This window comes from Corallococcus silvisoli (assembly GCF_009909145.1).
Classification (GTDB): Bacteria; Myxococcota; Myxococcia; order Myxococcales; family Myxococcaceae; genus Corallococcus; species Corallococcus silvisoli.
Map to the genome: position 1 here is coordinate 1 of NZ_JAAAPJ010000007.1, position 56614 is coordinate 56614.

General features: G+C 71.8%; 48 protein-coding genes and 2 pseudogenes. 25 read left to right on the top strand and 25 right to left on the bottom strand.

Annotated features, from left to right (window positions below; translation table 11 throughout):
• Positions 1-152: 152 nt before the first annotated feature.
• Positions 153-607 (top strand): annotated as a pseudogene (locus tag GTY96_RS38775) (IS3 family transposase); the annotation flags it as partial.
• A gap of 120 nt (positions 608-727) precedes the next feature.
• Positions 728-2176: a serine hydrolase domain-containing protein gene (locus GTY96_RS14320; protein WP_143903388.1), complete on the top strand. Its 1449-nt coding sequence runs from the start codon at positions 728-730 to the stop codon at positions 2174-2176.
• 97 nt (positions 2177-2273) lie between these two features.
• Here GTY96_RS14320 and GTY96_RS14325 read toward each other — a convergent pair whose 3' ends face one another.
• Positions 2274-3161, bottom strand: a complete 888-nt coding sequence (locus GTY96_RS14325; RefSeq protein WP_161665021.1) for an SDR family oxidoreductase — start codon at positions 3159-3161, stop codon at positions 2274-2276.
• 136 nt (positions 3162-3297) lie between these two features.
• Positions 3298-4119 carry a helix-turn-helix transcriptional regulator gene (locus GTY96_RS14330; protein ID WP_143903390.1) on the bottom strand — a complete coding sequence of 274 codons (822 nt, stop codon included), beginning with the start codon at positions 4117-4119 and terminating at the stop codon, positions 3298-3300.
• Between the two features lie 320 nt (positions 4120-4439).
• Between GTY96_RS14330 and GTY96_RS14335 the strand changes: the two genes are divergently transcribed.
• Both GTY96_RS14335 and GTY96_RS14340 read left to right on the top strand, forming a co-directional pair.
• On the top strand, positions 4440-5390 hold the full coding sequence (locus GTY96_RS14335; RefSeq protein WP_235685618.1) for a hypothetical protein: 951 nt from the start codon (positions 4440-4442) through the stop codon (positions 5388-5390).
• A gap of 207 nt (positions 5391-5597) precedes the next feature.
• Positions 5598-6137: a hypothetical protein gene (locus GTY96_RS14340; protein WP_143903392.1), complete on the top strand. Its 540-nt coding sequence runs from the start codon at positions 5598-5600 to the stop codon at positions 6135-6137.
• A 21-nt stretch (positions 6138-6158) separates the two neighbouring features.
• Here GTY96_RS14340 and GTY96_RS14345 read toward each other — a convergent pair whose 3' ends face one another.
• From GTY96_RS14345 to GTY96_RS14360, 4 genes are all read right to left on the bottom strand, one after another.
• Positions 6159-9059: a putative Ig domain-containing protein gene (locus GTY96_RS14345; protein WP_161665023.1), complete on the bottom strand. Its 2901-nt coding sequence runs from the start codon at positions 9057-9059 to the stop codon at positions 6159-6161.
• A 186-nt stretch (positions 9060-9245) separates the two neighbouring features.
• Complete coding sequence (locus GTY96_RS14350) at positions 9246-11261, bottom strand: hypothetical protein (protein WP_161665024.1); 2016 nt, start codon at positions 11259-11261, stop codon at positions 9246-9248.
• A gap of 130 nt (positions 11262-11391) precedes the next feature.
• Positions 11392-12813: an IgA Peptidase M64 gene (locus tag GTY96_RS14355; RefSeq protein ID WP_143903396.1), complete on the bottom strand. Its 1422-nt coding sequence runs from the start codon at positions 12811-12813 to the stop codon at positions 11392-11394.
• Positions 12814-12859: 46 nt separating this feature from the next.
• A complete protein-coding gene (locus tag GTY96_RS14360; protein ID WP_161665025.1) occupies positions 12860-14401 on the bottom strand; it encodes a PEGA domain-containing protein in 1542 nt (513 codons plus the stop codon).
• Between the two features lie 306 nt (positions 14402-14707).
• On the opposite strand from GTY96_RS14360, the gene GTY96_RS14365 reads away from it, so the two are divergent.
• The 7 genes from GTY96_RS14365 to GTY96_RS14395 all read left to right on the top strand — a co-directional run bounded on the left by GTY96_RS14365 (position 14708) and on the right by GTY96_RS14395 (position 22337).
• Complete coding sequence (locus GTY96_RS14365; RefSeq protein ID WP_161665026.1) at positions 14708-15712, top strand: SDR family NAD(P)-dependent oxidoreductase; 1005 nt, start codon at positions 14708-14710, stop codon at positions 15710-15712.
• An 86-nt stretch (positions 15713-15798) separates the two neighbouring features.
• Positions 15799-16800 carry a diacylglycerol/lipid kinase family protein gene (locus GTY96_RS14370; protein ID WP_143903399.1) on the top strand — a complete coding sequence of 334 codons (1002 nt, stop codon included), beginning with the start codon at positions 15799-15801 and terminating at the stop codon, positions 16798-16800.
• 81 nt (positions 16801-16881) lie between these two features.
• Positions 16882-17571 (top strand): NUDIX hydrolase, encoded by a 690-nt coding sequence (locus tag GTY96_RS14375; protein WP_143903401.1) that lies wholly within the window; start codon positions 16882-16884, stop codon positions 17569-17571.
• Positions 17572-17739: 168 nt separating this feature from the next.
• Entirely contained in the window at positions 17740-18543 is an 804-nt protein-coding gene (locus GTY96_RS14380; RefSeq protein WP_161665027.1) for a protein phosphatase 2C domain-containing protein, read from the top strand.
• A gap of 4 nt (positions 18544-18547) precedes the next feature.
• Positions 18548-20416 (top strand): hypothetical protein, encoded by a 1869-nt coding sequence (locus GTY96_RS14385; protein WP_161665028.1) that lies wholly within the window; start codon positions 18548-18550, stop codon positions 20414-20416.
• A 20-nt stretch (positions 20417-20436) separates the two neighbouring features.
• Positions 20437-21504: a cysteine hydrolase family protein gene (locus GTY96_RS14390; RefSeq protein ID WP_143903407.1), complete on the top strand. Its 1068-nt coding sequence runs from the start codon at positions 20437-20439 to the stop codon at positions 21502-21504.
• Positions 21505-21542: 38 nt separating this feature from the next.
• Positions 21543-22337, top strand: coding sequence for a hypothetical protein (locus GTY96_RS14395; RefSeq protein WP_143903409.1), 795 nt, complete (start codon positions 21543-21545; stop codon positions 22335-22337).
• A gap of 60 nt (positions 22338-22397) precedes the next feature.
• Here the strand turns inward: GTY96_RS14395 and GTY96_RS14400 are convergent, their stop codons facing one another.
• Positions 22398-23303, bottom strand: coding sequence for an alpha/beta fold hydrolase (locus GTY96_RS14400; RefSeq protein WP_161665029.1), 906 nt, complete (start codon positions 23301-23303; stop codon positions 22398-22400).
• Between the two features lie 224 nt (positions 23304-23527).
• Here GTY96_RS14400 and GTY96_RS14405 point away from each other — a divergent pair.
• Both GTY96_RS14405 and GTY96_RS14410 read left to right on the top strand, forming a co-directional pair.
• Positions 23528-23719 (top strand): annotated as a pseudogene (locus tag GTY96_RS14405) (AHH domain-containing protein); the annotation flags it as partial.
• Positions 23720-23724: 5 nt separating this feature from the next.
• A complete protein-coding gene (locus GTY96_RS14410) occupies positions 23725-24069 on the top strand; it encodes an immunity 52 family protein (RefSeq protein ID WP_328700874.1) in 345 nt (114 codons plus the stop codon).
• Here GTY96_RS14410 and GTY96_RS14415 read toward each other — a convergent pair.
• From GTY96_RS14415 to GTY96_RS14455, 9 genes are all read right to left on the bottom strand, one after another.
• Positions 24062-24820, bottom strand: coding sequence for a PIG-L deacetylase family protein (locus GTY96_RS14415; RefSeq protein WP_161665030.1), 759 nt, complete (start codon positions 24818-24820; stop codon positions 24062-24064). The genes GTY96_RS14410 and GTY96_RS14415 overlap by 8 nt on opposite strands.
• Complete coding sequence (locus GTY96_RS14420) at positions 24817-26103, bottom strand: glycosyltransferase family 4 protein (RefSeq protein WP_255442341.1); 1287 nt, start codon at positions 26101-26103, stop codon at positions 24817-24819. Before GTY96_RS14420 ends, GTY96_RS14415 begins: the two co-directional genes overlap by 4 nt.
• Entirely contained in the window at positions 26100-26966 is an 867-nt protein-coding gene (locus GTY96_RS14425; RefSeq protein WP_143903423.1) for a sugar phosphate isomerase/epimerase family protein, read from the bottom strand. Before GTY96_RS14425 ends, GTY96_RS14420 begins: the two co-directional genes overlap by 4 nt.
• Positions 26967-26969: 3 nt before the next feature.
• The gene (locus GTY96_RS14430; RefSeq protein WP_143903425.1) at positions 26970-28445 is read right to left on the bottom strand and encodes a YcaO-like family protein; all 1476 of its coding nucleotides are present in this window, start codon (positions 28443-28445) and stop codon (positions 26970-26972) included.
• A complete protein-coding gene (locus tag GTY96_RS14435; RefSeq protein WP_143903427.1) occupies positions 28442-29275 on the bottom strand; it encodes a hypothetical protein in 834 nt (277 codons plus the stop codon). The genes GTY96_RS14430 and GTY96_RS14435 overlap by 4 nt, the downstream gene beginning before the upstream one ends.
• The gene (locus GTY96_RS14440; RefSeq protein WP_161665031.1) at positions 29266-30300 is read right to left on the bottom strand and encodes a Gfo/Idh/MocA family protein; all 1035 of its coding nucleotides are present in this window, start codon (positions 30298-30300) and stop codon (positions 29266-29268) included. The genes GTY96_RS14435 and GTY96_RS14440 overlap by 10 nt, the downstream gene beginning before the upstream one ends.
• A gap of 94 nt (positions 30301-30394) precedes the next feature.
• A complete protein-coding gene (locus GTY96_RS14445; protein ID WP_161665032.1) occupies positions 30395-31327 on the bottom strand; it encodes a hypothetical protein in 933 nt (310 codons plus the stop codon).
• Positions 31328-31334: 7 nt separating this feature from the next.
• Positions 31335-32537: an inositol-3-phosphate synthase gene (locus GTY96_RS14450; protein WP_328700875.1), complete on the bottom strand. Its 1203-nt coding sequence runs from the start codon at positions 32535-32537 to the stop codon at positions 31335-31337.
• A gap of 225 nt (positions 32538-32762) precedes the next feature.
• The gene (locus tag GTY96_RS14455) at positions 32763-34205 is read right to left on the bottom strand and encodes an MATE family efflux transporter (RefSeq protein ID WP_161665034.1); all 1443 of its coding nucleotides are present in this window, start codon (positions 34203-34205) and stop codon (positions 32763-32765) included.
• A gap of 89 nt (positions 34206-34294) precedes the next feature.
• On the opposite strand from GTY96_RS14455, the gene GTY96_RS14460 reads away from it, so the two are divergent.
• Positions 34295-35488 (top strand): glycosyltransferase, encoded by a 1194-nt coding sequence (locus tag GTY96_RS14460; RefSeq protein WP_161665035.1) that lies wholly within the window; start codon positions 34295-34297, stop codon positions 35486-35488.
• On the opposite strand, the gene GTY96_RS38560 is transcribed toward GTY96_RS14460, so the two are convergent.
• From GTY96_RS38560 to GTY96_RS14475, 3 genes are read right to left on the bottom strand one after another with little or no spacing between them, the layout of a single operon-like run.
• Positions 35419-36642: a glycosyltransferase family 4 protein gene (locus tag GTY96_RS38560; protein ID WP_143903439.1), complete on the bottom strand. Its 1224-nt coding sequence runs from the start codon at positions 36640-36642 to the stop codon at positions 35419-35421. The genes GTY96_RS14460 and GTY96_RS38560 overlap by 70 nt on opposite strands.
• 49 nt (positions 36643-36691) lie before the next feature.
• Complete coding sequence (locus tag GTY96_RS14470; protein WP_143903441.1) at positions 36692-37426, bottom strand: DUF5953 family protein; 735 nt, start codon at positions 37424-37426, stop codon at positions 36692-36694.
• Between the two features lies 1 nt (position 37427).
• Positions 37428-38342: a DUF6310 domain-containing protein gene (locus GTY96_RS14475; protein ID WP_235685619.1), complete on the bottom strand. Its 915-nt coding sequence runs from the start codon at positions 38340-38342 to the stop codon at positions 37428-37430.
• Between the two features lie 44 nt (positions 38343-38386).
• Between GTY96_RS14475 and GTY96_RS14480 the strand changes: the two genes are divergently transcribed.
• The gene (locus GTY96_RS14480; protein WP_201756084.1) at positions 38387-39196 is read left to right on the top strand and encodes a hypothetical protein; all 810 of its coding nucleotides are present in this window, start codon (positions 38387-38389) and stop codon (positions 39194-39196) included.
• Here GTY96_RS14480 and GTY96_RS14485 read toward each other — a convergent pair whose 3' ends face one another.
• Positions 39197-40237 (bottom strand): pirin family protein, encoded by a 1041-nt coding sequence (locus GTY96_RS14485; RefSeq protein ID WP_143904217.1) that lies wholly within the window; start codon positions 40235-40237, stop codon positions 39197-39199.
• Between the two features lie 449 nt (positions 40238-40686).
• On the opposite strand from GTY96_RS14485, the gene GTY96_RS14490 reads away from it, so the two are divergent.
• The 5 genes from GTY96_RS14490 to GTY96_RS38265 all read left to right on the top strand — a co-directional run bounded on the left by GTY96_RS14490 (position 40687) and on the right by GTY96_RS38265 (position 44798).
• A complete protein-coding gene (locus GTY96_RS14490) occupies positions 40687-41685 on the top strand; it encodes a hypothetical protein (RefSeq protein ID WP_161665037.1) in 999 nt (332 codons plus the stop codon).
• Positions 41686-41758: 73 nt separating this feature from the next.
• Complete coding sequence (locus GTY96_RS14495; RefSeq protein WP_143903447.1) at positions 41759-42733, top strand: hypothetical protein; 975 nt, start codon at positions 41759-41761, stop codon at positions 42731-42733.
• Positions 42730-43395, top strand: coding sequence for a hypothetical protein (locus tag GTY96_RS14500; protein ID WP_161665038.1), 666 nt, complete (start codon positions 42730-42732; stop codon positions 43393-43395). The genes GTY96_RS14495 and GTY96_RS14500 overlap by 4 nt, the downstream gene beginning before the upstream one ends.
• Positions 43396-43405: 10 nt before the next feature.
• Positions 43406-43801, top strand: a complete 396-nt coding sequence (locus GTY96_RS14505) for a hypothetical protein (RefSeq protein WP_143903451.1) — start codon at positions 43406-43408, stop codon at positions 43799-43801.
• A gap of 1 nt (position 43802) precedes the next feature.
• On the top strand, positions 43803-44798 hold the full coding sequence (locus tag GTY96_RS38265; protein ID WP_143903453.1) for a hypothetical protein: 996 nt from the start codon (positions 43803-43805) through the stop codon (positions 44796-44798).
• Positions 44799-44801: 3 nt separating this feature from the next.
• Here the strand turns inward: GTY96_RS38265 and GTY96_RS14515 are convergent, their stop codons facing one another.
• Complete coding sequence (locus tag GTY96_RS14515; protein WP_143903455.1) at positions 44802-45188, bottom strand: serine/threonine protein kinase; 387 nt, start codon at positions 45186-45188, stop codon at positions 44802-44804.
• Between the two features lie 267 nt (positions 45189-45455).
• Between GTY96_RS14515 and GTY96_RS14520 the strand changes: the two genes are divergently transcribed.
• Both GTY96_RS14520 and GTY96_RS14525 read left to right on the top strand, forming a co-directional pair.
• The gene (locus tag GTY96_RS14520; protein WP_161665039.1) at positions 45456-46955 is read left to right on the top strand and encodes a HAMP domain-containing sensor histidine kinase; all 1500 of its coding nucleotides are present in this window, start codon (positions 45456-45458) and stop codon (positions 46953-46955) included.
• 103 nt (positions 46956-47058) lie between these two features.
• On the top strand, positions 47059-47670 hold the full coding sequence (locus GTY96_RS14525) for a tudor domain-containing protein (protein ID WP_235685620.1): 612 nt from the start codon (positions 47059-47061) through the stop codon (positions 47668-47670).
• A 6-nt stretch (positions 47671-47676) separates the two neighbouring features.
• Here GTY96_RS14525 and GTY96_RS14530 read toward each other — a convergent pair whose 3' ends face one another.
• Both GTY96_RS14530 and GTY96_RS14535 read right to left on the bottom strand, forming a co-directional pair.
• Positions 47677-48042, bottom strand: coding sequence for a response regulator transcription factor (locus GTY96_RS14530; protein WP_161665040.1), 366 nt, complete (start codon positions 48040-48042; stop codon positions 47677-47679).
• Between the two features lie 76 nt (positions 48043-48118).
• The gene (locus GTY96_RS14535; protein WP_235685621.1) at positions 48119-48400 is read right to left on the bottom strand and encodes a helix-turn-helix domain-containing protein; all 282 of its coding nucleotides are present in this window, start codon (positions 48398-48400) and stop codon (positions 48119-48121) included.
• Between the two features lie 308 nt (positions 48401-48708).
• Between GTY96_RS14535 and GTY96_RS37630 the strand changes: the two genes are divergently transcribed.
• The 3 genes from GTY96_RS37630 to GTY96_RS14550 all read left to right on the top strand — a co-directional run bounded on the left by GTY96_RS37630 (position 48709) and on the right by GTY96_RS14550 (position 54042).
• Positions 48709-50697 carry a GDSL-type esterase/lipase family protein gene (locus GTY96_RS37630; RefSeq protein WP_235685622.1) on the top strand — a complete coding sequence of 663 codons (1989 nt, stop codon included), beginning with the start codon at positions 48709-48711 and terminating at the stop codon, positions 50695-50697.
• The gene (locus GTY96_RS14545; RefSeq protein WP_201756085.1) at positions 50694-53072 is read left to right on the top strand and encodes a serine hydrolase domain-containing protein; all 2379 of its coding nucleotides are present in this window, start codon (positions 50694-50696) and stop codon (positions 53070-53072) included. The genes GTY96_RS37630 and GTY96_RS14545 overlap by 4 nt, the downstream gene beginning before the upstream one ends.
• 85 nt (positions 53073-53157) lie before the next feature.
• Positions 53158-54042, top strand: coding sequence for a zinc ribbon domain-containing protein (locus tag GTY96_RS14550; protein WP_161665041.1), 885 nt, complete (start codon positions 53158-53160; stop codon positions 54040-54042).
• Positions 54043-54106: 64 nt separating this feature from the next.
• Here the strand turns inward: GTY96_RS14550 and GTY96_RS14555 are convergent, their stop codons facing one another.
• Positions 54107-55189 (bottom strand): hypothetical protein, encoded by a 1083-nt coding sequence (locus GTY96_RS14555; RefSeq protein WP_161665042.1) that lies wholly within the window; start codon positions 55187-55189, stop codon positions 54107-54109.
• Between the two features lie 218 nt (positions 55190-55407).
• Positions 55408-56580: a TolB family protein gene (locus GTY96_RS14560; RefSeq protein ID WP_161665043.1), complete on the bottom strand. Its 1173-nt coding sequence runs from the start codon at positions 56578-56580 to the stop codon at positions 55408-55410.
• Between the last annotated feature and the right edge of the window lie 34 nt (positions 56581-56614).

A 56614-nucleotide genomic window follows, 5' to 3' on the forward strand; every position in this document is an offset into this window, starting at 1 on the left:
TGTCCACCGGAAGCAGCAGCCACAGCCATACCGCCCAACGTCTCGTCATTCGCATACACGCCTCCCAGCAATGCCCCAGCGAGGGGAGCAAAGGACACACGTCTGACGTTCAGCTCGGCTTTAGGCCGGCCGCGCGTCATGGTGGGAGTAGTGCGGAGAAGGCCCGCTTCCCTGTAGCTGCCCCCTGCCGGCACCTGAACGTCTTCCGGAGCGGTTACTACGCCTGGGCGAAACGACCCGAGTCCGAGAGGAAGAAGTGCGACCGGGCGCTCCAACTCGAAGTGGCAGCCATTCACCAGCAGAGTCGGGGCACGTATGGCGCTCCTCGGGTTCATGCGGAACTCAAAGCGAGGGCCAGCGGGCGGCCCGGAAGCGAGTGGCTCGTCTGACGCGCCAGACGGACCTGCGAGGACGCGCATGGCGTCGCTTCGTGCGGACCACCGACTCCACCCATCGCCACCCGGTGGCACCCAACACCCTGGAAAGGAACTGCCACCCCAGCCAGCACCACCGCGCGAGGGTGGGTGACATCACCTATGTCTGGACCGATGAGGGATGGTTGTACCTGGCGGTGCTGCTGAACCTCTTCAGCCGCAGGGTGGTGGGCGAGAGAGAGGCTGGCAGCGTCGTCAACCTGTCCACTGAACCGGAGCAGGCCCACACGCGGATTGACCCTGCGACAGATGCCTCCCTAAGGTGCGGGCTCACCCCTCGAAGGATCATCGGGATGCATCACCCGTTCGTTGCCGCGCTCTTCTGCGCGCTCCTCACCGCTCCGTTCGCCGCACCGGCCGCCAACACCGAGCAGACCCGCCGGCTCGACACCCAACTGGAGCGCAACCGCGCTCGCTACGGTATCGCCGGACAGGCCGTGCTGATCCGCCACAACGGCGAACTCGTTTATCAGGCAGCCCGCGGCGAGAAGGACATCCAGAGCCACGCGCCTGTCTCCGCCGATACCGTGTTCGATGCCTATTCGTTGGCCAAGCTGCTCACCAGCACCTTGGTGATGCAGCTGGTGGAGCAGGGGCACCTGGACCTGGATGCACCGGTCAGCCAGTACCTGCCGAACCTGCCCGTGGCGTGGCAGACGATCCACGTGCGCCACTTCCTCAACCACAGCTCCGGCGTTCCGGAGTACTTCGAGATTCACGACGGCATCGTGGCGTCGAAGGGCAACGCCGGCTTCCCGCCCACGCTGGACGCCGTGTTCGCGAGCCTGTCCGACACGCCGATGCAGTTCGCCACCGGCGGCGGCAACCGTTACACGCAGACCAACTTCCTGGTTCTGACCGCGCTGCTGCAAGCGCATTACCGCCAGCCCTACGCGGCCATCGTGCGCCAGCGCATCCTGCAGCCACTGCGTCTGCGCAATACCTGGCTGGGGCCATCCGGTGTGCCGGCCGCACGTCTGGCCACCGCTTACATCGGCAAGGACGGCGCCCTGCAACGGGAAGACGATATCGCCTGGCCGACCTATGCGCAGGGCCACGCCGGACTGCACACCACCGTCGGCGATCTCGATCGCTTCCTGCAAGCGCTGGCCGCCGGCAAGCTGGTGCGCAGGGCGACGCTGCAGACACTGCTGCAGCCGCAACAGCTCAGCACTGGCCGCGACAGTGGGTTTGTCAGTGGTTGGGAGACGGGAAGAAGCGGCGCCTACCGGCAGATGGGCCACGACGGCGGCACCCGCGTCCGCGCGCGCCTGTTGTTCAAGGACACGTTGGCCGGGGACACCTGGACCTTCGTCTATTTCACCAACGGCAGCGCGCGCAATGTCTGGTCGCGCACGCTGGTGGACAGCACCATGGCGCAGGTAGCGCCGCGACTGTTTCCGCGCGAGACGCTGTCCGAACGCATGTTCACCCACGCCCTCTCCGACGATGGCAGCGACGATGCGGCGCTGAAGACCTGGCTGCGTGACGGCAGCGGCATCACCGCAGACGACCTGGAGCGAGAGCTCAACGGCGCCGGCTATGCCATCCGCGAGAACCTCGGCAATCGCCCGGCGTTGAAGGTGTTCACCCTCAACACCCAGCTCCATCCGCAATCGGCCAACGCCTGGGACAGCCTGGCCGAGTGCCACGCCGCGCTGGGGGATGCGGCAACCGCCGCCGAGCTGTACGCGAAGTCGCGGCAACTGGCCGAGGCAGCGAAGGCGAAGCCACAACCGTAGGACTCTCCACGGAACGGACCGGGATGGCGTCCCGTGCGAAACCAGGGCGACAGGTGGGCACCGACGCGTCCCAGGGAGGCGCCGGTGCCCCTTCGCCTCACGGGGTGAAGTATCCGCTGTCTCGCATGTCTTTCAGGAGCCCCGACTCCCTCGGTTGCCAGCCCATGGCGTCGCGGGTGCGGGCGCTGGAGGTGGGGTTGTCGATGGCGACGAAGGCCGCCATCCAGTCGAAGTGCGCGGGCGCTTCGTCCGCGGTGATGCCACGGACAGGAATGCCCAGCCCCTCACCGAGGGTCCCGGCGATGTCGCGCATCGGGATGCCCTCCTCCGCCGTGGCGTGCAGGGGCGTGCCGGGAGCGGCCTTCTCGAGCGCCAGCCGGAACAGCCTCGCCGCGTCCAGCCGGTGGACCGATGGCCAGCGGTTCGCGCCTTCACCCACGAACGCGGCGAAGCCCTTGCGACGGGCCGTGGCGATCAGCGCGGGCACGAAGCCGTGGTCGCCCGCGCCATGCACGGAGGGCGGAAGCCGCACGACGCTGGCCCGCACGCCGCGACCGGCCGACGCCAGGACGAGCTTCTCCGCCGCGGCGCGAGGGCTCTCAGGCAGCGGCGCGTCTGCCTCCGTGCGGAGCTGGCCGGGCCCGAGCAGCGCGGTGCCGGACGTGGAGACAAAGGGCTTGCCCGAACCCTCCAGCGCGCTGGCCAGGGCCTCGACCGCCCGCCGGTCCGTCTCCGCGGCGGCCACATAGGCGGAGAAGTCGTGGATGAAGGCCGTGTGAATCACCCCATCACACGCCCGGGCCGCGGCGGCCAGCCCCGAGGTATCCGACAGCTCGCCGCGCAGCGCCTCGGCTCCCTCCTTCGCCAGCTTGCTGGCCGCCTCGTCGCTGCGCGCCAGCCCGAGCACCTGATGCCCGTTCGCCAGCAGCTCGCGCACGATCGCCGAGCCGATGAAGCCCGTCGCTCCCGTCAAGAACACCCGCATGACGACCTCCTTGAGTCAGACGTTGGAGATCCCTGGGTACATTTGGAACGGCGCCGGAAAAAGCCGTGGGCTTATACGGGTATACCGACCACCTGGATGCGCCCGGGGCCGCCCGTGCGGTCCCGGCGGATGGGCCTCAGCCCAGGACGAGCGACCGGACCCGCTCCATGTCGTCAGGGGTCACGGGCGTGTAGATGACCAGCCCAAGGTCGGGCTGGTTGTCGACCGCGAAGGACGAATAGTCGAGCGCGAGCGTGCCGACCCGCGGGTGCTCGACGTACTTCGTCCCTTCGCCATGGGCGCTGACGTCATTGTCGAACCACATCGCCGCGAAGTCGGCGCTCGAACGGCACAGCTCGTCCACCAGCGCCCGAGCGTTCTCATGGGCCCCAGCCCGGGCCGTCTCCAGCCGGAACGCCGCCACCGCCAGGCGCGCGTGACTCTCCCAATGCACGGGTCTGGCCCGAACGTGAGGATCGCGGAAGAGCAGGCGCAGGATGTTCCGCTGCCCGGGCGGGAGCGCCGCGTAGTCGGTCAGCACCGCCACCGCGGCGCGGTTCCAGGCGACGACGTCCCATGCGGAGGTCTTGACGTAGGCCGGGCTGAACTCCAGTGAGTCCAGCACCCGCTGGAGCCGCGGCGTGACGCTCCCGGGCTCCTGGTAGCGCACTTCCGGCTGACGGCGCTGGGCCAGGAGGAAGAGGTGTTCGCGCTCGGCGGGGGTCAGCATCAGCGCGCGGGCGACCCGCTCGAGGACGTCCGCCGAGGGGGCTCCGCCCCGGCCCTGTTCGAGCCACGTGTACCAGGTGGCGCTCACATTGGCGCGCTGGGCGACTTCTTCCCGCCGCAGGCCTCGCGTCCGTCTTCGCGTCGAGCCGAAGCCGAAGGCCACCGGATCCAACTTCGCGCGGCGATCCTTCAGGAAGATTCCAAGCAGGTTCTCGTGGGGTGTCGTCATGCTCGGCCGGTTGGTCGCTCCATCGAGGATGTCTGCCATTGTAGAGCCAGGGACGTGTCACAGCAATGCGTCTCATCCCCGCGCTCGGAGGGCATCCGGCCGCTGAACCCGTGGATGAAGGCGCACGGCTTCGACCGTCGTCGAGACCCGTCATTGCAAGAATCCCGGTGGAGACTTCGTTCGGCCCGTGGAGTCGCGGCGGGCCTGCACACGGCGCGTCGCGGTGGAGGCGGAGGGACCGGTGGGTGTGAGGGATTGGGTTGGGAGATGTCAGTCCTCCATGCCAAGGTCCCAGCATGGTCCGTCCTGTTGGCGTCCCGATGCTGTCGACCCTCGTGTTGTTCTCCTTCTTCGCCGGATGTTCGGAGTCCGAGTGCACGGAGGATCGCGATTGTGCATCCCGTGGGCCGGACATCGTCTGCGTCGATTCGCTCTGTGTTCAGTCCTCCATGCCGGACGCGGGGCGCGCGGACAGCGGTGTGCGCGATGCGGGGGAGCAGGGGGACGCCGGTGAGGACGATGCGGGGACCGGTGACGCGGGCGTCGATGACGCAGGGGTGAGCGACGCGGGCGTCAACGATGCAGGGGTGAGCGACGCGGGCGTCAACGATGCAGGGGTGCGCGACGCGGGCACGGATGGAGGGGCTCCCTCGCGGGAGGCTTCGCTGCGCATCACGGAGATCAACCCCTCCGGCCAGCGGGACCTCATCGAACTGGTGGCCATCACCGGCGGGGCGCTGACCAACATCTCCCTCCGGGAGCTGACCAACTCCGGCTTCAGCTTCACCTTCCCCCAGGGTTATTCGGTGGCGGATGGGGCCGTGCTGGTGCTCCACCTTGGAGGCTCCTGCACCGACGCACCCGGTGCTCCGGCCTCTTGTGGCCAGACCGCGCCGTTCAGCGCCCAGGCCTGGGACTTCAGCATGCCGGGCGCGCTGAGCTATTCGGGCAAGGTCTTTGAACTCCTGGCGGCGGATGGCTCGCCCGTCGACGGTGTTCCCTTCGTCAAGGCCTCCGGCGCGATGCCCGATGAAGCGGTCGCCGCGGTCCAGCGGCTGCAAGCGGATCGGGTCTGGGATCCAACCCCCTGCGTCCACAATCCACAGACGGGCTTCGCCAAGGACCTCTACTGCCGCAACATCGCGGCGGATTGGTCCGGTCTGGGCGCGGACCTCAGCGTCATGCGCATTGGCGGCGCCACTCCGCTCGCGGTCCCCGGAACCGCGAAGCAGTGGAGTGGTCCCCTGCCTTCGCGCTGGGGCACCTACTGACCCAAAGGCTTGCAGCGCCCGCCTGCCTGTCCCCCTGCCAGGAAGGACGGATTCCCCGCGAGCCGGGCCCGTGCCGCCGCGTCCAAGGTTCCCGGAGGCGCCCGTCGTTCGCATGTTTCCGGTGGGGATGCTGGGCTCGCGCTGTCGGGGGAAAAGGGATGCCTCGGTGGATGCGGGCCCCGTTGCACGACGCGGGAGACGTGACCGATGCGGAGACTGCGCGGAGCGGCGGGCCTGCTGCTGATGGGCCTTGCGGGAGGTGGAGTCCTGTCGGCGTGTCACGGCGGAGACTCGAAGCCGGAGGGGCCCTCCGCGAGTCACCGCGAGGGGCGCTCGGAGGTGCTGCGCGGGCTGATGGCCTCGAAGCAGAACGTGGACCCGGCCGCGCTGAAGGCGGCGGGCGCGCAGGCGAAGAACGCTGGGGCCCCCACGCAGCCTGAGCCCCCGGGAACTGGCGGCTCCGGCCGGCCAGAGACCCAGGAGTGGGCCGCGGGCAAGGTGTCCTGGGTGGGGGACGACGAGGTGCTCTTCGTGGACGGCCAGGGGCAGGAGCGCGAGGTCCGCGTGGATCAAAACACCCGGCTGCGCAGGAACGACGACAACGCCCAGCTGCGCGACCTGATGGAGGGCGATGAGCTCCGCGTCACCTACGATGACACCCGCGAGGGATGGATTGCCCGGGACGTGGACGTCGTGTCCGTGCCCAGGCCTCCTCCCCCCAATCCCGAGTCCCCGCCGCTGCGCTGAGCCGGCCTGCCGCGCCGCGACTCAGAAGGCGCCGCCATCCGCGCGCCGGCCCGGCGAGGACGGGAGCCCCGGAGGCAACGTGGTGTGCAGCACGAAGCCCGCGTCCGGCGTCAGGTCCGGCGAGCGGTTGATGGACACGGCGTCCACGGTGCTGGAGTACGAGAGGAAGTCCACGATGCCGCCGTCGACGCGCTTGAGCTGCACGCTGTCCGAGGTGTTGTTGAGGCTCAGCGTGCCACTGGAGGCCGCGACGGTGTTGGGCGTGCCGGGCGTGAAGCCCGCGGTCCCACCGAAGACCACCATCGCCCGGCCTGGCGGAACCACGGTGCCCGCGGCGAAGACGTGCCGGGAGGCCATGGCGTCCCAGAGGCTCCAGCCAGACAGGTCCACGGGCGCGGGGCCCGCGTTGTAGACCTCCACGAACTCGTGCGCGGTGCCGCCCGGGAGCGCGGGCTCGTTGGCCAGCACCTCGTTGATGATCACCCGGGGCTGGGCGCGCGTGAACCAGATGGCGCCAGGGCTCATGTCGAAGCGCGACGCGCTCGCCGTGTCCACCACGCGCACGCGCACCGTGGCGCTCTCCCTGTCGGGCACGGTCCACACGTACCTGCCCGCGTCCGCGCGCATCGAGGGGACCACGACGCTCCACTGTTCACCGCCGTCATACGAGGCCTCCAGGCGCACGGTGTCCATGCCCATGGCGTGCCACGCGAACGTGAGCGTCTCACCCGCGAGGAAGGTGCCGCTCAGGGGCGAGGTGAGCCGCACGCGCGGACCCGGGGGGCCGCTGAAGTCGTAGCGGGTGAGCACGGGGTAGTGGTCGCTGACGGTGTGCGCGTAGTCGGGGATCGTCGCGTCGGGGCGGAGCACCTGGACGGTGCCGGGCACGGCCTCCACGGCCACCTCGTCGGTGACGAGCGTGTGGTCGATGACGTCGTTGTACTCCGTGGTGGTGCGGATGTTGGCGTCCGTCAGCACCCGGGTGAGGAACGTGTAGTGCGTGGGGTCGTCGAGGAAGTTCGCGTACGGGGTGGCCAGCGCGACGCCGTTCTGCACGGAGATGGAGTGGTCCAGGTCGTCATTCCAGTCGCCGATGACGAGCACGCGTGCCTCGGGCAGCCACTGGTCCAGGTAGCCCTTGAGCGCCACCGCGGACCGCTGGCGCTGCCCGTAGGACGTCAGGTCCTCGAAGGCCTTCATGTGCACGACGATGACCACCAGCGGCGCGTCCTCGCCGTGGATGCGGGTGGTGAAGTCCACGCGCAGGGGCGGGCGTCCTCCGAAGTCCGCGGCCTGCGCGGTGAGGATGATCTGCGCGCTCCGGTACGTGAGCGTGCTGTCGTAGAGGATGCCCGGCTTCTGCTCGCCGGCGGAGTACATCGACGTGCCGCTGAGGACGTAGGTGGAGTTGTTGGCGAGGAAGCCGCTGTAGCCGGGCAGCCCCGCCTTGAGCGTGTTGAAGTCCACGGTGTCCACCATCTCCACCAGGCCCCACACCTGGGCGCTCGCGGCGCCGATGACGTCCCGGGCCCCCGCGACCTGGAGGTCGTCGGGCACGCCGCCGTCGGAGGTGGAGTGCGCCGGGCCCTGGTTGGGTGCTCCGAACCACTCCAGGTTCCAGTGGCCCACGGTGAACAGGCTCGGGGGTGGCAGCACCGTCAGGGGCAGCTGGCGTGACGCCGTCCTGCCGTCCGCGTCGCGCACGGTGACGGTGAGGCTCACGCTTCCCGCTGCGGTGGGCGTGCCGGAGAGGGCGCCATCCGCCGCGAGCGTCAGTCCCGCGGCCAGCGTGCCGGTGAAGCTCCAGGTGAGCGGCGGGCGCGCCCCGGACGCGGCGAGCGTCGCGGCGTAGGGCTCTCCCACGCGTCCGTCCACGAGCCCCACGGTCTTCACCTCGAGGGTGCTGGAGATGACGGACAGGACGAGCTCGCGCGAGGCCGTGCGGCCGTTCACGTCGGTGGCGGTGAGGGTGAAGGCCGCGCCCTCGCTCTTGGGAGTGCCCGACAGGACGCCCGCAGTCGACAGGCTGAGGCCCGAGGGCAGCGAGCCCGAGGTCACGGACCACGCGAACGGGGCCCGGCCTCCGGTGGCGGACAGCGTGACGCTGTAGGGCCGGGCTTCGGTGGCCTCCGGCAGGGAGAGCAGGGCGATGGCGGGCGGCGTGAAGACAGACAGGCCATGCGTCCACGAGGCCGTGCGGCCCGAGTCCTGGACGCCCACCGTGAAGTCATACAGCCCCGGCGACGTGGGCGTCCCGGACAGGCTCCCGCTGGCGTCGAGTCGCAGACCCGAGGGCGCGGGCTGGGGGCCCAGGCTCCAGCGTTGGGAGGGCGTTCCGTTCGGGATGCGGAAGGTCCAGCCATAGGGTTCGGAGACGTAGGCGTCCGGCAGCGCGGCGAACACGGTGCCTGTCACCTGGAGGGACACCGCTCCCTCGACGCGGGCGCCCCGGGCGTCCAGCACCTCGACGGTGAAGCCGCCGGAGCCGGCGAAGCGGGGCGTGCCGCTCAGCGCGCCATCGGAGGTGAGCGTGAGCCCTTCCACGGGCGCGCCCAGCGTCACCCGCCACGTATAGGGCGCCTCTCCACCGGAAGCCATCAGCACGGCGCGGTAGGGCAGGCCCACCTCGGCCGGAGTCAGGCCCTGGGGCGCGATTCCCAACTCGGTGATGTTGCTGCCGCCGTCGCCAGACGGGCCGCCGTCCGTGATGCCGCCATCGCCAGACGGGCCGCCATCGCCAGACGGGCCGCCATCGCCAGACGGGCCGCCATCCCTGACGCCGCCATCGTCAGACGGGCCGCCATCGGTGACGCCGCCATCGCCAGACGGGCCGCCAACTGGAGGCGGCACTGGCGGAGAGGCGCTGGGACAGGCGACGAGGACGAGGGCGAGCAGCGCGGCGACGATGCGAGACAGGGGCATGAGAAGAACGATCCGGGCCGGGCGCCAGGAAGGAGCCGCGGGCTCGGAGACATGGCCCACCGCGATGACGGGCGGCGCGTCCCGACGGGCGGGAGCGTGACACATCACCCCGCCGCCAAGAAGAAGGGCCGCGCTCCCCAGGTGGAGAGCGCGGCCCTTGTCACTTCAGACGTTCAGCGAAGGCGACTACGGGTTCGCGACACCCCAGGACGAGGCGCCCACGGCCCAGTCGTCCTTGGTGTTCGTGTCCGTGGTGCTGACGCGGCGGATGGAGGGGCTGGCCGGCGTCGCATTGGACGTGGGCAGGGTGGTCCAGTCCGCGGAGACCGCCGCCGCCGTGGGCGTGGTGGTTGTGGAGCACAGCGCGCCGCCGCAGTCCGCGGGCAGCCACTGCCCGGCGGCCTGGATGGCCTGGAGGTTGCCCGGGAAGGCCGCGGGAGGCGTGCCGGAGTTGCGCGTGAAGGGCACCGCGTCCTGGATCTGATCCTGCGCGTTACGCACCAGGATGACGCGGCTGGAGAAGGTGATGCCCGTGGCCCCGCCCTTGAAGTCCCAGGCGGTGTCGTAGTTGGCCGGGGTGCTGCTGGTGGGGAACTGGTTCTTCGAGGTCGTCTCGCTGTCCGTCGTGGAGGCGATGTGGACCACGATGATGTCGCCCGCGGCCACGGCCACGTCCGGCATGGTGGCCAGCGTCACGGGGGAGTTCACGTCCTGCAGCAGCTGGATGCCAGCCGTCGTGCCGCCGGTGAGGACCTGCAGCTCCACGAGGTCCAGGTTGTTCGACGCGCTCGGCTGCACCTCGGTGATGCGCAGGACCGCCCCGACACGGAAGCCCTTGAAGCTCGCCGTGTTGGGGATGACCACCGCGCCGCCGACCGTGTCCTTCACGGACGTGGTGGCCGACACCGCGTAATCCGTGCCCGCGACCTGCTCGGTCGTCTTCACGTAGACGTCCTTGCCGCTGACCGTCGCGCTCTGCGCCTGGATGCCGTTGGTGAACGTGAACTGCGCCGGGACGTTGGTGAGGCTGGCGGCGTCCACGGGACGGCTGAAGGAGACCTTCACCTCCGTCAGCGACGTCGCGATGGCGCCCGTCAGCGTCGGGGCCGGGCAGGTGATGCCCGTCAGGTCCGTGGTGAAGTACGCGGACGGCTGCAGGGTGGTCACCGGCGGCGTGGCCGTGGACGTGAACTTCCAGAGGGGGCCCGCGGCGAGCGTCACGGCGCACGTGTCGACGAGACCCAGGTCCGCCGCGATGTCCTCCGTCACGCGCAGCTTGAGGTTCGCGTTGTTGATGCCCGCGGTCCGGAACGTGAACGCCACGTGGCCCGTGCCGCTGGTCGCGGATGCGCCATTGAGCGTGCCGCTCATCCGGGCGATGGTCGCGAAGTAGGTGTCCGCCTTGTCGAGCAGCTCCGTCGTCGGCGCGCTGGACTGGTCCACCACGAGCCCCGCGGGCGTCGCGGTGTTGAGGTTGCGGACCGGGTGGAACTGGCTGACGATCGTCAGGCCCGAGATGGTGGTGGCCGCCTTGTTCTGGCCGCTCAGCACCGTCGCGCCGGAGACGCTGAGGTTGACGCGGTCACCCACCTGCAGCGTGCCCGGGTCGACGGCGACGAACATCGCCGGACCGGTGGCCTCCGCCTGGAGGAAGAAACCCGCGACGTCGGTGCCCACCAGGGGCTTGATGTACGTGACGAACGCGCCGTTGATGGGCAGCGCGGGATCGTAAGAGGTGCCCGCGGCGGCCTTGAACGCGGCGATCTGCGCGCTGGTGTCCGTCACCGCGGGGCCGGAGTTCTCGCACGTCAGCGTCGTCGGGTTGCAGACCTGGGTCAGGGTGCAGGCCGGCGTGCACTGCGCGCCCGTGCCACCATCGGTGCCCGCGTCGGTCCCGGCATCGGTGCCCGCGTCGGTCCCGGCGTCGGTGCCCGCGTCGGTCCCGGCGTCAGTGCCCGCGTCGGTCCCGGCGTCGGTGCCCGCGTCCGTCGTGCCGGCATCGGTGCCCGCGTCCACTTCCTCATCCGGCGGCGTCACCGCGCGCACTTCGCACTTGTTCTCCACGCAGGCATAGACCTGGCCCGCGGGCGGCGTGGGCTTGTCACGACAGTCGAACTGATCGACGCACTCATCTCCACAACCCGTACCGACCGTGACGAAGACGGTGGTCACGAGCGCCGGCAGCCAGCTCCGCTTCAGCATGAGAATGCCTCCAATGGGGTGTCTCGTTTGCAGATGGGGTCCCCCTTACACCCGAAAATAGAGGGGCGTCCATTTGGCCAACCACCTGCCACATCCCTGTCACCCGACAGGACCTGGGATTCGAAGGAAGTCAGGGAGTCTTTCGCGACTGGGGGGTGGAAGGACCCGCGTAGAGGTCGATGATTTCACTGATGGCGTGCTGGCACACGGCACAGAAGGGAACGCGGTCGCGGGTGAACATCACGCAGTCCGTCTGGGGACGGAAGTAGCCGCGTGATTCGTAGTGCGCGCCCTCGAAGGCGCCCACCTTCCCGGAGACCTTCTGCGTGCCCAGGAACTTCTCCTCCCAGTCCCGCTGCGAGGTGAACAGCGCGTCCATCTCCGCCTCGGGTTTGCGCTCCGCGCGAATCTTCTGCCGGCGCTGCTGCACCTCGAGTGCGTGCGCGTCATAGGCGGCCTGGTTCCACGGCGTGGGGATGGGGGTGCCCGGGGTGACGAGGTCCTTCCACTTGAGCTGGGCGGGGTCGTGGAGCGCGGTGACGTTCTTCTCCCACGGCTCCACCCGCTCCTCGGGCGCGGAGCCGTAGACGGACGCGGAGGTGTAGTACTCGTCCGCTAGGCCCGCGAAGTGGTGGCCGAACTCGTGGACGAAGACGTAGGGGGCCCAGAGGCTGTCGGCGGCCACGGTGCCGAAGAGGTTGTGGATGCCGCCGCCGCCGTAGGTGTTGCCGTTGGCCAGGATTTCGACGAACTCATAGGGCGCGTGGGCGGCGGTGTCGCGCAGCGCGGCATTGTCGAAGGTGAGGATGTAGCGCTCGGCGCCGAACGCGTCGTAGGTGGAGCCCAGGGGCGGGCGGCGGTGGATGCCGGTGGAGGGCCGCGAGATGCCGGACTCGGAGGCCTTCGGCATCAGCCCCCAGACGTTGAAGTCCCCCTTGCGCTCCTTGAAGGGGGAGTAGCTGAAGAGGATCTCCACCATGCGCCGCGCGTCCTTCTCGAACTTGGGGCGCTCCGCCTCCGTGTAGCCGTCTCCCAGGATGAGGAAGTCCACCTTGTCCTGCGAGGGGCCGCTGTCCACGAGCTTGAGCAGCGGGCCCGGCGCGGGCGGCGAGGACGGGTCGACGAACGGATCCCTCGGATCCACCACCAGCGACCAGATTTCGCGGAAGGCGTTCTGGGCGTCGCGCTTCTTCAGGATGACCTGGACGGGGCGGTCCGGCGTGGGGAAGCGCAGCGATTCACTGAAGGTGCGGTGGCCCTGCTTCGCTTCGTCGGTGAGCTCCCACTCGCCGAAGATGGAGGCGAAGCCGCGCGAGTACAGGAGCCGGTTCGTCTTCCGGTCCCGCACCTCGAAGAAGTACTTGCCCAGGTTCGTCTCGTCGAGCGCCCGGGCAGGGTGGCCCGGCCAGGGCAGGGGCTCCACCACGAGCCGCTCCAGGCTGAAGCGCTCCTCGGTGGCGTTGCCGGTGTGGAAGTAGTCGACGCGGAACGTCCGGGGCGCGGCGAGGGCGGTGCTCGCCGTGAGCAGCAGCAAGAGGAGGGAAGCGCGCATGGGGGGCACTCTATGCGCCCGGTGCTCCCCGCCAAGCGACGCGCGGTCAGAACGACCCGGAGATGTTCGCCTGGGCGCCTGTCCCGTCCGCCGCGACTCCCAGCGTGACGGCCGGCGGCGCCTTCGCGGGCGACGACACCAGGAAGAGCACCGCCCCGGTGACGACCGCCGCGCCCCCGCCCGCGAGCAGGCCCGTCATCAGGTGGCTCTTGTTCACGAGCGCGCCGCGCAGCGCGACGGCCTGCGCGTCAGAGCGCAACAGCTGGCCGCCATTGGCCGCGCGGCGGGCCTCCAGGCCGTCCAGGTCCTTCTGGGCCAGGAGCCGGACGACGCCCGCGCCGCCCAGGGCCGCCACGCCCGCGCCCAGCGCGACGTACGACGCCGTGCGCAGGCCCGTCCTGGGCGGGGCCTGGGCGGCGGACACCTCTCCTTCCGACAGGAGGTGGGGCGCGGTGAGGTCCGGGCCTCCGGAGGCCGCCGTGCTCCGGGCGCCTCCCGCGTCCCACGGGGCCTTGCCGTTGGCGTTGTTCATCACCACGAGGTTGGAGGGCGAGCGCCCCGTGGTGACGAAGTCCACCAGCGCGGAGAGCGCCTCCCCCGGCGCGTCCAGGCCCTGCGTCTTGAAGCCGCCCTCGCGCAGCTTCTGCCCACCCTCGACGTTGAGCACCGTGGCGGCGAACCACTTGGGGCCGCTGCTGGGGCGCTCCAGCCGCACGACGATGACCTCCTCCACCCCCAGCGTGCCGCCCAGGCGCACCGCGTGGCTCCACGTGCGCTCCTCGTTGCCGTCCGTGGCGCTGAGGCACGGGAAGGGCGCGGCCGTCACCGAACCCTCGTAGGCCAGGTCCACCAGGAGCGGCGTGTCCGCCCCCTGCGCCTGCACCTGCCGGGGGAAGCTCACCGCGTCCCCCTTCACCATGGACAGCTCATAGGCCCCGGCGGGCAGCTCCAGCGCGAGCGGCGTCTGCCCGACGCCCAGGCCCTCCAGGTACACGTCCGACGCGGGCAGCGTGGACTTGAGCGACAGCTTCACCTTGGGGGCCCGGGCCAGCTCGCGGCGCAGCTTCTCGAAGGCCTGCCGGATGGAGGGGGCGTACTGGTCCGGGTCCAGCTGGTACTTCGGCTGGAGCCGGAGCACCTGGAGGAAGGCCGCGTCGCTGTCCTTCGTCTTCCCCGTCGCCCGGTGGTTGAGCCCGTGCAGCAGCTGCGCGTGGGCGAAGAGCCTCCAGCGCGGCTCGCCGGGCGGCAGGCGCCGGATGTCGCGCAGGGCGTCGTCCAACTGCTGCGTCGCGCGGGCGTTGCGGCCCTCGTAGAACTGGTCCTGCGCGGCGTCGAGCTGGCGCTGGAGGTCCTCGAAGGAGCGCGAGGGCGCGGGGAAGAGCCGCTCGGCGAACTCGGGGACGCCCAGCACGCGCTGCTCGGGGCGGGCGCGCAGGGCGTCATAGAAGGCCTTGGACTGGCCATTCAGCTCCGCGTCCCGGCAGTCCCCGCTGGAGACCACCATGCGATGGGGGGCGGCCCGGGCGGCGGTGGCGCACAGCAGGCACAGCAGCAGCGCGAACGCGGAGGGCTTCGGACGGAAGGGCATGGGCACGTGGGTGGGAAAGGAGACGCCGGACCGGCGTTGCAGGCCGCGTTCCGTCCTCTACCGGACGCGCCACCCTCCAAGCCAGCGACCCCGGGGACTCCCGCTCCGGTCCCACGCCCGGGACGTCCGTCCGGATTCCAGGCCCCCTGCCTCGCCGCCTGCCCTCCAGGTGAGTCGCCGGTGGCCCGGGTGGGGTCCCCGCCGCGTCCCCACCTTCCGACGTGGGGCGTCATGAGCCGGTGCCCCGCGACCCTTTCGAACGCTCGGGCCCTCGGGGGCGCCGAGCCTGCCCGAGGACCCCACTCCATGGATCGCTTCTGGAAGAAGAAGGTCATCGTCATCACGGGTGCATCGAGCGGCATCGGCCGGGCCACGGCGCTGCTGCTGGCGAAGAAGGGGGCCCACGTGGTGCTCGCCGCGCGCGGGGAGGACCCCCTGGAAGAGCTGGCGGCCGAGTGCGAGGCCCACGGCGTCCAGGCGCTGGGCGTGCCCACCGACGTGGCGGACGCCGCGTCCGTGCGGAGGCTGGCGGAGGCCGCGGTGCACGCCTTCGGCCACTTCGACGGCTGGGTGAACAACGCGGGGGTCTACATGCTGGGCGGCCTGGAAGAGACGCCCGACGAGGCCTTCCGGCAGCTGATGGAGATCAACTTCTTCGGCACGGTGAGCGGCTCGCGCGCGGCGCTGGGGCAGTTCCGCCGGCAGGGGTACGGGACGCTGGTCAATGTGTCCTCCACCTTCGGCACCGTGCCCGCGCCGTACCTCAGCGCCTACGTGGCCTCCAAGTTCGCCGTGCGTGGCTTCTCCGCGTCGCTGCGCCAGGAGCTGCTGGGCAGCGGCATCGACGTGTGCACGGTGATGCCGGCCGCCATCGACACGCCCCTGTGGCGCCACACCGCCAACTACACCGGCTGGCGCATCCGCCCGGTGGAGCCCGTCCATACGCCGGAGCGCGTGGCCCGCACCCTCCTGCGCGTCCTTCGCCACCCCGAACACGAGACGATGGTCGGCCCCGCGGGGAAGAGCTTCGCGGCGATGCACGGCTTGTTCCCCCGCTCCTCCGAGCACCTCATGCGAGCCGGCACGGACACGCGGCACTTCCGCGACGCGAGGCAGGGCCCCACCCCCGGCAACGTCTTCCAGCCCATGGTGGAGGGGGGCTCGGTGTCGGGCGGTTACCACGGCACGGGAAAACAATGGCTGCGCCGTCTGTTGCTGGCGGGCGGCGTGGCCGCCGCGGCGCTGTCGCTGCGCCGCCGTGCGGCCGACCGCCGCCTGGGAGCCCGGCTGACCCACGCCTTGGGGGGGTGATGGCCATGTTCCCGGAGGGGTTCCCATGCCGGGGGCCTCTTTCGTGACGGGGCCATGACATGAAATGGGGAAGAGTCGCGCCCGCCATGAACATCGCCGTCCTCGTCAATCTGCGCGCACGTAAAGGGACCGAGGGGATGGGGGGGCTCGTCCGAGACCTGCTCCCCCGGGCCCGGGTGGCCCTCACCCGTTCCCTGGAGGAAGCCCGGGAGTGGGTGGACCAGCTGCGGCACGACCCGCCCAGCCTGCTGCTCGCGGGCGGGGGGGACGGCACCATCACGGGCCTGCTCAACGAGCTGCGCTCCCAGGGCGTGGCGCTGCCGGCCATCGGGGTGCTGCCGCTGGGCACGGGCAACGCCTGGGCCCGCGTCACCGGCGCGCCCCGGCCGCACGTGGCGCTGAAGCAGATCGCCGCGTATGGCGAGCGCCTGCCTCCCCTGCGTCCCTTCTCGCTGGTGCGGGTGGAGGGCCGGGTGGCGCCCTTCGCGGGCACGGGCTGGGACGCGGAGATGATCCAGGACTTCAAGAACCAGCTGGCCGCCGCCGGGCCGCTGAAGAAGGCGCAGTCGGGCCTGCGCGGCTACCTGGGCGCCATGTTCACGCGCACGGTGCCGCGCCACCTGTTCGGCGAGGGCAACCCGAACGTGTCCGTCTACAACACGGGGGCCTCCGCGCTGACCCTGGACGCGACGGGCGCGGTGAGGCCGATGCCCAACGGGGCGCAAGGGTCGCTCCTGTATCAGGGCCCCGCGGGCGTGGCGGGCGCGGCCACCACGCCGGAGTGGGGGTTCGGCTTCAAGGCCTTCCCCTTCGCGCAGGCGGTGCCGCACCGGCTGTCGGTGCGCGTGTACGGCGCCGGCGTGATGGAGGCCACGCGCAACATGTTCCGCCTGTGGCGCGGCGAGCACCCCATGCCCCGCATGCACGACTTCTTCGTGGAGCGCGTGCGCATGGACTTCGACCGCGACGTGCCCTTCCAGATGGGCGGCGACGTGCTGGGCATGCGCCGCTCGCTGGAGTTCGACCTGGCGGAGGAGAACGTCCAGCTGGTCGACTGGCGCCGCCTGGGCCGGCTCGTCGCCGTCTGAGCGCCGTCCCCCTCCGTCCCGCGTGATGGCGCTTGCCGGCACCGTGTCCGCTGGACACGATGCCGGCCGGAGGGTTTCCCCATGAGCCACACCTATGAGTATCCGCGCCCGGCGGTGACGGTGGACTGCGTCGTCTTCGGGTTGGATGAGGAGGACCTCAAGGTGCTGCTCATCCAGCGCGGGGTGGAGCCCTATCAAGGCCGGTGGGCGCTGCCCGGCGGCTTCGTGCGCATGGAGGAGTCACTGGAGGACGCCGCCCGCCGCGAGCTGGAGGAGGAGGCGGGCCTGCGCACCAGCCACCTGGAGCAGCTCTACACGTTCGGCGCGCCGGAGCGCGACCCCCGGGGCCGCGTCATCACCGTGGCGTACTTCGCGCTGGTGAAGCTGTCCGCCCATCACCTCCAGGCCTCCACCGACGCGCGCGAGGCGGCGTGGTTCTCCGTCTGGGACACGCCCAAGCTCGCGTTCGACCACGCGGAGGTGCTGGCCACCGCGCTGCAACGGCTCAAGGGCAAGGTGCGCTACCAGCCCATCGGGTTCGAGCTGCTGCCGCCCAAGTTCACCCTGTCGCAGCTCCAGCGGCTGTACGAGACGGTGCTGGAGCGCGAGCTCGACAAGCGCAACTTCCGCAAGAAGATCCTCGCCATGGACCTGCTGGAGGAGCTGGACGAGGTGGAGCAGGACGTCTCCCACCGCGCCGCCCGCCTCTACCGGTTCGACCACAAGAAGTACAAACAGCTCGAGAAGGCCGGCTTCAACTTCGAGCTCTAACCACCCTCGCGCCTCCCGTCCCCCTCCCATGGAGGCCACGTCGCCTTGACTTAGTGTTGTTGCGACACTATGTTGGTGTCGTAGATACACGAAGTTGGGGCGGCGCCAGGTCGCCCTCTTGTCCGCGAGTCCCTGTCGTGCGGGCCCTTCGAGGGCCACGGGAGAGCCATGTCCACGCTGCCCTTCGATGTCGCGGTGGGTTCGGTGCAGGGCCGGGAGCATGCGCGCTCGGGGCGGAACAACCAGGACGCCGCCTGCGTCCGGGCGAGCGAGCACGGGCTGGTGCTGGTGGTGGCGGATGGGTGTGGCAGCCAGCCGTGCAGCGAGTTGGGGGCGCAGCTGGGCGTGCGGCGGTTGGCGCAGGCGGCGCAGGCGCGGCTCGCGCGAGGGGAGGCGGTGGAGGGGGACGGCTTCCTTCCGGGGCTGCGGGAGGACCTGCTGGGGCTGATGGACGGCCTGGCCTCCGCGCTGGGCCGGGAGGTGTTGGGGGACCTGTTGTTCACCGTCGTGGGGGCGGTGGTGACGCCCGTGCATACGCGCATCTTCTCGTCGGGGGACGGGGTGTGGATGCTCAACGGCGAGGTGCACGCGCTGGGGCCGTTCCCGGGCAACGCGCCGCCGTACCTCGCGTATGCGCTGCTGCGCGGGGAGGACGTGCCGCTGGTGTCCCGGGCGCTGGTGCCCACTGGTGACGTGCAGGCCTTGATGCTGGGCACGGACGGGGTGGGGGACCTGCTGGGGCTCGCTCGGGCGCGGCTGCCCGAGCGGGACGAAGCGGTGGGCCCGCTGTCGCGCTTCTGGACGGAGGACCGCTACTTCACGAACCCGGACGCGGTGCGACGGCGGCTGGCGCAGCTCAACCGCGAGTCGGTGCGCGCGGACTTCGCGGAGCGGCGGCTGTCGCGCACGCCGGGGCTGCTGACGGACGACACCACCCTGGTGGTGCTGCGCCGGCGGATGGGGAGGGCGTGAGGCCATGGACGTCTGGGTTGAAGGCAAGAAGGTCCGGTTGGATCCGCGGGGGGCGCTGGGCAAGGGGGGCGAGGCGGATGTGTATGACCTGGGGGATGGGCGGGCCCTCAAGGTCTTCAAGCGGCCGGAGCACCCGGACTACCTGGGCCTTCCGCACGAGCAGGCCGCGGCGAAGGCCCGGCTCGCGGAGCACCAGCGCAAGCTGCGCGCGTTCCCCACGGGCCTGCCCGCGCGCGTGGTGTCGCCGCAGGCGCTGGCCACGGACCGCGAGGGCGTGGAGGTGCTGGGCTATGCGATGCGCAGGCTGGATGGCGTGGAGCCGCTGCGGCGCTTCGGGGAGCCGGCGTTCCGGCGCGCGGGAGGCAGGGCCGCGGACGCGGTGACGGTGCTGGCGGGGCTGCACCGCGTGCTGGGGGCCGTGCACGCGAGCGGCGTGGTGGTGGGGGACTTCAACGACCTCAACGTGCTGACGGTGGGCACGGACGCGTACCTCATCGATGCGGACAGCTTCCAGTTCGGTCCGTACCTCTGCCCGGTGTTCACGGAGAAGTTCCTGGACCCCCTGCGGCTGGACGCGGGCGCGCAGGCCCTGTCGCCGGCTCGGCCGGCGACGGTGGAGAGTGATTGGTATGCCTTCGCTGTCACCGTGATGCAGTCGCTGCTGTGCGTGGGGCCGCAGGGCGGCATCCACAAGCCGAAGGCGCAGGGCGCGCGGCTGAACGCGGTGGGGCGGCTGCTCCAGCGCGTCACGGTGTTCCATCCGGACGTGCAGTACCCCAAGCCCGCGCTGCCTCGGGCCACGCTGCCGGATGAGGTGTTGCACCTGTTCCACCAGGTGTTCGTGGAGGACCTGCGCGGCGCGTTCCCGCTGCCGGTGCTGGAGGCCTTGCGCTTCACGGTGTGCGCATCGTGTGGGGTGGAGCACGCGCGGGCCGCGTGCCCCACCTGCCAGCCGCACGCCACGGTGGCGGCCACGCCGGTGACGGCGGTGCGCGGGCAGGTGGTGGCGACGCGGAGGTTCACGACCCGGGGCGCGATGGTGCACGTGAGCGCGGAGGCGGGGACGGTGCGCTTCGTCTACCACGCGGAGGGTGCCTACCGGCGCGAGGACGGGCGCACGGTGATGCGCGGCGCGCTGGACCCGACGCTGCGCTGGGCGGTGCAGGGGGACGTGACGCTGCTGGGGCAGGGTGGGCGGGTGGCGGTGTTCGCGCGGGGCCAGGGGCCGGAGTTCCTGGGCGTGGATGTCTGTGAAAACCGGCCGGTGTTCGCGGCCCACGCCGGACACCGGTTCTGGGCGGTGGGCGGCGGCCTGTGGCGGGACGGGACGTATGGGCCCGAGCGGTGGGGGGACGTGCTGCAAGGGCAGACGCGGCTGTTCGTGGGGCCCCGGTTCGGACTGGGCTTCCACCGCGCCGCGGGGCTGCGGGGGGCCTTCGTGTTCGACGTGGAGCGCAAGGGCTTGAGGGACGGGCTCGCGCTGCCGTGGCCATCGGGGCAGCTGCTGGACGCGGAGGCCGTGTTCGACGGTGACACGGTGTGGCTGCTGCTCGCGGAGGAGTCCGGCGGGCGCACGGTGCACCACGCGGTGCTGCTGGGGCTGGATGGGGCCGTGCGCGCGAGCGCCCGGGCCGACGCGGGGGATGGCTCGTGGCTGGGGACGCTGCGAGGGAAGTGCGCCGTGGGGGGCGCGCTCTTCTGCGCCACGGACGCGGGGCTGACGCGCGTGGAGCACCGGCAGGGGCGGCTGGAGGCGGTGCGCGAGTTCCCGGACGCGGAGCCCTTCGTGGACGCGGGCTGCCAGCTGCTGCTGTCGCGAGAGGGATTGATGGTGGTGGGGGCGCAGGACCTCACCGTGTTGCGGATGAACTGAGACACACAAGGGGGCTGGACATGACGAAGACGACCGCGAAGCAATTGCCGCTGCCCGGGTTCTACGATTCCCACCACGCCGCCGAGTACGGCTACGGGCCGAACGCCGGGAAGCTCCAGCGCGAGGCCGGGGCGTGGAAGGCGGCGCAGGGCGTGAAGGCGGCGGCCACGGACCGCTTCAACCTGCACCTGCTGCTCATCGACGTGCAGAAGGACTTCTGCTTCCCGGATGGCTCGCTGTACGTGGCGGGGCGCAGCGGCCGGGGCGCCATCGACGACAACCGCCGCATCGCGGAGTTCATCTACCGGAACCTGGGGACGCTGACGAACGTCACCGCGACGCTGGACACCCACTTCGCCTACCAGATCTTCTTCCCGTCCTTCTGGGTGGACCAGGACGACCAGCCGCTCCAGCCGTACCGCGAGGTGACGCGCGAGCAGCTCGAGCGCGGGCAGGCGCGGCCGAACCCGGCGGTGGCGAAGTGGCTGTGCGGCGGCAACTACCCGTGGCTGCTCAAGCAGGTGAAGTACTACTGCGAGGAGCTGGAGCGGGCGGGGAAGTACACGCTTTACCTGTGGCCGCCGCACTGCTTGCTGGGCAGTGACGGGCACGCGCTGGCGGGCGTGGTGCAGGAGGCGCGGCTGTTCCACTCGTTCGCGCGCGGCGTGCAGTCGTGGGCGGAGGTGAAGGGCGGCAACCCGCTGACGGAGAACTACTCGGTGCTGCGGCCGGAGGTGCTGATGCGGCATGACGGCCAGCCGCTCGCGCAGCGCAACACGCAGTTCCTGAAGACGCTGCTCACGTCGGACGCGGTGGTGATTGGCGGGCAGGCCGCCAGCCACTGCGTGAAGAGCTCCATCGACGACCTGCTGGGGGAGATCGTCGCGCAGGACGCGGCGCTGGCGCGCAAGGTGTACCTGCTGACGGACTGCATGTCGTCCGTGACGGTGCCGGACGGCAAGGGCGGCTTCGCGGCGGACTTCACGCCGCAGGCGGACGCGGCGCTCAAGCGCTTCGCGGACGCGGGCATGCACCTGGTGAAGTCCACGGACCCGCTGGCGAGCTGGCCCGACCTGCATCTGGCGTGACGTCTGGCTTTGGGTTGGACACGAAAGGAGACACGGACATGAGCAAGGCGAATGGTGGCGGGGTCCAGAAGCTCTTCGAGGATGCGCACGCGGAGGGCGTGCTGAGCCCCGCGGCGTTGCAGGCGCTGACGGTGGTGGACCTGGGGGCGCAGATCCAGGCGGGCCTGGGCATCCACGTGGACGACGTGCAGGCGAGCGAGGTGGTGCTGGTGACGGTGATGCCGGATGACTCCGGGAGCATCTCGCACTCGGGGCACACGAAGACGGTGTGCGACGGGCACAACCTGGTGCTGGAGGCGCTGCTCGCGAGCCAGCAGAAGGACGGCGTGCTGTTCCACACGCGCTACCTGAACGGGCATGTGCTCAATCCGTTCCGGCCGCTGGAGGACGTGGTGCGGATGCACTCGGGGAACTACTCGGCGGATTTGGGGACGCCGCTGTATGACCAGGCGGTGGTGCTGCTGGGGACGGTGCTGGCGAAGGCGCAGGAGTTCAGCGCCAACGGGGTGCCGGTGCGCACGGTGACGCTGCTGATCACCGACGGCTCGGACCAGGGCTCACAGAAGGCGCGCGCGAAGGACGTGGCGGCGCTGGTGAAGGACCTGCACCGGGTGGAGAACCACATCGTGGCGGCGATGGGCATCGACGATGGGGTGACGGACTTCCGGCGGGTGTTCCAGGAGATGGGCATCGCGGACCGGTGGATCCTCACGCCCGGGCAGAGCGCCCAGGAGATCCGCGCGGCGTTCCAGGTGTTCAGCCAGTCCGCCGTGCGCGTGAGCCAGGGGGCCGCGAGCTTCAGCCGCACGGCGCTGGGAGGCTTTGGCGCCTGAGGGGGCACGCAGGCGTGGGGGGCGTGAAGGGGCGCTCCTTCACGGCCCCTGGCGCTCTCGTCAGGCCTGGAGGAAGTCACCGAGGAGCTTGCGGACTTCGTCCGGGCGCTCTTCGGAGACCCAGTGGCCGGTGTCCTTGAGGATGTGGGGTTCGACCTGGGTCGCGACCGCGCGCATCTGCGCGGTGAGGGGTTCGCCCATGGACTTGTCTCCCCCGATGACGAGGACGGGCATGGGGAGCTTGTTTCGGGCCAGCTCGCGGAAGTCCTTCTTGTCCTGGTCGAACGCCTGGAAGTAGCCCCACGTCGAGTGGAGTCGGCCCGGGGCCGCGTAGGCCCGCGTATAGGCCTGTCGCTCGGCCTCGCCGATGGCCTGGGCATTGGCGGCCATGTCGGTCCAGAAGTGGTCGAGGTAGATGCGCTCGCGTCCCTGCACCAGCTTCTCCGCGGTGGGGCCGTTGAAGGAGAAGTGCCACACGTCCGTGCGGCGCATGACCTGGTCGGACCAGGGCTCGATGCCGGGCAGGAAGGCGTCCAGGACGGCGAGGCGTTCGACCTCGTCGGGGAACTGGGCGGCATAGGCGTACGCGACCATCAGCCCGATGTCGTGGCCCACGACGGAGACCTTGTCGAACCCGAGCTTCTTCACCAGCGCGCGCATGTCGCGGGCCATGATCTCCTTGTCGTAGCCCTGCGCGGGGGCGGAGGAGTCACCGGCGCCGCGCAGGTCGGGGATGATGACGGTGTGGTTCCTCGCGAGCTCCGGCGCCACTCGCCACCACATGAGGTGTGTCTGGGCGTAGCCGTGCAGGAGCAGGACGGGGCTTCCCTTGCCCCCGATGACGAAGTGGATGCGGGTGCCGTTGACGTCCTCGTCGCCTTCGCGGAAGGCCTCTGGGAAGAAGGGAGGCGCAGCGCTCGAAGTCTTGGTTGGGTTTGAAGGGGAGTTCGGTTGCTGGCGTGTCATCGGCGCCTCCGGGCGAGAACGATTTCACGCTTCACGGTGTGCATGCCGCTGGGGGTAGGGATGGGGCAGGACGTGCGGGAAGCCCGGCGCTCGGGTTCCCGATCGTTGCCGGTCGAGGGAGCCGGGCCCGTGGACGATGGTTGAAGCAGGTCGCGGAGGCCCCGGGTTGACGGCTGGAGTGAAAGGGCTCGGCAGGCAGGTGGCGACGGAATCGTAATGAAGGAATGACCGCGCGCGGGCTCACGGTATGGGGACGGTCCCTGTGTTGGATGATGCTCTGGGTGCTCTGGGTGGGCTGCGCCAGCGGGCCCACGGTGCGACTGCGCACGGAGGGGCGGACGCGGGAGTACGCGCCTCGGACGTGGGATGGGCGCGTGCGGGTCAGCGCCCGTGACTTCGAGGAGGCGCTGTCGCGGAACGCGTGCTGACGGCCTCCGTCCTGTCCGAGTCCCTGCTCGCGATGGTCCTGAGTTGGGACCCGGAGTGGGGCGTCGTGACGTCCGAGCAACACAGGGACCTGATCTCGACTTCCGCGACCGTAGGCACCTTCACTGGCTGGATGACCTACTTCTCCCGCCAACGCGGACCCGTGCCTCCGCTCCCGGCGCCCGTGCGCGTCGAGCCCGTGGGAGACCTGGGCACGCTGGTCATCCTCACGCCGGAGCGGTTCACGGTGACGAACCCGGAGCACGTCCGGCTGGCCGCGGAGGTGCAACAGGTGCTCCTCGACGCGGGCTTGTTGCATCCCCTCCGGCCCCTCAGCTGACCGCCTCCGTCAGGAAGACCTCCGCGGCGCCGGTCCTTCCGTGGGCCTCCGCTTCCCGTTCGTGGAAGGCCTTGAGCAGGGGCGCGACCCCTTCCTCCCCTCCGAACTGGAACGCCAGCTGCGTGCCGTAGCAGGCACAGCCCTCCACCTTCCGCTCCAGGTGCTCCGTGATGTCCACCATCAGGGCGCCGAGCCCCGGTGGCACGGCCGCGTCTGGCTTCGCGTCCGGCTGGCGCACGGCGTAGGGCATGTCCCGGTAATACAAGACGCGGTTCGACGGGATGCCCAACCCCTGCACCGCCCGCACCACCTGCACGTGGTCCACGTGGCTTCCCAGCGCCTGCGGCACGAAGACCCGGTCCGGCTTCAGCTCCCACAACACCGGCCGCAGGCACCGCGCCACGGCCGCTTCGATGGCGTCGTCCAGTCGCGGCGGCCGGAACAGCGCCTCCGCGCTCGCGTAACCCCGGTGCGGCGCTTCCTCCAACTCTCCCCACACCGTGAGGTCCACGCCCAGCCGCTGCGCGAAGACCCGATCCTCCTCGCGCCTCAGGGCCATGTAGTCCACCTCCGGCCCCAACCCCTTCGCTGTCTGGCACTCCAGCGCGAAGCCCCGCGGCTCCCGCACCGACCGCGTGAAGACGGTGACGAGCGCCACCGTCCACCCCTTCGCCTTCAACGCCGAAAGCGTGCCCCCGCAGGAGAAGGCCACGTCGTCCAGGTGCGGCGACACGAACAGGGCCGTGCTCATAACAAGTGCGGCGCCGCCCGGAACCGGCACGAGGGATCCGCGCTCGCCTCCGTCGTCGTGGGGTCGTACAGGTGCGTCCACCGCGTGTCCGGCCGAGTGCCCGTCAGCTCCGTGTAGACCCCTTGAATCCTCCGCCCCACCGACCGCCACGAGTACAGCTCCCGCACCTCTCGCAGCGCCGTCACCGCCAGCCGCCTTCGCAGCGGCGCGTCGTCCATCAGCCGCCCCATCGCCTCCGCCAGCGCGACGCTGTCCTTCGGCGGGACCAACAGCCCGTCCCGCCCGTCCTCCAGGCAGTCCACCACGCCCACCGCCTTCGTCGACACGATGGGCAACCCCGACGCCATCGCCTCCAGCAACGTGTTGGAGAACCCCTCCGAATGCGTGGGCGACACGAACAGGTCCCCGCTCCGGTACAGGTCCGGTGCCTCCGAGTAGGTGGACGCGCCCGTGAGCTCCACCGTGCCCCGGAGCCCCTCCGCCTCCACCCGCGCGCGCACCGCCTCCACGTCCGGGCCCATCCCAGACACCCGCAGCTTCAGGCGCCGCCCCTCCGCCACCAGCCGCTTCACCGCGTCCAGCAGCTCCAGCACGCCTTTCCGCGCGTCCACCCGGCCGTGGTACAGCCACACCGGCACCTCCCGCAGCTCCCCGAGCCTCGACTCACTCCTCGGATGGAAGCGCCGCGGATCCGTGGCCCCCGGGACGATGGTGAACCGCTCCAGCGGCGTGCCGTGGTGCGCTCGCACCTCCTCCGCGAAGGACCTGCTGCCAATCAGGAGCGCCCCCGCGTGGCCCAGCACCGCGAGCATCGCCTGCTTGTGCGTCCCACAGCACGTCCCCACCCAGTGTCCGTCGCCTCCCTGGATGGAGACGATGTTGGGCAATCCCAGACGCCGCGCCGCCTCCAGCGCCGCCAGTCCGCACGGGTAGCCGTACTGCGCGTGGACGAGGTCGAACGGCCGGCGCCGGTGCTCGCGAATCACCGTGCCCACCAGGTCCTCCACGTCCTGCTCGAAGCTCGCGGGGTGGCCCTGGTTGATGCGCTGCTCCCCCCGGGACTCACACCCCAGCACGTGCGCGCCCGGAATCCCCGGCGGCGGCCCGCCCCCGTACACCGCCATGCCCGCGGGGTCGTTGCGGTACTGGCTCACCATCGTCACGTCATGCCCGCACGCGACCAGCTCCCGCACCAGGTTCAGCGCATAGACGCTCATCCCCGAGATCGCCGGGAAGAAGCGCCGGGAGATGAAGCAGATCCGCAGCCGGTTCACGTTGTTCACGCCGCCACCTCCGCGCCTGTCGGCAGGCGCGCCCTCAACCATTCCAGCGCCCCGGGCACCAGCTCGTGCGCCCGGTGCGCATCCCGGGACAGCTCCACGCACACCAGCCGGTCGTAGCCCGCGCGCATCAGCTCCCGCAGCACCGACGGCACGTCCACGTCCCCCTCGCCAAACGGCAGGTGCTCATGCACGCCGCGCTTCATGTCCTCCAGCGCCACCGTGCCCAGCACCGGCGCGAACTCGCGCACCGCCTCCGCGGGCGCCCGCTCCTGCGTCACCAGCAGGTGCCCCACGTCCAGCGCCAGCCGCACCGGGGGCGCCCCCGCCGCCTCCACCCGGGCGTGCAGCCGTCCCCAGCCGTCCACGGTCTCCACCAGCATCCCCGGCTCCGGCTCCACCGCCAGCACCACGCCGCGCGACGCCGCGTACTCCGACAGCCGGGCCACCCCGTCCACCAGCCATGGCCAGGCGGCCTCTTCCGTCACCCCGGGCCGGGGCACGCCCGCCCAGAAGGACACGGCCTCTCCCCGGCACGTCGCGCAGACGTCCACCGCGCGCTTCAGGAACTCCAGACGCCGCGCCCGGCCCGCCTCCTCCGGCGTGATGAGCGTGGGCTCGTGCTTCCTGCGCGGGTCCAGCAGGAAGCGCGCCCCCGTTTCCACCACCAGCCCCAGGCCCAGCCGCTCCAGCAGCGCGGCGAGCTGCCCGGCCCGCTGCTCGAAGTCCGGCGCGAACGGGTCGAAGTGGTGGTGGTCCAACGTCAGCGCCACGCCGTCGTACCCGCTGTCCGCGATGAGGCGCAGCGCGTCCTCGAAGCGGTGGTGGGCCACGCCGTTGGTGTTGTACGCGAAGCGCAGCGCCATGGCTCACTGCCCCCCGAAGCGGCGGCTCGCGAGCACCGCCGGCACCGCGTGGCGGTCCGGCTCCCGGTAGAGCGCGTACAGGCGCCCCACGCGCGCCTCCGCCAGCCGCGCGTTGAACCAGACGGGTCCACCCAGCCGCTCCTCGGCCTCCGGCGTCAGCCGCACCGGCTGCGCTCCCGGCGGTGGCGCCCCCATCCCCACCAGCGGATCCCGTCGCTCCAGCAGCCGCGCGGCGTTGCGCTCACCGATGCGGTTGTACGTCATCGTCTCCACCTCCAGCCCCGGCACCAGCACCTTCACCACGTGCACCTGACGGCCCGGCGGCGACAGGTCCGCGATCAGGATGTCGAAGCCCGCCGCGTGGAGCTGCCGCACCACGTGGTCGCACCGCAGCGACGGGTCCTCCGCCATGGGCGCCCGGGGCAGGTCCTCGAAGCGCACCGTCTTCCGCGTCATCAGCGTGCACGCCGTCAGCTCGCGCAGCGCCGCGGCCGGCATCCGCGCCCACTCCACCATCGCGTTCAGCGCGCGCGGCTCCTCCGCGCCCAGGTCCACCAGCGGCACGAAGCGGTCCATGTATTCCTGCGTCGCGACCCGGGCCACCGCGCTCAGCGGTCCGTGCATGAACGCCTTGCGCGCCCGCGAACAGGCGTACTCCAGCAGCGCCTTGCGCAGCGCCCGGTCCCGGTCCGGATCCGCCGCCTCGCCACACGCCGTCATCATCAGCGGCGGGTCCCCCACGGACATGTCTCGGCCCACCACGTACAGGTTGACCATGCCGAAGTCCGTGCCCGCCAGCTTCGCCATCACCTCCACCCCCGCGCGCCGGTAGCGCTCCAGCAGCTCGCGCACGTCCGGCGCCAGCTGCGCGCCTCCCAGGTCCAGCACCACGCCCTGGTCCATGGCGCGGTACTGAAGCCCGTTGCCGTCGCGCTGGAGCAGCTCCAGCAGGCCGTGCGACAGCGCCTGGGGCCGCGTCAGCCCCGCGCCCTGGCCGTTGGTGATGGGCGTGATGAGCGGCGAGCGGCCCTGCAACTGCCCCGGGTGGATGGCGACGTACTCCTCCGGCACCAGCACGCGCTCTCCGGTGGACAGCCGCTGCACCTCCACCCAGACGAGCGGCAGGTCCGGCCGGTACGGACTGCCCGCGGGCAGCCCCAGCGTGAGCGGGTCCGCCACCGCCGTGGGCCCTCGCGCGCGCACCAGCGCGGCGTAGCTGCCGTGAATGCGCGGCATCCGGAGCATCGCGTACTCGCAGAAGGTCTCCTCCACCAGCTCGCCCATCGCGCCGACGCGGGCCTCGTCTTCGGTGCGGCCGTAGCCGTTGCCGTGCAGCGCGGCGCCAGGGCCGGTCCCGATGCGCAGGCTGGCGGAGACCACCGGGACTCCCATCCGGTCGATGGGGTCGATGCGGAAGACTTGAAGCGCGCCGGTCGACACGGCGCGGTGATAGGCATCCAGGGCTCGGGCGACGCTCATGACAGCTCCTCCAACGGCAGGGGACGGGTGTGCGGCATGCCGGAGAGCAGCCGGTCGAACAGCGCCAGCGCGTGGTCGCGGGTGACGCCCCGCGCGAACTCGAACGGAGTGAAGACGTTCTCGAACGGCAGCTGCTTGAACACCGCGCGGTAGCGGCGCAGCTCCGCGTGGCTCAGCGGGATCGCGTAGTGGAAGCCCTTGTGACACGACAGCCCCGTGGGGCGGCCGCGCGCGTCCATGTCCACCTTCAGCGCGTCGCCGCAGAACAGCGAGCGGGTGCGCGCGTCGTACAGCACCGTCTGCCCTTCGTAGTGGCCCGCCACGCAGTGCAGCGTCAGCCCTGGCGCCAGCTCGTGTTCGTCATCCACCGGCCAGCGCACCTGGAAGGCCTTGCTGTATTGAACCGCGTCCCGGTGCAGGACGAGCAGCGGATCGAAGTGCTCCTGGAGCTGCCACAGCGCCCCGAAGCCGTGCGGGTGCGACGCGGACAGCACCTGGATGCCGCCCATCACCTCCAGGAACTCCAGCGCGGGCCGCGAATACCAGGGCGCGCCCTCGAAGACGACGTTGCCTTCCGGCCTGCGCAGGAGCCACCCCGTGGACCCCAGGCCGAAGTGCGGCGTGCAGGAGAAGGCCCAGATGCCGGGCAGCGCCTCCTCCCAGCGCGTGCTCAGCCGCTCCGACACCTGCCCCGCCGTCTGGAAGTCCCAGCCGTCGCGCGGCAGCGCGTTGCGCACGTCCAGGCAGGTGGGGCAGGCCGTGGGCCGCTCGCGCGGGAACCCCGGCTGCCAGGTGCCGCAGTGGGTGCAGGCATAGCGGATCAATGGCATGGCGGAAACGCCCTCCCAGAGTGGTTCGCCCGGGACAGGAGCCCCACGAGGCGCACGTCGCGGTCGGGGGAGAAGGGCTGCGGACGGCCGTCCAGCACGCAGGCCGAGAAGGACTCCAGCTGGTGGAGGAAGGGGCTCCGGTCCTCGTCCGGGGACAGGTGGATCCACGTCTCCTCGCCCGACCTCGCGTCGGTGAGCGACAGCGAACCGCCGGGCGTCTGCCCCATCGTCTTGTACGCCAGCGCGCGCGCCCGGGTGCCGATGAGCTCCAGCGTGCGCCGGGGGTACGCGTCCGGGCAGTTGTAGGCCACCTGCAGGAGCCCCAGCGTGCCGCTCTTGAACTGGCCCATCAGCACCGCGCCGTCGTCCACCGGGTAGCCGTGCACGCGCCGCTGCGTCATCGCGGTGAGCGACTGCCACTCATCCCCCAGCACCATCTCCAGCAGGTCCAGCCCGTGCGGCGCCAGGTCGATCATCGCGCCCCCTCCGGCCTGCTCCGGGTCGATGCGCCAGTTGCTCGGGGTCCAGTCCGCGGGCAGCCAGCACGCGTAGTGGATGCGCGCCTGGGTGACGGTGCCCAGCACGCCCTCCTTCACCAGCGTGCGCAGCCTGCGGTGCGCCGCGTGGTGGCGCTGGTCGAACGCGGTGGCGTAGTGCACGCGCCCGCGCTGACAGGCCACCACCATGCGCAGGGCCTCCTGCGGCGTGACGGCCATGGGCTTCTCGCACAGCACGTGCTTGCCCGCCGCCGCGCAGGCCTCCGTCATCGCCGCGTGCAGGTGGTTGGGCGTGGCGATGTAGACGGCCTCCACGCTCCGGTCCGCCAGCACCGACCCCAGCGCGGTGTGCCGGACGGCGCCGTCCGCCTGGATGCGGATCAGCGCCTCCGCGTCCGAGTCGCACAGCGCCACCAGCCGCGCGTTGCGGGACCCCTGGAGCGCCGGGATGACGTAGTCCCGCGCCACCCAACCGCAGCCCACCACCGCCCAGCCCAACTTGTGGGCTGCTGGCCTCGCCTCCAACATGGTCACCACCTCTCCGGAAGGTTCAGCCGCCGCCACCGCCGAGCGCGCGTGGAGCGCCGCGCCCGCGCCCCTCCGCTGGCCGTGGACCGCCGGCTCATGGCCACACCGTCGCTTCGCGGAGGACGTCGTCGCCGAACGTCCGCAGGGGGCCGGGGTGGATGAGCTCCAGGTCCTCCATCGCCTGGCGCAGGGTGAACCCCGCCGCGCGGGCATGGGCCTCCAGCTCCAGCGCGCGGTCCAGCGCGTCCGCGGCGTTGAAGGCGCGCGCCTCCGGGGAGTCCACGTTGCCGGTGAGCGTCAGCGCCTGCCGCACGGCCTTGGAGAGCCGGACCGGAAGCGAGGCCAGGGCCGCCTCCGTGTGGCGCCTCATCAGGGGCTCCAGCAGGTCCCCCAAGAGCGCCTCGCCGCCGTAGCCCGCGTCCGGCAGCACCGCGTTGAAGAGGTGATGCGACAGGCCCGCCAGGAAGGGCAGGGAGGGGGCCGCGCCGAACCGGGAGGAGACGAGCACCGCGCCCACCGCCACCGCGTAGCAGTGGTCCGCGTGCCCTTCCTGTGGGGGGACGAGGAGTCGCGCCCGCCCGGGGAACGTGGCCCCGGCGCGGGGTTGCCGCACCAGCCGCTCCACGAACGCGGGCGGAGGCGCGTGGGGCGCATCAGGTGTTTGCGTGAGCGCCAGGGACAGCCGCTCCCGCAGGTCGGACTCCAGCGGTCCCGCCACCGCGTCCAGGCCCCGGTGCAGGACCCGCGCGACGTCCCCGGAGGACAGTCCGGCCCGCAGGAGGACGTCCGCGTCCAGGCCGCCCAGCCTCACCGCGGCCACCGCGCGCGCCGTCTCCTGGAGCGCCACGGCTCCCGGGTCCACGCCGGAGGCGAGGGCCGCCCATGCGCGCCGGAAGCCGTGCGCGGCCAGTCCATCCGGATGGTCCGGGGTGCGCAGGCGCTTGAGGTCCATCAGCTCCGAGAGCAGCGGACGGAGCTCCGCCAGGCGGCCTGGGGCCGCCGCCGTGTCACGCGCGGGTGCGTTCATGGTGGTGTCAGCCCCTGAGGCGTTCCGGGGCGCGCTCCACCTGGTGCGCGCGGCCCTGGGCCAGCCACGCCATCAGGTGGCGCTGCTGTTCGGCCATGGCGTGCTCGACGGGCTGGCCATCCGGCGACATGGGGGCCTTGAAGAAGCACCCCAGCGCGTCGATGACGCCGCCCTCGCCACGGCGCCTGGCCAGGTCCAGCGTGCGCGCCAGCTCCACGACGAGCGGCGCGGCGAGGATGGAGTCCTTGCAGAGGAAGTTGAGCTTGAGCTGCATGGGCTGCCCCAGGAAGCCCGTGACGTCGATGTTGTCCCAGGCCTCCTTGTTGTCCCCGCGCGGGCGGTAGTACTGGATTTGAACGATGTGGTCCTGGACCTTGTAGCCAAGGATGCTGTCCAGGGCGGCGCCCTTGGTGTCGAGCTTGTTCTGCTTCGACGCCGGGTCGTCGAGCGCCTCGCCGTCGCGGTTGCCCAGGATGTTGGTGGAGTACCAGCCGTCCACGTGCAGCGCGCGGTCGCGCAGCGCGGGGGCGAGCACCGTCTTGAGCAGCGTCTGGCCCGTCTTGCCGTCCTTGCCCGCGAGCGGTGCGCCGGTGCGCTTCGCGAGCGCGAGCAGCGCGGGGATGTCCGAGGCGACGCTGGGCGTGAAGTTGGCGAAGGGGATGCCGTCCACGATGGCCGCGTACGCGTAGAGCATCGCCGGGCCGATGTCCGGGGCGTTCGCGTCCAGGGCCTTCTCGAAGGACTCCGGCGTGGCGAACTCCGGACGGGTGGGGTCCACGCTCTTCTCCGTGGAGGCCAGGTTCACCACCACCACGCGGTCCAGCCGCTCGTCCTTCTTGAAGCGGGTGAGGTCGTCGCGGAGGACCTGCACCTGCTCGCGCAGGGAGCGCGCCTGCTTCACGGCCGTGCCGACGACGTTCTTGCAGAACTTCGTGTTGGAGGCCGCGGGCCACGGGCGCATGCGGCCCAGCGTGGGGGCCACCGCCTCCAACTGGGCCTCGGTGAGCACCGCGTGGTGGCGCGCCGCCTGGACCAGGTCCTCCTCGAACAGGTCCCAACCTCCGAACGTCAGGGCGCCGTACTCCACCAGCCCCAGCCCCTTCACGCCCGCGAGCGGCAGGCCCCGGGTGTCCACCCGCCCCTGGCGCAGCAGCTCCATGCCCGCCACCGCCGTGGTGGCCACCGCTCCACCCAGACCCACAATCGCCACGCCCAACCGCTCGTTGCCCGCCATGTGTGAAGCCCCCCCGCGACCGCGGCACCCCGGAGCTCGCGGCGGTGCGTCCGGGGGCGCTCCGGGGTTGCGGGAGCCCCCGGTGTCCGGGTCGCGCCCGGCACGCACACGCTGCGAGAGTCCAGGGAAAGTCGGCATGTGGGCGAGCGCTTTCAACTCAGCCCCTGGACCGTGTGGATTGTCCGCTGGCGGGGGCCGGCATCAAACGTGCCGCAGCTTCCAGCCTCCGCGTCGGAAGAGGGCGGCGCTGGCCAACCCCAGCGCGCCGTAGGTGACGGCGATGGCGACGAACGCGCCCGTGGGGCCCCAGCCCAGCGGATGGGAGAGGATCCACGCCAGGGGCAGCTGGAGGCCCCAGGAGAAGAGGCCGTTCACCACGGTGGGCGTGGTGGTGTCCCCCGCGCCGTTGAAGGCGTGAGGCAGCACGGTGACGAAGGCGTAGAGGGCCAGGCTGCAGCTGACGATGCGCAGGCAGCGCGCGGCGTGCAGGGCCACCTCCGGTTCGGAGGTGAAGCGGTGGATGAGGGGCTCGGCGAAGACGAGGAAGCCCACCGCCACCGCGCCCAGGAAGCCGAGCGTGTAGAAGCTGGCGCGCCACGCGGCGCGCTCGGCCCGGTCGGTGTCGCCCGCGCCCAGGCTCTGGCCCACCAGCGTGCCCGCCGCGTGGGACAGGCCCCACGATGGCTGCTGCGCGAAGAGCAGGATGCGCATGGCCAGCGTGTAGCCCGCGAGCGCCGTGCTGCCGAAGGTGGCCACGATGCGCATCAGCACGAGCCAGCTGGACATGCCCAGGAGCGACTGGAGGATGGCGCCGCCGGACAGCCTGAGCAGGGAGCGCAGCGTGGACGGCTCCACGCGCAGGTGCCCGCGGCGCAACTCCAGACGTCCGCTGCCCTTGAGCAGCCGGTACAGCTGATACAGCACGCCGGTGGAGCGGCCCACGGTGGTGGCCAGCGCCGCGCCGGTGACGCCCATGGCGGGCACGGGGCCCAGGCCGAAGATGAACAGCGGCGCGAGCACGATGTTCACGGAGTTGGCCAGCCACAGCGCGCGCATGGAGGTGGCCGCGTCCCCCGCGCCGCGCAGGATGGCGCTGATGAGGAACAGCAGCATGATGATGGGGAAGCCGCCCAGCATCAGCCGCGTGTAGGAAGTGCCTTGCGCCACCACGCCGGGCGCGGCGCCCAGCGCGATGAGGAGCGGGCGCGCGAAGAGGCAGCCCGCGAGCGCCAGCGGCACGGCCAGGGCCAGCCCCAGCCCCAGGGCCTGCACGGCGGTGCTCGCGGCGCGCTCCGGATCCTTCTGGCCGATGCGGCGGGCGATGAGCGCGGTGGCGCCGATGGAGAGCCCCAGCGGCACGGTCTGGAAGAGCGTGAGCACGGACTCGGTGAGGCCCACGGTGGCGATGGCGTCCGCGCCCAGGCGCGACACGAAGAGCACGTCCACCAGGGCGAAGATGGACTCCATCACCATCTCCAGCACCATGGGGACGGACAGCAGCAGGAAGGCGCGGTCCACGGGCCCGGTGGCCAGGTCCTCGGTGGAGCCGCGCACGGCCAGCCACAGGGAGGCGAAGAGGCCCTTGAGTCCCGAGGCGGCGGGGGAGGCGTCCGAGGCGCGCGGGGCGGGAGGGGGTTGCGTCATGGATTGGGCGTTGCAACGGGACGCCTGGGGGCTTTCATCCCTCGTGGTTCCCTGCCTGCCGGCGCTGGGGCCCGGGTAGATTCCGCGACATGGCTTCCGGTCCCCGAGTCCTCCTCCTCGCCGAGCGCTTTCCCCCCGACATCGGAGGGCTGGCCCGCAGCGGCGCGCGCACCGCGGGCTCGCTCGTGCGGCTGGGCGCGCGCGTGGACGTGATGGCCTGGACGCGCACGGCGGCGCCCGGGGCGCTGGAGACGGTGGCGGACGCGGGGGAGGTGTCGCCGTTCGCGAAGGGCGTGACGCTGCACCGGCTGGGGTTGTTCGGCGGCGTGGACCTGTCCATGCAGCACACGCTCGATGTGCTCGGCTACCTGCACGCGCGGCGGAAGTACGACCTGGTGTGGGGGCACTACCTGTACCCGCCGGGCTTCCTCGCGGTGGTGTTCGCCCAGAGCGCGGGGCTGGCGTCCGTGCTCAGCGCGCGCGGCAACGACGTGGATCAGCTGATGTTTCCGCCGGGGGACTTCGCCCGCCTGCTGTGGACGCTCCAGCGGGCGGACGTGCTCACCGCCGCGTCGCGGGACCTGGGCCGGAAGATGGCGATGCTGTTGGGCCGAGACCCGGGCGTGGAGGTCATCCCCAACGCGGTGGACACGGCGCTGTTCTCACCGGGGCCGGCGGACGGGGCGCTGCGCGAGCGGCTGGGCATCGCGCCGGGCGAGGCGGTGCTGGGGTTCTCCGGCGAGCTGCGCCACAAGAAGGGGCTGCCGTTCCTCCTGTCGGCGCTCACCGAGGTGCGGCGCGTGCGGCCCGCGTGCCTGCTGGTGATTGGCGAGGTGCGCGCGCGGGACGCGGAGCACCTGGTGGCCTACCGGACGGAGCACCCCGAGGACGCCTCCCGCATCCTCGTCTCCGGCGCGCTGGAGTCCCCGGCGCTCATCGCGGAGCACCTGCGGCTGTGTGACGTCTATCTCCAGCCGTCGTTGTGGGAGGGCATGCCCAACGCGCTGCTGGAGGCGATGGCCTGCGCGCGGCCGGTCATCGCCAGTGACGCGGGGGGCATCCCGGAGGCGGTGGAGTCCGGGGTGAATGGGTTCATCGTGCAAAAGGCGCTCTTGAATCACCTGGGGCAGGCGTGCCTGGACGTGCTGGGCCTGTCGGACGCGGAGCGCGCGGCGCTGGGGGCGGCGGCGCGGGCGCGCATCGAGGCGGGGTTTCAGTCCGGCGCGGAGGCGGAGGTGCTGTCGCGGGTGCTGGCGCGCGCGATCCCCAGGTCGTCCGCGTAGGCGCTCACGAGGGCTTGCTGGGCGCGGCCCCAGGGGAAATCCCGCTCCACGCGGGCGCGGGCGTTGGCGCTCAGCGCGGCGCCGAGGGCGGGGTGGGCGGCCAGGTCCTTCACGGCCTCCGCGATGGCCTTGGGCGAGCCGGGGCGGACGCGGTAGGCCTCCGTGGCCTCCGCCAGCGCGCGCACCACGGGAAGGTCGCTGACGACGACGGGGGTGCCGGTGGCCATGGCCTCCAGGAGCTTGAGGGGGCAGCAGCCCTGCACGCAGTTGCGGTCGTTGACGGGCAGCGGGACGAGCACGACGTCACAGGCGTGGTGCAGCCGGGCGAGCGCGTCCTGGGGCAGGGGTTCGAGGAGCTCGACCGCGCCCTGGAGCAGCAGATCGCCGCAGCGGTCCAGGAGGGCGCGGCGCGCGTGCTTGCGCAGGGGGCCCACGAGGGTGAGGACCACGGGCAGGTCGCGGCGCAGGAGGCGGCAGGCGTCCAGGGCGTGGTGCACGCCCTGCCACGCGGTCATGGTGCCGCTGTAGAGCATGCGCAACGGGCGGCCGGGCTCCGGGGCGCGCGGCGGGGCGTGGCGGAACACGTCCAGGTCCACGCCGTTGGGGATGACGCGCAGGCGCCGTGGATCCGCGCCTCGGGAGAGGAGGTATTCCGCGGTGACGGCGCTGGGGGTGACGAGGAGGTCGGCGGCCTGGAGGCAGGCGGCTTCCTGCGCGAGGAGCTTGCGCAGCAGCTCCGCGTCGTCCGCGACGTCGGGGTGGTGGTACTTGAGCTCGATGGAGGGCAGGCCGTTGACCTCGTAGACGAGGGCATCGGTGAGGGAGGCCTTGCGCCGGGCGATGGGGTAGCCCTCGAAGATGGAGCGCACGTGGACGACCTTCGCGCGAGGCCGGCCCTGCCACCACGCGCCCAGATGCGAGCGGAACGTCAGCGCCTGGGCGACCAGGTCTTTTCCGCGGGCACCCAGCGGGTGGTAGGTGACGTTCGGGCCGAGGGCGGGAGCGGGAGCGTCAGGCGCGTCGCCGATGGCCACGAGGTCCACGGGTCCGAACGCGGCGCCCAGCGCGTCGACGAAGGCGCGGATGTGCACGGCCGCGCCCTTGGGGGCGGGGAAGCGGTCGAAGGACGCGTAGACGATGCCGGAAGAGGCCACGGCCCGGTGCTACCGCGACGGGGGCCCGGCGGCAAACGGGCCGGGCGTGTCACGGGATGGAGCGTCCGCCGATGGAGGGGAAGCGTTCGTAGGCGCGGAGGAGCGCGTCGAGGTGGCGCGGGTCATCCAGGTCGAGGGGGGCGTCCGTGAGCTGGACGACCCAGCCACCGGTCGCGGTGCGCCGGGAGCGTGTCAGCAGCTCCGCGTCGCGCGCGGGGTCCGGGAACCCGAGGGCCCGCGCGGTGGCGGCGGACCAGTAGTTGAGCCACCCGAGGCGATGTGGAGTCCCGGGGGAGCCCAGGTCCTCTGGGAGCTTGAGCGCTGGAAGTCCTCGGGGCGGGCGAGGGGGCCCATCCAACGAGGGGCTTGTCTGGAGTGCGATGTCCAAGGCCGCACCATCCGGCGTCGAATGTCCCCAGAAGGCGCGAGCCTCCTCCGCCACCGCTGACAACACCTCCATCGCGTTGGAGATCCCAGCCGCGTCCATGGGCCATTTCGCGTGAACTTCCAATTGCGCATGACCGCCAGGAGAAACGCCCGCGGGGCTTTCCCACCCGGTCAGCGTCACGAGATGGTCTTCATCTGCGTTGCAAAGGAGAGGCAGCTCGCCGTCTGGCAGGTCGCGCCGAGGGGCTGGGACGAACTGGCCCTCATCCGAGATCGTCCACGATAGATGCAAGCCGGGGAGCGTGTGCTCCATGGCATGAACAAGGGTGTCACGGCGGCTGTCATCCCGCACGAGCGCGGGCGCGTAGACGATGAGGAGAAGAGGTTGGGTTGCCATTTCAGCACCAATCCATGACAACGATGGTGAGGGAGGGCGCCTGCTTGAGCAGGGCCGCCCTGTGCGCGGCGCTGCGTACTCCGACCGCGAACTTGAATCCACAGGCCAGCGCCAGAGCTCGCTCGCGTGTCAGCTCCGCCGCTTGCTTCCTGACCACGATCTCCTGAAGGGCGGACGTGAACGCATCGAAGTTGTCGGTCTTGATCTCCCAGAGGGTCCGCGTCGCCGGTTGTAGCGCGTCGAAGGCCTTGCCGTTGACCAGGGCGTTGGCGCCCCGGAAGGCGTTGAGCGGGAGGTTGTCCGCGCAGGTGTCGTGCACGCTGTTGCCGCCCTTGGGTGGGACGCGCTTGGGGATGCACTCCGGGCCGCGCTCACGCGGCTCCATGAAATCAGGTGGCCCGGGGGGCGGAGGAAACCAGTCCTGCCCCGCCGCGCCTGCCTGCGCCGTGGGTTCCGATTGAGTCACCCGTTGTCCCGCGACGGGCTGGGTCTCCTCTCGGGGCTCTGGATACTGATGCCGCAGCTCATACGCCTCCAGCTCCTCCCGGATGGCGACCGCCACCACCACCGCGCCGATGATGACCACGGCGCCCACCGCGAGCTCCGGCTGGGTCAGCAGGCAGACGCCCACCAGCATCTCCAGGCTGGCCGCGTCGGCCGTGGCCACGGGACAGCGGTGTCCGGTATCGCGGAAGTGGATCCTCCGGGTGTCGAGCGCGTGGAAGCACTGCTCCACCACCTGGGACCAGGGGCGGGAGGCCTCCTTCACGACGCACCGGCCTCCGTCCGTCCAGGGCAGCTTCGCCGCCCGCTGGAGGTTGGCGATCCTGGGACTCCGGGGGACGGAGGGCTCCGTCGTCGCGCAGGCGGAGAGGACGAGCAGCAGCGCGAGGCAGGTGCGGAGGGGCATGACCATGTCCTCGCTTCTTCTACCTGATGGACGTCGGGCAGGATGCGCGCATGCTCATGAGTTCCGTGGTGATGGTGGCGCTGCTCGCGGCCCCGGCTGCTCCCAAGTCCCAGCCGCTCACATGGAAGGTGACCGGCTCGGACGTGACGTTCGAGATGTCCGCCAAGGACCTGCGCGCCCTGCGCGGCGGCAAGGAGGTGTTCGGCCTCCAGTCACGCAAGAAGGCCTTCCTCTCCAGCCTCGCGCCCGACCCGGACGACACCCGGGACCGGTCCGAGTGGGAGGCCTCCCAGTCCTTCACCGTCCTGTCCGTGGTCGGCCCGTGGGTCAGCACCGAACAGTCGAGCGATGGCTACACCGGCGGCGCTCACCCGTACTCGCACACGTCCTACGTCACCGATGACGTCACCCAGGGCAAGGGCGGCTTCTCCCTGCTCTCCGCGTTCGCGGAGCAGGACGTGCTCAAGGCCCTCAAGGCCGACGGCTTCGTGAAGAAGCACGTCCGCGACGAGGCCGCCTTCAAGAACGCCAAGACGGTGGAGGCGATGCTCGAGAGCCTGGAGCCCGGCGAGGACTGCGTGGGCTTCCAGTACGGCCTCGACAACGTGAAGCGCTCGGTCGCGTTCCACCACCTCGAGGGCGACTCCGTCGCCGTGCGCATCGCGTTCGGCTACGACAACGAGTCGTGCCGCGGGAGCAAGTTCGTCGTGGGCGTGCTCCTGCCCATCCCCGCGTCCCTGCGCCCCGCCTTCGACCGCGCCGCCAGCCGAGCCGAGGGCTTCCTCATGAAGGACGCGAAGGCCGTGCACGCGCCCTCCGTGAACTTCGAGTGGAAGCCCCCCGAGGCCCAGAAGCCCTGATCAGGCTGGCCGCTCGACCCGGCCGTCCGCGTGCCGCGCGAAGCGGCCTTCCTCACGGCCGTGCACGGGGGCGTGGTCCGGCCAGGGCCAGCCTCCGAAGCCCGTGCGCTGGTAGTCCGCGAAGGCCTGCTGGATCTCCTGCCGCGAGTTCATCACGAACGGGCCGTACTGCACGACCGGCTCGCCAATGGGACGCCCCTGGAGCAGCAGCAGCTCCGCGGTCTCCGCGCCGTTCTCCAGCGTCACGTCCAGGTCCGCGCGCAGCTCGATGGCGCGCGACGCCGGGAGGGCCCGGCCGCCCACCGTCAGCTGGGAGCCCAGGAAGAAGTACAGCATCCGGTTCGTGCCGCGCGCCGCCGCCGGCAGCGTCCAGCGCGCACCCGGCTCCAGCTTCAGGGTCCAGATGGCCACGTCCGCCTCCGCGCGCGCGGCCCAGGACTTCGGCGGTGGAGGCGGAGCCTTCACGTCACCCAGGTTGCCGGCCACCACGGTGACCTCCGTGGCGCGTCCCGCCGCGTCCTTCACCACGTGCCGGGGAATCACGTGGTCCCAGATCATCGAGAAGTGCGGCGTGACCATCTTGTCCACGCGCGGCAGGTTGAGCCAGATTTGAAACAGCTCCACCGGGTTGGACTGCTCCTGCTTGAGCAGCGGGAACATCTCCGAGTGGTTGATGCCACTGCCCGCGGTGAGCCACTGCACGTCGCCTCCGCCAAAGCGCGCCGCCGCGCCCAGCGAGTCGGAGTGGTCCAGCAGGCCATTGCGGACGATGGTGACCGTCTCGAAGCCCCGGTGCGGGTGCTGGGGGAAGCCCGGCACGACGGTGCCGTGGTACATGTTCCAGCCGTCCCGCCCGCCGAAGTCCTGGCCCAGGTCGCGGCCCGCGAGCGAGGCCTCCGGCCCCAGCGAGGCGTTGCCCCGCGGATACCGGTCGTTGTGATGCACGCAGAAGAGGAACGGATCCGGCGTCCGCCAAGGCGACGGGGACGGCCCGAGTGGATCCACCCGGAGGATGGCTTCTGGTTGCTGCTGCGGATTCATCTTCTGCTCCTCTGTCTTTCCCGCGCCGCGTGAGCATCCCGCGGCGGTGGTGACTCCCGCCGCCGCGATCAGCTTCAGCGCCGCCCTGCGGCTGACTTCATCCACGGTCCACCTCGCGCCCGATGCCGTTGGGGCCGTTCCATTCTACCTAACGGCCCGCCGTCCACCGCGCCCGCCCCGGCGCCGGGGACCCTCGGGGAGCGGGGCCCCGCTCGCACGGAGGGTGCTCCAGGCCCGAGGAGACAGGTCTCCAGGGCCCTGGCGATGGGGCTGTCCCCCGCCGCGCGCCGTGCTCCCGATGCGCGCTCCCGTGTCCCAGGCCCTGGACGCCCTGCCGCGCGCGAGGCACCCGTGCCGTCGCGGGTCGCCCGTCCGTTTGACGGTCCATCGCACGGGCCCCTACGCTCGAACGCGGTCCGCCCGCGAGGCGCCGCAGGGAGTCCATCGCCGTGGCGCTCAACATCACCCGCTTTCACACCGCCTTCCGCTACCAGTCCCGCGCCCCCGTCCCGGAGCTGCTCCGGGACCTGGAGGTGCTGGGACGGCTGGATGCCAGCGCGGAGAAGCAGCTGGGCGCGATGAACCTGCTCACGGGGTTCACGCTGCTTCCTGGCGGGATGCTGGCCCTGCTGACCTATGGCGTGTGGCATGGCACCGTGAAGGCGAACGTGGAGCTGGCCGAGGAGGGGGTGCGGCTGCTCCAGGCGGGGGCCCTGGTCGCCGCGACCCTCATCGTCGCGGGGGTCTTCCTGCTGCTGCGCCGGTCCACGCTGAAGCCGCGCGACCTGGACAACCGGCGCTATGGGCTGGCCCGGGTGCTGCTCAACCGCTTCCAGGTCGACCTGGCCCCGGACGCGGAGGTGCGCCTGCGGCTGGACCTGCGTCCGCCCGACGTGCGCGAGAAGCGCGTGAAGGAAGACGACCTGCCGGGCGGGTGGTTCACGCGCTTCTACGTGGACCCATGGTTCACGCTGGAGGCCCGGCTGGCGGATGGCACCTTCCTGCGGATCCACATGGTGGAGCACCACCAGCGGCGTGAACGCGGCAAGACGAGCGCCAGCGGCAGGACGAAGGTGAAGACGAAGCAGAAGGGCTTCGCCCGGTTGCAGGTGTCCGTGCGCGTGAAGCCGGAGCGCTACCCCGGGCTGGAGACGCTGAAGGCCCGGGCCACCGCCGCCACGCGCCTGCCCCGGCGCGTGGCGCTGGAGCGGGTGCGCGTCGGAGCGGACCGGCTGTCCCTGCGGGTCCGGTTGGCTGATGACTGGGTGGCCCGGGCGGAGCGCGCCCCGGATGATCCGGAGACGCCCGCCTTCTGGAAGCAGGCCCTGGCGAAGGACGACGCGTCACGCACCGCGACGATGATGTTGCTGAGCCTGTACCAGGTGCTGGGCCATGCACGAAAGGACGGCAAGCGGCGCGCCTCGCGGGGACGGCGCCAGTCGGTTTGACCTGTCCGTAGGCCCCTCCTACGCTGCCTCGCGGTCGGCCCATGGCTGGTGCCGCTGAACAAGGTCCCCTCTCGTGGCGCTCGATCCCATCGCCTTCCAACAGACGCACCTCTACGCGATCCGGGCCCCGGTGGAGGAGGTGCTGGCCGACCTGAAGACCCTGGAAGGGATGGACGTGGAGGCGGAGGAGAAGCGCGGCCTGCTGTGGGTGGGCGCCTGGGGCGCGCTCCTCTCCAGCATCGCCCTGTACTGCCTGGTGGGGGTCCTCTGGATGGAGAATCAGTCGCCGGAGCTGCGCGCCCGGTTCTCCTTCCTGCCCGCGCTCGTGTTCTGGGTCCCCTTGCTGGCGTCGGTGGTGCTCTTCATCGTGCGCGCCCGGTCCCGGAAGGCGGACCTGGAGAACCGCCGCTATGGGCTGGTGGCCCGGCTGCTCCAGCGCTTCATGGTGGACCTGGAGCCGAACGCGCCCGTGGACCTGAAGCTGGACCTGGCGCCCATCGACGAGTCGCACAAGTGCGTGGGACGGCCCAGCCGCGGCCGGTGGGACTGCGAGGACTTCACCGATGCGTGGCTGTCCCTCCAGGGCCGGTTCGCGGACGGCACGCACCTGCACCTGTCCATGGTGGATCACCTGCAGAAGCGCAAGCGCACCCGCCGGAGCGCCAGCGGCAGGACGAAGATCAAGAGAAAGACCAAGGGCAAGTCGCTGCTGCAGGTGGCGCTGCGCGTGAAGCCGGAGCGTCACCCCGGCCTCGCGGAGCTGGGCTCGAGCGCGCAGCGCGCGGCCCGGCTGCCCCCAGGCATCCGGTTGTCGCGGCTGGAGGTGTCCGAGGACCGCGTGGCGATGCGGGCCCTGCTGCCCCAGGACTGGGTCGAGTGGGCGCCGAAGCCCCCGGCCGCCCCCGCCGGCAAGAAGGGCCACCGCGCCCCGCCTCCCGGTCCCCAGGACGCGTCGCGCGCCGCGACGATGATGCTGCTGAGCCTCTATCAGGTGCTCAACTTCTCCAGCTCCCTGCGCAAGTTCGGGAGTGTGAGGGCCTCCCCGTGAAACCGCGTGTCCTGTTCATGCTGGTCCTGGGCGTGCTCGCGGCCCCCGCGTGCTCGCAGGGGGGCGCACCCGCATCCAGCGCGCCGCCCACCTTGGCCGCTTCCGCCGCCGCCACCGAGGCGCACGAGGCGGGCGCCAAGCTCAAGTTCAAGGACGGCGACGACCGCGAGCGCTTCTCGCTCAAGCTCAAGGACGACGGCGCCAAGCTGGTCGACGGCGAGGACAAGGAGGTCGCCCGCTACAAGTGGAAGGACGGCGACCTCAAGGTGTCCGGCCCGGACGACGCGGTGCTGGCGTACGTCACGGGGGGCCCGGACGTGTTCCAGGTGAAGGACGCCGCGCGGCAGGCCGTGCGCTACACGCTCGCGCGCGACGGCGGCGGCTGGAAGCTCACGGACGCCCGTGGCGCGGTGCTCTACACCGTGGCGACCGGCGGCGAGGGCGCGTCCGTGAAGGGCGCGTCCGGCGCGGAGGAGCTTCGCGTGAAGGTGCGCGACGGCAAGCTGTCGCTGCGCGACCCCGCGGGGAAGACGGTGCTCGCCACCAAGACGCCCGTATCGCCAGAGGCCGCCGCGTGTCTGGGCTTCGCCTCGCTGGACCTGCCCCTGCGCATGGCCCTGCTCTTCCGCCTCAAGTCCCCCGCGGGCGCCGCGTCGCCCTGAGCCCTCCGCCATGCTCCCAATCTTCTCTTCCGCCGAGCAGTGCCTGGAGACCACCGGCTTCCTCTTCTCCCACCCGTGCAAGCGCAAGGCGTCCACGCAGTGCGCGCGCTGCCAGAAGCCGGTGTGCATGCTCCACGGGCGCATGCTCGACGGCGCGGAGAACGTGTGCGTGACGTGCGCCCGGGCGGCGGACAACGGCGACGAGAACCGCGATCCGTCCGACACGTCCCCGGACGAAGCGGAAAGCGACCCGAGCTACTACTACAAGGACTACGGCTATTACGGCCGCGACGCGTGGTCCACCTCCGGGGCGTCCCGCGACCGCGACGACTTCACGGAGGCGGACGGCGCGAGCGTCCGCCGCGAGGACGACGCCTCCTTCGAGGAGGAGCTGGGCGGCAGCTGAAGTGGCCGCGCGACGCCAGCACTGGCGCTTGTACGCGCTGGGAGGAGGCCTGGGGCACCTGACGCGCGCCGCGGGGCTGGCCCGCGCCGCCGTGGCCCGGGGCCACTCCGTGGAGGTGCTCACCAACAGCCCGTTCGCCGCCGGCCTGCCCCTGGAGGCGCTGCTGGGGCCGGGCGCCACCGTGCACCGGCTGGACGCGCGCCTGGACAAGGCCGCCACGGTGGCGGCGGTGACGGCGTGGCTCCAGGGCGCCCCGCCCGACGTGCTGGTGGTGGACACCTTCCCCCGGGGCCTGTTGGGAGAGCTGGTGGCGTTGCTCCCCGCGGTGCGCGCGCCGCGCGTGCTGGTGCACCGCGACCTGAACCCCGTCTACGTGGAGCGCTTCGACGTGGCCCGCGCGGTGGAGGCGTTCGACCTGCTCGTCGTGCCCGGCGAGGACGCCCCCTTCATGCACCACCCGCGCGCGGTGCGGACGGCGCCGTGGCTCCTGCTGGACGCGGACGCGCTGCTGCCCCGCGAACAGGCCCGGAGGCGGCTGGGGCTGGAGGACACGGACCCCCGGCCGCTGGTGGCGGTGATGGGGTGCGGCCGTCCGGAGGAGGTGGCCGAGGCCGGGGACACCGCCGCCCGGCTGCGTGTGACCCTGGAGGGTGGGGCGGAGGTGCGGTGGCTCGTGCCCTCGGGCGGGGGCGCGGGGCAGGCCGTCTGGCCGGCGCTCGCGGTCCTCCGGGGCGTGGACGTGCTGGTGGGGGCGGGCGGCTACAACACCGTCCAGGAGGCCCGGGCCACCGGGACCCCGCTGGTGGCGTGGGCGCATCCCCGGCTCTACGACCGGCAGGCGGTGCGGCTGAGGGATTCGGAGCGCGTGGCGGACGCGGCGGACCTGGAGGCGCGGGTGGTGGCCCTCTTGCGTGAAGGGCCCGGCGTGCGTCCTGGCGCCTGGGTCAACGGCGTCCACCGGGCGGTGGAGGCCATCGAGCGCACCGCGAGAGGGTAGGGCCTAGTGCTTGAAGCCCTGGTGGCCGGCGGCCGGCTCGATGCCGTGGGCCATGACGAAGTGGTAGAGCACCTGGGGGTCCTCCTTCGGTCCGCCCATCAGCTCCACCAGGAAGTGGCCCTGCTGCGGATCCGCGTCGGGATCCGGCGAGACCGTGACCTCCGTGACCTCGCGGCCCACCATCACCATCTCTCCCACCAGCGACTTGCCCTTGATGAGCTGGAGGACGTGCTGGCGCTCCTCCTCCATCAGCATCCAGTGGAAGTCGTCGTGGTCGAACAGCGTCATGTCGGCGGAGCCGCACCGCAGGATGCAGTTGGTGTGCTCCTGGAGCCAGCGCCAGAAGGCGTCGAAGTTCAGGGTGCGGGCCGGTGGTGAGAGCAGATCCATCGGGTGACCTCTTCAAGCAGGGCGGACGCCCGGGTGCCAGGAAGCGCATCGGGCCGCGTGTGCGTGCTGCCTAGCATGGCCGGGCCCTGGGGGGCCGGCTCCTTTTCAAGGCAGGGTCTGACGGCCATGGGGAGGCGAATCCACGATATCGGACGCTTGTTGCTTTCCTCAGGAACAGGGCGGCGTTCGCGGCAGTTGGCGCCGCCTGGAGGGAGGATGCACGAACATGACGACGGACGCCGCCCGCGGCCCCGCCCGAGAAGTGCCATGAGCCTGCGCGCCTTCTTCTCCACGGTGGTGGGGGGGCTGGTCCTGCTCACCGTGGTGTCCGCCACCCTGCTCGTGGTGCTGACGACCGTGCTGGAGCGCATGGCCGCCACGCTGAGTGAATCGGTGGACGGGGTGCGGCAGGCGGAGGAGCTGGAGGTGGACCTGCTCGTCCACTCGCGCCTGCTGATGTCGCCGGGCAGCCCCATGCTGGCGGACCCGTCCCGTGGCCGCACGCCGCCCCAAATCGAGGATGACCTGCACCGCCAGATGGAGGACCTGCGCGCCACCGCCAGCCCGGGCGAGGAGAACCAGGTGCTCGATGAGGTGCAGGAGCAGGTGAACGCCTACTTGAGCGCGCAGCGGAAGGTGGCGGACGACCCGGACCAGGTCCAGCCGGAGCAGCAGGCGCGGGTGCTGGGGGCGCTGAACCAGGCGCTGCGTTCGCTGGAGCAGCTCATCCAGATCAACGTGGATCAGGCGCAGGAGGCCCGGCAGCACGCGGCGCACTGGAACGAGACGGCCAACCTGCTGGGGGTGGTGCTGGGCCTGCTGCTGGTGGCGACGCTGGGGATGGTGGTCTTCTGGCTGCGGCGCTTCGCGCTGCGCCCGGTGGCGGAGCTCCAGCACGCGATGCGCGCCTTCGGCACGGGCCGCAACAAGGACTCGCGGGCGCCGGAGGAGGGCCCGTCGGAGATCCGCGACATGGCCCACACCTTCAACGAGATGGCGGAGAGCCTGGCGCACCAGCAGGAGCAGCAGCTTGCGTTCCTGGCCGGGGTGGCGCACGACCTGCGCAACCCCCTGTCCGCGCTGAAGCTGTCCACGGCGTTGACGGGCCGCGCGGAGGTGACGCCGGAGCGGATGCAGCGCACGTTGGAGCTGGTGCGCCGGCAGGTGGCCCGCCTGGACCGGATGGTGGGGGACCTGCTGGACGCCACGCGCATCGAGGCGGGCAAGCTGGAGCTTCAGCCGGAGGTGCGCGACACGCGGGAGCTGGCGCGCTCCGTGGTGGAGCTGTACCAGTCCAGCGACTCCGGGCACACGCTGGACCTGGTGGTGCCGGACACCGCGGTGCTGGTGCGGGCGGATCCCGCCCGGCTGGAGCAGGTGCTGACCAACCTGGTGAGCAACGCGCTCAAGTACTCGCCCGCGGGCAGCCGGGTGGAGGTGTCCGTGAAGGGCGATGCGCGGTCCGCGGTGCTGACCGTGGCGGACCAGGGCATCGGCATGTCGGCGGAGGAGCTCAAGGGGCTCTTCGTCCCGTTCCAGCGCGCGGGCAACGCCCGGCAGCGCGCCCCCGGGGTGGGGCTGGGGCTGTCGGTGTCGCGGCGAATCATCGAAGCGCACGGCGGCTACATCGACGTGGAGAGCTGGCCCGGCCGGGGCTCCGTGTTCCGCGTCCACCTGGCCCGGGTGATTTCCAGCGGGCCGGAGCAGCCCTCCGCGACCGACGCGGAGGACGACCCCGCCAACGGGGACCCTGGCGCCGTGCACTGAGGGCGGAGCCAACCGTTGCCTTGAGCGCGGCCGGGTGACGGGAAGGGATGCGCCCGGGCGGAGCAGGGCGTAGCTTCCGGCACCCATGTCAGGAACCGTCTGGATGATGAAGCGTTCGTGCCGGGCCATGCCGCTCGCCGCCCTGTTGGTGTTGGGAGGGTGCGTGGGGCGCACGCAGTCCGCGCCCCCCGTGTCCGCCGAGGAGCCCGTGCAGGCGGCGCCGCCCGCTGTCATCCAGTCCACGGAAGGGGGCTTCAGCGTGGCGTTCCCCGGCCCCGTCACCGAGGAGCGGCGCGTGCAGCCCACCGACGTGGGCGAGGTGACGCTGCACACGTTCATCTCCGCGCGGACGCAGGAGGACACCGCCTACTACGTCTCCTACACGGACTTCCCGCCCGCGGCCGTGGCCCAGGTGAGCCCGCGCGACGTGGTGGACCGCGCCAGCCAGGGCGCGCTGGAGGCCCTGGGCGCGACGGGCGTCACCGCGAAGCCGCTGGAGATGGAGGGAGGCTTCCCGGGCCAGGAGGTGGGCGGCGTGTCCGGCCCGCGCCGCCTGCGGGGCCGCTTCTTCATGGTGGGGCCGCGCCTGTACCAGCAGCTGTTGCTGCACCCGGAGGGGCGTCCGCCGAAGGACGCGGATCGCTTCTTCGATTCGTTCCGCCTGGACCCGGGCGTGGCGGGGCGGCTGGGCGCGCGGACTCCGCCGGGCACCTGAGCCCGGTCAGTGCACGGCGCGCGCGTACCGGCGCACGCTGGCGACGAGCGCCTCGCGGTCGAAGGGCTTGGAGAGCACCCCGCGGATGGCGGGGTGTTTCTCATCGCGGGAGCTGATGGCCACGACGGGCACGTCCGCGAACCGGGGCAGGTGGTGCAGGGCGTCCAGCAACCTCCAGTTGTCCCTGCGCGGCGTCCACATGTCCAGGAGCACCAGCGCCGGGGCCGGATGGGCTTCCAGCCACGCGAACGCCTCGTCACCGGATGCGGTGGCGGCGACGGTGAACCCCTCGGCGAGGAGGATCTCCACGAGCGCGTCGCGCAGGTCGCTGTCGTCCTCGACGATGAGAAGGGGGGGCGGCGCGCGGCTCATGAGGGCCGACGCATAGGTCAGACGTGCGCGGGGGGACAGGGAACATCTGCCGGGTGCGACCGGCAGGGCGCGCGGCTCAGGGCTCGTCGAACATGGCCTGGAGCACGCGCCACGCGAGCTTCACCTCCGAGCCGCTGCGGCACGCGAGGTAGTCGCAGATCTCCGCCACGCCGTCGCTGCGCTCCATGTCGAAGGAGTGGAAGAGCGTCTTGAGCGACACGTCCAGTCCCACGGACAGCTTGCCGAGCGTGTCGAGCGACGGCGAGAAGGCGCCTCGTTCGATGCGGCGGATGGCATCCACCGACAGGTCACTGCGTTCAGCGAGGGCCTCTTGCGTCAGTTCACGGCTGTTGCGCATGCCGCGGACGTGGTCGCCGAATCGCCGGTGGAGCTTCGTCCACGTTGTGAGCCTGTTCTTCCCCATAGATGGCGGCGGATAATTTGGGGGCGCCCCGCGCCATGTGAAGGGAGCATGTTCGCGGCCGGACCCTGCATTTGCGCTGGGCGGAGGAAAGCGGTTCTTCCCGGCACGGCTCCAGGGCTGGAGCGTGCGGTGCTGGACGGATGGGCTGTTCGGGAGGGAGCACCGGGGCGGCCCGCGGGGCGGCCGAGCATGTGGTGGGGAACATGCGCGGGCCCGGGGTTTCGTCTACGCTCGGCGGCCACATGACGGTTCCCGATGTCTCGCGGGGGCTCCGGCGCGCGTGGTTGCTCGCTGTCCTGGCGGGTGCCCTGCTCCCCGGGTGCGAGCCCCGCACACCCCCTCACCGGTTCCCCCTCACGCCGACCTCGGAGCAGTCCGCCTCGCCGGACGCCGCTCGCAAGGAATCGTCCGCGCGGCCCGGCTCCGTGGAGGAGCAAGCTTCCGCGCGGCCCGGCTCCGTGGACGAGCAGGACTCCACGAGGCCCAGCACCGTGGGTGGGCAGGACTCCGCGCAGTCTGGCTCCGTGGAGGAGCAAGCTTCCGCGCGGCTCGGCTCCGCGGAGAAACAGGACTCCGCGCGGTCTGGCTCCGTGGAGGAGCAAGCTTCCGCGCGGCTCGGCTCCGCGGAGAAACAGGACTCCGCGCGGTCCGGCTCCGCGGAGAAGCCAGACGCCGTGCGGCCCGGCTCCGTGGACGAGCAGGCCTCCGGGAGGACCGGCCCCGTGGAGGATCAGGCCTCCGCGCTGTCCCCGGTCGAGGAGGCCGCGACGTCCGAAGCCTCTCGTGGCGAGGCGGATGCGGGACCGGGTGCACGCGCGACGACGGGGGAGGCCGTGGCGGGCGCACGCGGGGTAACGGGGGCTGCTTCACAGGCCGGGGCCCCCGGGCCCGGCGGCGCGAACCCGAAGCCCCGGCGCTCCGCGTTCCGTGCCCTTCCGCCCACCACCGCGCGTGCGCAGCGCCTGCGCGCGTTGGCCACGCGCCTCGGTGCGACCGGCGCGGCGGTGGAGGCGCCATGCCTGGAGTCCTCGGACACTGGCTGCGCTCGCGTCGCGCTGACGCCGTTCTTCATGTCGCTGGACGGGCTGCGGGAAGGCACGACGCAGACCCCCACGGTCATCGCCGCGTTCGGCAACTCGCTCATCGCGGGCGACCGCATCGTGGACATCGTGCGTGATGAGCTGGTGGCCGCCTTTGGTGGCGCGGGCCGGGGCGTGCTGTTGGTGGACCGCATGGCGCCCTACGGCGGAAGGACGCGCACGGCCGCCGTGAGCGATGGCTGGGAGCCGCGCACCCTGGGCGAGCTGCACGCGCCGCCGCACCCGTTCGGCATCACCGGCGTGTACCACGTGGCCACCGAGAGGCGCGCGCGGGGCCGCTTCAAGCTGGACGGAGAGCCGCGCGGAACCCTGTGGTGGAAGGACGTTGCGGGCGCGGGCCGCCTCGCCGTGTCGGTGGACGGCACGGTGCTCACGCGCACGGAGCCCCAGGGGGACGGCGCCAGCCGCACCACGTCCTTCGACCTGCCCCCGGGCGCGAAGTGGCTGGACGTCACGGCGGAGGGCGAGGGCGCCATCGTCCAGGGCGTGGTGCTCCAGAAGGACGCGCCCGGCGTCGTGCTGGACATGCTCGGCGTGCCGTCCTCGGACGCCACGCTGTACGCGCGGCTGGAGGAGGACGCGCTGAAGGCGCAGCTCCAGCAGCGGGACCCGAAGCTGCTGCTCTTCTTCCTGGGCGGCAATGAGTCCAAGCGCCTGGAGTGGAAGCGCACGGACCTGCCCACCGTGCGCAAGGACCTGACCACGCTGTTGCGCCGCACCCATGCCGCCGCGCCCGGGAGCGCGTGCCTGGTGGTGGGCCCCATGGACGCGGTGCAGGACTCGCACGAGAAGGGAAAGCCCCTGTCGCAGCGGCCGTTCCTGGAGGCGGCCATCACCGCCGAGCGCGAGGTGGCGCTCGCCGAGGGCTGCGGCTTCTTCAACCTGTACGCAGCGATGGGCGGCGCGGGTTCGCTCGCGCGCTTTGAGCAAGCGGGGTTCATGCACGAGGACCTGGTGCATCCGCGTGGCCAGGGCCTGGACCTGCTGGGCCAATTGGTCGCGGACGCGCTGATGGCTGCGTGGGCGAACGAGGGCGCGACGCCCGCGCCAGCGCTCACGTCCTCGCGAGCGGCGCCCCCGGCGCGTCCCGCGGGTCATGGAAATGGTCGGAGCGCGGAGGTCGTGCCATGAAGCGGAGCCTGGTCGCGCTGTGGCTGTTCGTGGTCGCGGGGCCCGCGCTCGCCGTCCCGCCGGCACCCGCGCCTGCCGCGTCCACGCCGGCACCCGCGCCTGCCGCGTCCACGCCGGTGCCCGCTGCGTCCACGCCGGTGCCCGCTGGGTCCACGCCGGCGCCCGCTGGGTCTACTCCGGCGCCCGGCTCGAAGGCAGCGCCGCCCGCGCGGGAGCCCAGCGCGAAGGCCGTCGCACCCGAGTCCGACGCGAAGCCCAGCGCGGAGTTCCCGCCGGAGGTGCAGCGCGCGTTGGATGCGCTGGTGCGCGCGGACCTGAAGCAGGGCCCCACGGCGGGCCTGTCCGTGGGCGTGATGCGTGGCGGCCAGCGGTGGATGAACGGCTATGGCTACCGCGACCTGGCGAAGAAGCTGCCGGCCACGGTGCGCACCACGTACCGCATGGCCTCCATCACCAAGTCCTTCACGGCTGTGGCGGTGTTGCAGCTGGCGCAGGAGGGCAAGCTGGACCTGGACGCGGACATCCACACGCTGGTGCCCGAGTACCCGGTGAAGCAGTGGCCGGTGACGGTGCGGCAGCTGCTGGGCCACCTGGGCGGGGTGCCCACCTACGACAGCCCGAGCGCTGGCAAGAACACGAAGCCGGTGACGACGAAGGAGGCCATCGGCCTGTTCGCGGACCGCCCGCTCATGTCCGAGCCGGGCACGCGCTACCTGTATACGACGTGGGGCTTCAACCTGCTGGGCGCGGCGGTGGAGACGGCGTCCGGCCAGTCCTACCGCGAGTACCTGCGCGACCACGTCTTCGGGCCCGCGAACATGAGCCACGCGGACCTGGACGAGCTGAGCACGCGCGACGCGCAGCAGGCGGTGGGCTACCGCGTGGCCGGCAGCGCGCTGAAGCCGTCGCGCTTCCTGGACGTGACCAGCCGCTTTGGCGGCGGCGGCACGCGCGCGACGGTGGAGGACCTGCTGGGCTTCGCGCGCGCCGTGCTGGACCACACGCTGGTGACGCGCGAGACGATGGGCCGCATGCAGGCGACGATGGTGACGCGCGACGGCCGCATCACCGACTACGGCATGGGCTTCGCCACCTATCCGCTCCGGGGCCACTACATCGTCGCGCACGCGGGCGGACAGCCCGAGACGACGACGCTGCTGGTGCTGCTGCCCGCGGAGGACACCGCCATCGCGCTGGCCACCAACGTGGAGGACGAGGGGAAGCGGCTGCGCCGGCTGTCCATCCGGTTGATGGAGATCGTCCTGGACGAGGGCGCGCCGGGCCGAGGCGCCCACCTCACCGACCCCGTGGACGCGGTGGAGTACGAGGGCATGGGGCGGCTCGCGAGCTACGGGCTCGCGTACCACGACTGGGCCACGCGCGGCCCGGGGACGCTGCCGCCGGAGCCGGACCTGGCGGGTGCGTTCGCGAAGGTGTCCTCGCTCTTCGACCGCGCCATCATCGCCAGGGACCCGCGCGGCGCGATGGAGCGGATCCGCGGCGCGCACGAGCCCCGGGGCGAATCGCTCTTCATCCGGGTGGGCGCGCACATGGCGGCCACGGTGGAGCGGGCGCTGGGCGCGGAGCGGCTGCGCGCGTACCGGACGCAGGGCGCGGCGGCCTTCTTCGCGGACTACCTGGCCGCGTGCGAGTCCCTGAAGTGCCCGGACGCGGAGCGCTTCAGCGCGTCCGTGCGCGGCGACGTGGCCCGCTTCGTCGCGGGGTGGAAGCGCGCGGAGGTGCCGGCGCTGCGGCGCTCCCGGCTGGAGGCCACGAAGGATCCCGAGCGGCTGTGGCCCGCGCTGAAGGAGGCGGCCGTGCGCGCGCCCGCGGTGCGGCCGGACTACACGGATGAGCTGGTGACGCTGGCGGACCGGGCGAAGCGCAAGCCGGTGGACCGGATGCGCTGGCTGGAGCGCGCGACGGAGCTCCAGCCGGAGTCCATGGACGCGCACCTGGCGCAGGCGGTGGGGCTGCTGGAGGAGGACCGGGAGGCGGAGGCCATCCCGCACGTTCGCGAGGCCTTCGAGACGCCAGAGGGGTCGCTGGTGCTGTCGCCCGCGGGCTTCCTGAAGCGGCTCGTGGACATGCGCTCGCCCAAGGTGGCGAGGGGCCTCTTGCGAGCCGCCGTGACGGTGCACCCGGACGCGCCGGAGCTGTGGGAGGCGCTGGCGAAGCGCGAGCGGGCCTTGGGGGACGCGGGCGCGGCGAAGGCGGCGCTGGCGCAGGCGAAGCGGGCTCGGCAGGCGAGGGCGGCGCAGGAGGCTCGGGCGCCGCGTCCGCCCGGCGGCGCGTCCGCGCAGGACAAGGCCCCCAGCGGAGCCCCGTTCCCGACCGTGCCGGTGGTGGACCCGGAGTCCTCGCAGGAGCCGTAAGCCTGGCGCGCCGCCTCGCGCCCGCCGGGGGGCCCGCGAAGGCTTCGTGCGTGACGCGGCCAGGGCCGTGCGAGGATGCGCGGTGATGAAGCCTACCTGTCCCTCCTGTCGTGCCCCCTTCGCTCCTGGCGCGGAGACGTGCCGTGCGTGTGGTGCGCCGTTGCTGTTGACCGCGGACGCGGGTGGCGCCGAGCCCGTCTGCGCCGTACACCCTCAGTGGCGGAGCGTGGCGACGTGCCCCCGGTGTGGTGTGTTCGCGTGCGCCCGCTGCCTGCGCGCGGGCCGGGAGGGCGCGATCTGCGCCACCTGCCTCGAGCGTGAGCCCCTGGGGCAGGTGCCGTGGGACCAGCGCGAGGAGCTGGGGACGCTCAAGGCGTTCTGGAAGACGTGCTTCGGCATGTTGATGCGGCCCACGGAGACGCTCCGGGGCCTCAACCCGGATGCGCCGGTGAGCAGCTCCCTGGGCTTCGTGCTGCTGTCGGCGATCGCCGGCTTCCTGTCCACGGGCCTCGTCTACACGGTGTTCATTGGCCTCATCCTGGGGCTGGTCCCCGCGAAGGATGCGAGCGCGGAGGATCTGGAGTCGATGAAGCCGTGGTTGACGGCGGGCATGGCGCTCTGGACGGTGCTGATGCCCTTTTTCAGCACGGGCATGACGCTGGTGAACGCGGGCCTGGACCACCTCATCCTCCGCATGGGCGGCGTGGAGCGAGGCTTCTCGGTGACGATGCGCGCGCACGCGCTCTCCCAGTCGCCGTACATCGTCGGCGTGATTCCCTTCGTCGCGCTGTACGCCGCGCCCTTCTGGGCGGCGGGTCTGCGCGCGGTGACGTACCGCGCGCTGCACAAGACCTCCTGGGGCACGGCGATCGCGGGCGCGTTCCTGGCGCCGGTGCTCTCCTGCTGCGTCTGTGGCGGCGGCTACGCGGTCATCATGTTCGCGACGCTCAAGAGCGCGGGACAGTTCTGAGCGTCACCCCGGGGCCGGGGCCCGCGCGCGGCGGGGCTTCCAGCGCGGGAGCCTGGGGCGCGGCCTACGGCTGCCCGGAGGTGGCGGTGGCGCTGCGTGGCACCCGCGAGCCGGGCTGGGGCCAGAAGCGCGCGTCCCGGAAGCCGTCGAACGACGCGGCCAGGTGCCGGGAGCCCAGGTCGTAGACGCGCGCCTGCGTCGTCCCCGCGAGCAGCAGCAGGTCTCCGCGCGCCGTCACGTACACGGGGCTTCGGGCGGGGAGGGCCAGCCCCTCCGGTTCGGCGAGGTGGCCGTCCTCCACCTCCCAGCGCACCGGCATCATCAGGGAGGTCTGTTCGCCCGCGGTCTGCCACGCGTAGATCGGCTCGCCCCGGGACTCCACGCGGGCCCAGCCGCCGAACACGTCATGGCCCCGGTGGGGCACCACCGCGTCGAGCCGAGCGGCCTCCTGGCTCCCCTCGTCCAGCGCCTGGACGCTCAGCGCGTCCGGGTCCCCGGCCACGGTGGAGGACACCAGCATCCCCGTCGTGGTGAGCGCGAACACGGCGTCCGCGTCACCGCGCGTGGCCACCGTCTCGATGCGCTTCCACGCCCCGCTCTCCAGGCGGTACGCATGCGCGAGCCCCGCGCCCTCCTCCGTCTCCGGGATGGGGATGCGCCGACCCTCGAAGAGGAAGTAGTCCTTCGCGCCGTCGTCCCTCCGCACCAGCTCGCCGGTGTGCGCGGTCAGCGCCACCAGCCGCCCCGCCGAGTCGAAGCCCACCGCGCCCGTCAGGCCCTCCTCGGGCAACAGCTGCGCCGACGCCTGTCCCGCCGTCAGGTCCACCATCCACACCCGCCCGGGCCCCCGCGCGCTGCCGCCCGGGTCGCGCACGGCCGCGTGCAGGCCATCCGCGCTCCACGCCAGCTGGAGCCCGTCACATGGCGCATCCACCATCACCAGCGCCCTGCGTCTTCCGTCCGACTCCAGGCGCGACCACGTACAGCCCGACGGCGCCGCGTCCTGCAACACGGACAGCGAGAACGGAGCCACCTTCACCAGGGCCACGGCGGGCGCGGCGGAAGGCGCGGCCGGGGAAGCCTCCGGGGGCTTCTGGCAGGCACTCGCGAGGAGCACCGCGCTGACGAGGCATGAGGTGCGGACCATGTTGTGACCCTCCCGGAAAAAGATGACCTCCACGGAATATGACAGAGCCTCGGGTGCGTGCGGAAGACACCGTGAGCCCACAGGGTGACGGGGTTCTCGCGTCGTGCGGAGGGGGCGCGTCCTTTGGAGGCCCGGGGGAGAGGGGATGCCTGGGGTTGGCCGACGGAGGCGGACCCGGACATGGAAGTGATTGTCATTGGGATGGGATTGGGCGGCGTTCAGCGCAGCCAACCCAGGTAGCGCGCGTTCCCAGGTCCCGGCCAGGGCTGCGCTTTCGCCAGCGCGACGCTTCGCGCGAGGAGTTGCTCCCGCGGGAGTTCGCTCTCCAGGTCCTCCCGCCGCACCAGGTGGAGGCGCTGGAGCCACCCCTCGCCGCAGAAGCCCGCCTGTGTGTCGTCCCGTCCGGCGAGGATGCTCACGAGGGCCTGGGTGTCGTCCGGCGAGAAGGCCAGCACCGTGAACGCGGTGGCGTCCTGACGCACGGGTTGACGCGCGCGCGTCCCAGGCTCCCAGCGGGAGAGCCGCTGGGGTGGAGGCGTCACGCCCGCGCACTCCGTCGTCGCGCGTTCGGGTGTCACCTCCGTGAAGAGCCCCCCGGGATGCTGGTGGTACCAGGTGAACCGTCCGGAGGACTCCAGGGTGTGCTCGATGGTGAAGGCTTCATCCAGCTTCAGCAGGGCCGCCCTCCTTCCCGCAGAGGAGGTGGCGGCGACGAAGGCGCGGACGCCGTCGGGTGAGACCGAGGGCCCCTCGGACGGTCGGGCTCGCACCTTGCCCGTGGACACCTCCAGGACGCACAGGCGTTGCTCCCCCGAGGCGCCGCACCGGCTGGCGAACGCGATTTCGTTCCGCGACGAGGACCATGCCAGCAATTGGGCCTCTCCCACCTGGGGGCTCAACGGGAAGTCCGCGACCTGGGCCTGGGCGGACGCGACGTCCACGAGGTGGAGACTCAGGGCCGCGCAGCCAGGGCCGGGAGTCTCCAGGACATAGGCCAGACGTGTCCCATCCGGGGACCAGATGAACGTCCCCGCCCGGAGCCCGGTTGGCGGCGGTGGGCGGTCGCGCAGGTCCACGAGCTTGCGCCGGCCCGTGCCGTCGGCGTTGACCACGAACAGGACGTTCCAAGGCTGCGCGGGCGCGAGATCGTCCTGCCGCTCCGCGTAGGCCACGCGGGTGCCATCCGGCGAGATGCTGGCTCCGTTGAGGGCGCCTGCCACCTGGGGGCGGTTCCATGCCGCCACCCTGCCGCTGTCCGTGAGCGCGACGTGCCGCTGCCCGTCGAGGGATTGGAGCCACAGGTCACGCCGCGAACCGGGGCGCTCCTGCCGGAGGTACAGCAACCCGCGCCAGCTGGTCGTGAGGCGTTCGGAGGACTTCGTCCGCGCCATGCGCCCCTCTCGGGAGCAGCCCGACATCGCGAGC

Bases quoted from the DNA above. Each gene is read 5' to 3' on its own strand.
- GTY96_RS14525 (WP_235685620.1), top strand. From the start codon at position 47,059: ATGATGAAGCGTTCGTGCCGGGCCATGCCGCTCGCCGCCCTGTTGGTG.
- GTY96_RS14350 (WP_161665024.1), bottom strand. From the start codon at position 11,261: ATGCTGAAGCGGAGCTGGCTGCCGGCGCTCGTGACCACCGTCTTCGTC.
- GTY96_RS14455 (WP_161665034.1), bottom strand. From the start codon at position 34,205: ATGACGCAACCCCCTCCCGCCCCGCGCGCCTCGGACGCCTCCCCCGCC.
- GTY96_RS14480 (WP_201756084.1), top strand. From the start codon at position 38,387: ATGCTCATGAGTTCCGTGGTGATGGTGGCGCTGCTCGCGGCCCCGGCT.
- GTY96_RS14560 (WP_161665043.1), bottom strand. From the start codon at position 56,580: ATGGCGCGGACGAAGTCCTCCGAACGCCTCACGACCAGCTGGCGCGGG.
- GTY96_RS14365 (WP_161665026.1), top strand. From the start codon at position 14,708: ATGGATCGCTTCTGGAAGAAGAAGGTCATCGTCATCACGGGTGCATCG.
- GTY96_RS14520 (WP_161665039.1), top strand. From the start codon at position 45,456: ATGAGCCTGCGCGCCTTCTTCTCCACGGTGGTGGGGGGGCTGGTCCTG.
- GTY96_RS14425 (WP_143903423.1), bottom strand. From the start codon at position 26,966: ATGGCGCTGCGCTTCGCGTACAACACCAACGGCGTGGCCCACCACCGC.
- GTY96_RS37630 (WP_235685622.1), top strand. From the start codon at position 48,709: ATGACGGTTCCCGATGTCTCGCGGGGGCTCCGGCGCGCGTGGTTGCTC.
- GTY96_RS14380 (WP_161665027.1), top strand. From the start codon at position 17,740: ATGTCCACGCTGCCCTTCGATGTCGCGGTGGGTTCGGTGCAGGGCCGG.
- GTY96_RS14345 (WP_161665023.1), bottom strand. From the start codon at position 9,059: ATGCCCCTGTCTCGCATCGTCGCCGCGCTGCTCGCCCTCGTCCTCGTC.
- GTY96_RS14430 (WP_143903425.1), bottom strand. From the start codon at position 28,445: ATGAGCGTCGCCCGAGCCCTGGATGCCTATCACCGCGCCGTGTCGACC.
- GTY96_RS14505 (WP_143903451.1), top strand. From the start codon at position 43,406: ATGCTCCCAATCTTCTCTTCCGCCGAGCAGTGCCTGGAGACCACCGGC.
- GTY96_RS14340 (WP_143903392.1), top strand. From the start codon at position 5,598: ATGCGGAGACTGCGCGGAGCGGCGGGCCTGCTGCTGATGGGCCTTGCG.
- GTY96_RS14400 (WP_161665029.1), bottom strand. From the start codon at position 23,303: ATGACACGCCAGCAACCGAACTCCCCTTCAAACCCAACCAAGACTTCG.
- GTY96_RS14460 (WP_161665035.1), top strand. From the start codon at position 34,295: ATGGCTTCCGGTCCCCGAGTCCTCCTCCTCGCCGAGCGCTTTCCCCCC.
- GTY96_RS14470 (WP_143903441.1), bottom strand. From the start codon at position 37,426: ATGGCAACCCAACCTCTTCTCCTCATCGTCTACGCGCCCGCGCTCGTG.
- GTY96_RS14555 (WP_161665042.1), bottom strand. From the start codon at position 55,189: ATGGTCCGCACCTCATGCCTCGTCAGCGCGGTGCTCCTCGCGAGTGCC.
- GTY96_RS14370 (WP_143903399.1), top strand. From the start codon at position 15,799: ATGAACATCGCCGTCCTCGTCAATCTGCGCGCACGTAAAGGGACCGAG.
- GTY96_RS14515 (WP_143903455.1), bottom strand. From the start codon at position 45,188: ATGGATCTGCTCTCACCACCGGCCCGCACCCTGAACTTCGACGCCTTC.
- GTY96_RS14475 (WP_235685619.1), bottom strand. From the start codon at position 38,342: ATGGTCATGCCCCTCCGCACCTGCCTCGCGCTGCTGCTCGTCCTCTCC.
- GTY96_RS14355 (WP_143903396.1), bottom strand. From the start codon at position 12,813: ATGCGCGCTTCCCTCCTCTTGCTGCTGCTCACGGCGAGCACCGCCCTC.
- GTY96_RS14550 (WP_161665041.1), top strand. From the start codon at position 53,158: ATGAAGCCTACCTGTCCCTCCTGTCGTGCCCCCTTCGCTCCTGGCGCG.
- GTY96_RS14375 (WP_143903401.1), top strand. From the start codon at position 16,882: ATGAGCCACACCTATGAGTATCCGCGCCCGGCGGTGACGGTGGACTGC.
- GTY96_RS14535 (WP_235685621.1), bottom strand. From the start codon at position 48,400: ATGCGCAACAGCCGTGAACTGACGCAAGAGGCCCTCGCTGAACGCAGT.
- GTY96_RS14335 (WP_235685618.1), top strand. From the start codon at position 4,440: ATGCTGTCGACCCTCGTGTTGTTCTCCTTCTTCGCCGGATGTTCGGAG.
- GTY96_RS14360 (WP_161665025.1), bottom strand. From the start codon at position 14,401: ATGCCCTTCCGTCCGAAGCCCTCCGCGTTCGCGCTGCTGCTGTGCCTG.
- GTY96_RS14415 (WP_161665030.1), bottom strand. From the start codon at position 24,820: ATGAGCACGGCCCTGTTCGTGTCGCCGCACCTGGACGACGTGGCCTTC.
- GTY96_RS14390 (WP_143903407.1), top strand. From the start codon at position 20,437: ATGACGAAGACGACCGCGAAGCAATTGCCGCTGCCCGGGTTCTACGAT.
- GTY96_RS14445 (WP_161665032.1), bottom strand. From the start codon at position 31,327: ATGAACGCACCCGCGCGTGACACGGCGGCGGCCCCAGGCCGCCTGGCG.
- GTY96_RS14435 (WP_143903427.1), bottom strand. From the start codon at position 29,275: ATGCCATTGATCCGCTATGCCTGCACCCACTGCGGCACCTGGCAGCCG.
- GTY96_RS14485 (WP_143904217.1), bottom strand. From the start codon at position 40,237: ATGAATCCGCAGCAGCAACCAGAAGCCATCCTCCGGGTGGATCCACTC.
- GTY96_RS14530 (WP_161665040.1), bottom strand. From the start codon at position 48,042: ATGAGCCGCGCGCCGCCCCCCCTTCTCATCGTCGAGGACGACAGCGAC.
- GTY96_RS14395 (WP_143903409.1), top strand. From the start codon at position 21,543: ATGAGCAAGGCGAATGGTGGCGGGGTCCAGAAGCTCTTCGAGGATGCG.
- GTY96_RS14330 (WP_143903390.1), bottom strand. From the start codon at position 4,119: ATGACGACACCCCACGAGAACCTGCTTGGAATCTTCCTGAAGGATCGC.
- GTY96_RS14325 (WP_161665021.1), bottom strand. From the start codon at position 3,161: ATGCGGGTGTTCTTGACGGGAGCGACGGGCTTCATCGGCTCGGCGATC.
- GTY96_RS14385 (WP_161665028.1), top strand. From the start codon at position 18,548: ATGGACGTCTGGGTTGAAGGCAAGAAGGTCCGGTTGGATCCGCGGGGG.
- GTY96_RS14440 (WP_161665031.1), bottom strand. From the start codon at position 30,300: ATGTTGGAGGCGAGGCCAGCAGCCCACAAGTTGGGCTGGGCGGTGGTG.
- GTY96_RS14320 (WP_143903388.1), top strand. From the start codon at position 728: ATGCATCACCCGTTCGTTGCCGCGCTCTTCTGCGCGCTCCTCACCGCT.
- GTY96_RS14545 (WP_201756085.1), top strand. From the start codon at position 50,694: ATGAAGCGGAGCCTGGTCGCGCTGTGGCTGTTCGTGGTCGCGGGGCCC.